At 65.0% G+C, this 56,666-nt stretch carries 51 protein-coding genes and 1 tRNA gene (2 of these 52 cut by a window edge); 40 read left to right on the top strand and 12 right to left on the bottom strand.

Translation table 11 applies throughout. From position 1 onward, the window contains the following. Nucleotides 1–1,257 carry the 3' portion of a hybrid sensor histidine kinase/response regulator gene (locus FHS02_RS28020; protein ID WP_137313965.1) on the top strand. Its footprint begins 960 nt before the window's first position, so the window shows 1,257 of its 2,217 coding nt (coding positions 961–2,217); the start codon falls outside the window, past its left edge; it ends in the stop codon at nt 1,255–1,257. Nucleotides 1,258–1,306: 49 nt separating this feature from the next. On the opposite strand, the gene FHS02_RS28015 is transcribed toward FHS02_RS28020, so the two are convergent. Next, on the bottom strand, nt 1,307–2,953 hold the full coding sequence (locus tag FHS02_RS28015) for an alkaline phosphatase family protein (RefSeq protein WP_137313964.1): 1,647 nt from the start codon (nt 2,951–2,953) through the stop codon (nt 1,307–1,309). 149 nt (nt 2,954–3,102) lie between these two features. Here FHS02_RS28015 and FHS02_RS28010 point away from each other — a divergent pair, with 149 nt between their 5' ends. The 3 genes from FHS02_RS28010 to FHS02_RS28000 all read left to right on the top strand — a co-directional run bounded on the left by FHS02_RS28010 (nt 3,103) and on the right by FHS02_RS28000 (nt 6,515). Further along, nucleotides 3,103–3,870, top strand: coding sequence for an SIMPL domain-containing protein (locus FHS02_RS28010; protein ID WP_137313963.1), 768 nt, complete (start codon nt 3,103–3,105; stop codon nt 3,868–3,870). A 189-nt stretch (nt 3,871–4,059) separates the two neighbouring features. Continuing rightward, nucleotides 4,060–4,929, top strand: coding sequence for a CDP-diacylglycerol--serine O-phosphatidyltransferase (gene pssA / locus FHS02_RS28005; RefSeq protein ID WP_137313962.1), 870 nt, complete (start codon nt 4,060–4,062; stop codon nt 4,927–4,929). 50 nt (nt 4,930–4,979) lie between these two features. After that, the gene (locus tag FHS02_RS28000) at nt 4,980–6,515 is read left to right on the top strand and encodes a 2-isopropylmalate synthase (RefSeq protein ID WP_137313961.1); all 1,536 of its coding nucleotides are present in this window, start codon (nt 4,980–4,982) and stop codon (nt 6,513–6,515) included. A 200-nt stretch (nt 6,516–6,715) separates the two neighbouring features. Here the strand turns inward: FHS02_RS28000 and FHS02_RS27995 are convergent, their stop codons facing one another. Beyond that, the gene (locus FHS02_RS27995) at nt 6,716–7,237 is read right to left on the bottom strand and encodes a hypothetical protein (RefSeq protein WP_229422655.1); all 522 of its coding nucleotides are present in this window, start codon (nt 7,235–7,237) and stop codon (nt 6,716–6,718) included. Between the two features lie 163 nt (nt 7,238–7,400). On the opposite strand from FHS02_RS27995, the gene rpsO reads away from it, so the two are divergent. From rpsO to FHS02_RS27980, 3 genes are all read left to right on the top strand, one after another. Continuing rightward, the gene (rpsO, locus tag FHS02_RS27990) at nt 7,401–7,670 is read left to right on the top strand and encodes a 30S ribosomal protein S15 (protein ID WP_131144685.1); all 270 of its coding nucleotides are present in this window, start codon (nt 7,401–7,403) and stop codon (nt 7,668–7,670) included. 201 nt (nt 7,671–7,871) lie between these two features. After that, nucleotides 7,872–9,989: a polyribonucleotide nucleotidyltransferase gene (gene pnp, locus FHS02_RS27985; RefSeq protein WP_137313960.1), complete on the top strand. Its 2,118-nt coding sequence runs from the start codon at nt 7,872–7,874 to the stop codon at nt 9,987–9,989. Between the two features lie 130 nt (nt 9,990–10,119). Then, nucleotides 10,120–11,166: a zinc ribbon domain-containing protein gene (locus FHS02_RS27980; RefSeq protein WP_137313959.1), complete on the top strand. Its 1,047-nt coding sequence runs from the start codon at nt 10,120–10,122 to the stop codon at nt 11,164–11,166. 103 nt (nt 11,167–11,269) lie between these two features. Here FHS02_RS27980 and FHS02_RS27975 read toward each other — a convergent pair whose 3' ends face one another. The 5 genes from FHS02_RS27975 to FHS02_RS27955 all read right to left on the bottom strand — a co-directional run bounded on the left by FHS02_RS27975 (nt 11,270) and on the right by FHS02_RS27955 (nt 18,142). Continuing rightward, complete coding sequence (locus FHS02_RS27975) at nt 11,270–12,901, bottom strand: methyl-accepting chemotaxis protein (RefSeq protein WP_137313958.1); 1,632 nt, start codon at nt 12,899–12,901, stop codon at nt 11,270–11,272. Between the two features lie 286 nt (nt 12,902–13,187). Next, nucleotides 13,188–14,603, bottom strand: a complete 1,416-nt coding sequence (locus tag FHS02_RS27970) for a c-type cytochrome (RefSeq protein WP_175424809.1) — start codon at nt 14,601–14,603, stop codon at nt 13,188–13,190. A gap of 40 nt (nt 14,604–14,643) precedes the next feature. Further along, nucleotides 14,644–15,564, bottom strand: coding sequence for a carbohydrate kinase family protein (locus tag FHS02_RS27965; RefSeq protein ID WP_137313957.1), 921 nt, complete (start codon nt 15,562–15,564; stop codon nt 14,644–14,646). Then, nucleotides 15,561–16,763 carry an AGE family epimerase/isomerase gene (locus FHS02_RS27960; protein ID WP_137313956.1) on the bottom strand — a complete coding sequence of 401 codons (1,203 nt, stop codon included), beginning with the start codon at nt 16,761–16,763 and terminating at the stop codon, nt 15,561–15,563. Before FHS02_RS27960 ends, FHS02_RS27965 begins: the two co-directional genes overlap by 4 nt. Before the next feature lie 374 nt (nt 16,764–17,137). Then, on the bottom strand, nt 17,138–18,142 hold the full coding sequence (locus tag FHS02_RS27955; RefSeq protein ID WP_137313955.1) for a LacI family DNA-binding transcriptional regulator: 1,005 nt from the start codon (nt 18,140–18,142) through the stop codon (nt 17,138–17,140). A gap of 358 nt (nt 18,143–18,500) precedes the next feature. On the opposite strand from FHS02_RS27955, the gene FHS02_RS27950 reads away from it, so the two are divergent. The 5 genes from FHS02_RS27950 to axe2C all read left to right on the top strand — a co-directional run bounded on the left by FHS02_RS27950 (nt 18,501) and on the right by axe2C (nt 25,309). Then, entirely contained in the window at nt 18,501–19,781 is a 1,281-nt protein-coding gene (locus tag FHS02_RS27950; RefSeq protein ID WP_217496971.1) for a sugar MFS transporter, read from the top strand. 17 nt (nt 19,782–19,798) lie between these two features. Then, nucleotides 19,799–22,039 (top strand): beta-glucosidase, encoded by a 2,241-nt coding sequence (locus tag FHS02_RS27945; protein WP_137313953.1) that lies wholly within the window; start codon nt 19,799–19,801, stop codon nt 22,037–22,039. A gap of 2 nt (nt 22,040–22,041) precedes the next feature. Further along, nucleotides 22,042–23,346 (top strand): glycoside hydrolase 5 family protein, encoded by a 1,305-nt coding sequence (locus tag FHS02_RS27940; protein WP_137313952.1) that lies wholly within the window; start codon nt 22,042–22,044, stop codon nt 23,344–23,346. A 146-nt stretch (nt 23,347–23,492) separates the two neighbouring features. Next, a complete protein-coding gene (locus FHS02_RS27935) occupies nt 23,493–24,245 on the top strand; it encodes a GDSL-type esterase/lipase family protein (RefSeq protein WP_175424808.1) in 753 nt (250 codons plus the stop codon). Then, nucleotides 24,245–25,309 carry a bifunctional acetylxylan esterase/glucomannan deacetylase AxeC2 gene (gene axe2C, locus FHS02_RS27930; RefSeq protein ID WP_137313950.1) on the top strand — a complete coding sequence of 355 codons (1,065 nt, stop codon included), beginning with the start codon at nt 24,245–24,247 and terminating at the stop codon, nt 25,307–25,309. The genes FHS02_RS27935 and axe2C overlap by 1 nt, the downstream gene beginning before the upstream one ends. 117 nt (nt 25,310–25,426) lie before the next feature. On the opposite strand, the gene FHS02_RS27925 is transcribed toward axe2C, so the two are convergent. Further along, nucleotides 25,427–26,038 (bottom strand): REP-associated tyrosine transposase, encoded by a 612-nt coding sequence (locus tag FHS02_RS27925; protein ID WP_137313949.1) that lies wholly within the window; start codon nt 26,036–26,038, stop codon nt 25,427–25,429. 222 nt (nt 26,039–26,260) lie between these two features. Then, complete coding sequence (locus tag FHS02_RS27920; RefSeq protein ID WP_137313948.1) at nt 26,261–28,966, bottom strand: TonB-dependent receptor; 2,706 nt, start codon at nt 28,964–28,966, stop codon at nt 26,261–26,263. 421 nt (nt 28,967–29,387) lie between these two features. Between FHS02_RS27920 and FHS02_RS27915 the strand changes: the two genes are divergently transcribed. The 26 genes from FHS02_RS27915 (at nt 29,388) to FHS02_RS27790 (ending at nt 51,749) form a co-directional block, all read left to right on the top strand. Further along, nucleotides 29,388–30,146, top strand: a complete 759-nt coding sequence (locus tag FHS02_RS27915; RefSeq protein ID WP_137313947.1) for a GIN domain-containing protein — start codon at nt 29,388–29,390, stop codon at nt 30,144–30,146. A gap of 107 nt (nt 30,147–30,253) precedes the next feature. After that, nucleotides 30,254–30,862: a tetratricopeptide repeat protein gene (locus tag FHS02_RS27910; protein ID WP_137313946.1), complete on the top strand. Its 609-nt coding sequence runs from the start codon at nt 30,254–30,256 to the stop codon at nt 30,860–30,862. Nucleotides 30,863–31,058: 196 nt separating this feature from the next. After that, complete coding sequence (locus tag FHS02_RS27905; RefSeq protein ID WP_137313945.1) at nt 31,059–32,039, top strand: NAD(P)H-quinone oxidoreductase; 981 nt, start codon at nt 31,059–31,061, stop codon at nt 32,037–32,039. Between the two features lie 180 nt (nt 32,040–32,219). Then, entirely contained in the window at nt 32,220–32,969 is a 750-nt protein-coding gene (gene tpiA / locus FHS02_RS27900) for a triose-phosphate isomerase (protein ID WP_137313944.1), read from the top strand. 186 nt (nt 32,970–33,155) lie between these two features. Beyond that, nucleotides 33,156–33,620: a preprotein translocase subunit SecG gene (secG, locus tag FHS02_RS27895; protein WP_137313943.1), complete on the top strand. Its 465-nt coding sequence runs from the start codon at nt 33,156–33,158 to the stop codon at nt 33,618–33,620. Between the two features lie 96 nt (nt 33,621–33,716). Then, nucleotides 33,717–33,801, top strand: a tRNA-Leu gene (locus FHS02_RS27890). A 182-nt stretch (nt 33,802–33,983) separates the two neighbouring features. Further along, nucleotides 33,984–34,343, top strand: coding sequence for an NADH-quinone oxidoreductase subunit A (locus FHS02_RS27885; protein ID WP_130188313.1), 360 nt, complete (start codon nt 33,984–33,986; stop codon nt 34,341–34,343). A 3-nt stretch (nt 34,344–34,346) separates the two neighbouring features. Further along, nucleotides 34,347–34,823 (top strand): NuoB/complex I 20 kDa subunit family protein, encoded by a 477-nt coding sequence (locus FHS02_RS27880; RefSeq protein ID WP_130188314.1) that lies wholly within the window; start codon nt 34,347–34,349, stop codon nt 34,821–34,823. Nucleotides 34,824–34,841: 18 nt separating this feature from the next. Beyond that, nucleotides 34,842–35,435 carry an NADH-quinone oxidoreductase subunit C gene (locus FHS02_RS27875; RefSeq protein WP_137313942.1) on the top strand — a complete coding sequence of 198 codons (594 nt, stop codon included), beginning with the start codon at nt 34,842–34,844 and terminating at the stop codon, nt 35,433–35,435. Then, complete coding sequence (locus tag FHS02_RS27870; RefSeq protein ID WP_137313941.1) at nt 35,435–36,688, top strand: NADH-quinone oxidoreductase subunit D; 1,254 nt, start codon at nt 35,435–35,437, stop codon at nt 36,686–36,688. The genes FHS02_RS27875 and FHS02_RS27870 overlap by 1 nt, the downstream gene beginning before the upstream one ends. Nucleotides 36,689–36,705: 17 nt before the next feature. After that, the gene (gene nuoE, locus FHS02_RS27865) at nt 36,706–37,182 is read left to right on the top strand and encodes an NADH-quinone oxidoreductase subunit NuoE (RefSeq protein WP_137313940.1); all 477 of its coding nucleotides are present in this window, start codon (nt 36,706–36,708) and stop codon (nt 37,180–37,182) included. Beyond that, nucleotides 37,179–38,477 (top strand): NADH-quinone oxidoreductase subunit NuoF, encoded by a 1,299-nt coding sequence (gene nuoF / locus FHS02_RS27860; protein WP_130188318.1) that lies wholly within the window; start codon nt 37,179–37,181, stop codon nt 38,475–38,477. Before nuoE ends, nuoF begins: the two co-directional genes overlap by 4 nt. 10 nt (nt 38,478–38,487) lie before the next feature. Beyond that, nucleotides 38,488–40,827 (top strand): NADH-quinone oxidoreductase subunit NuoG, encoded by a 2,340-nt coding sequence (gene nuoG, locus FHS02_RS27855; RefSeq protein ID WP_137313939.1) that lies wholly within the window; start codon nt 38,488–38,490, stop codon nt 40,825–40,827. Beyond that, the gene (gene nuoH, locus FHS02_RS27850) at nt 40,827–41,906 is read left to right on the top strand and encodes an NADH-quinone oxidoreductase subunit NuoH (protein WP_137313938.1); all 1,080 of its coding nucleotides are present in this window, start codon (nt 40,827–40,829) and stop codon (nt 41,904–41,906) included. The genes nuoG and nuoH overlap by 1 nt, the downstream gene beginning before the upstream one ends. 13 nt (nt 41,907–41,919) lie before the next feature. Beyond that, nucleotides 41,920–42,408, top strand: a complete 489-nt coding sequence (gene nuoI, locus FHS02_RS27845) for an NADH-quinone oxidoreductase subunit NuoI (protein WP_130188321.1) — start codon at nt 41,920–41,922, stop codon at nt 42,406–42,408. 18 nt (nt 42,409–42,426) lie between these two features. Further along, nucleotides 42,427–43,056 carry an NADH-quinone oxidoreductase subunit J gene (locus FHS02_RS27840; protein ID WP_137313937.1) on the top strand — a complete coding sequence of 210 codons (630 nt, stop codon included), beginning with the start codon at nt 42,427–42,429 and terminating at the stop codon, nt 43,054–43,056. Then, entirely contained in the window at nt 43,053–43,361 is a 309-nt protein-coding gene (gene nuoK, locus FHS02_RS27835) for an NADH-quinone oxidoreductase subunit NuoK (protein ID WP_131144713.1), read from the top strand. Before FHS02_RS27840 ends, nuoK begins: the two co-directional genes overlap by 4 nt. A 36-nt stretch (nt 43,362–43,397) precedes the next feature. Beyond that, a complete protein-coding gene (gene nuoL / locus FHS02_RS27830; RefSeq protein WP_137313936.1) occupies nt 43,398–45,518 on the top strand; it encodes an NADH-quinone oxidoreductase subunit L in 2,121 nt (706 codons plus the stop codon). Nucleotides 45,519–45,542: 24 nt separating this feature from the next. Beyond that, entirely contained in the window at nt 45,543–47,042 is a 1,500-nt protein-coding gene (locus FHS02_RS27825) for an NADH-quinone oxidoreductase subunit M (protein ID WP_137313935.1), read from the top strand. A 22-nt stretch (nt 47,043–47,064) separates the two neighbouring features. Further along, the gene (nuoN, locus tag FHS02_RS27820; RefSeq protein WP_137313934.1) at nt 47,065–48,555 is read left to right on the top strand and encodes an NADH-quinone oxidoreductase subunit NuoN; all 1,491 of its coding nucleotides are present in this window, start codon (nt 47,065–47,067) and stop codon (nt 48,553–48,555) included. A 3-nt stretch (nt 48,556–48,558) separates the two neighbouring features. Beyond that, entirely contained in the window at nt 48,559–48,888 is a 330-nt protein-coding gene (locus tag FHS02_RS27815; protein WP_137313933.1) for a DUF2818 family protein, read from the top strand. A 58-nt stretch (nt 48,889–48,946) separates the two neighbouring features. Continuing rightward, nucleotides 48,947–49,510: an NUDIX domain-containing protein gene (locus tag FHS02_RS27810; protein ID WP_137313932.1), complete on the top strand. Its 564-nt coding sequence runs from the start codon at nt 48,947–48,949 to the stop codon at nt 49,508–49,510. A gap of 2 nt (nt 49,511–49,512) precedes the next feature. Next, nucleotides 49,513–50,244: a hypothetical protein gene (locus FHS02_RS27805; protein ID WP_137313931.1), complete on the top strand. Its 732-nt coding sequence runs from the start codon at nt 49,513–49,515 to the stop codon at nt 50,242–50,244. A 13-nt stretch (nt 50,245–50,257) separates the two neighbouring features. Further along, nucleotides 50,258–50,947: a 2-C-methyl-D-erythritol 4-phosphate cytidylyltransferase gene (gene ispD, locus FHS02_RS27800; RefSeq protein ID WP_137313930.1), complete on the top strand. Its 690-nt coding sequence runs from the start codon at nt 50,258–50,260 to the stop codon at nt 50,945–50,947. Then, nucleotides 50,944–51,438, top strand: coding sequence for a 2-C-methyl-D-erythritol 2,4-cyclodiphosphate synthase (ispF, locus tag FHS02_RS27795; RefSeq protein WP_137313929.1), 495 nt, complete (start codon nt 50,944–50,946; stop codon nt 51,436–51,438). Before ispD ends, ispF begins: the two co-directional genes overlap by 4 nt. A 14-nt stretch (nt 51,439–51,452) precedes the next feature. Then, entirely contained in the window at nt 51,453–51,749 is a 297-nt protein-coding gene (locus tag FHS02_RS27790; protein ID WP_175424807.1) for a hypothetical protein, read from the top strand. A gap of 151 nt (nt 51,750–51,900) precedes the next feature. Here the strand turns inward: FHS02_RS27790 and FHS02_RS27785 are convergent, their stop codons facing one another. Further along, complete coding sequence (locus FHS02_RS27785) at nt 51,901–53,136, bottom strand: MFS transporter (RefSeq protein ID WP_229422653.1); 1,236 nt, start codon at nt 53,134–53,136, stop codon at nt 51,901–51,903. Nucleotides 53,137–53,216: 80 nt separating this feature from the next. On the opposite strand from FHS02_RS27785, the gene FHS02_RS27780 reads away from it, so the two are divergent. Then, entirely contained in the window at nt 53,217–53,870 is a 654-nt protein-coding gene (locus tag FHS02_RS27780) for a TetR/AcrR family transcriptional regulator (RefSeq protein ID WP_229430145.1), read from the top strand. Beyond that, the gene (locus FHS02_RS27775; protein WP_137313928.1) at nt 53,867–54,292 is read left to right on the top strand and encodes a VOC family protein; all 426 of its coding nucleotides are present in this window, start codon (nt 53,867–53,869) and stop codon (nt 54,290–54,292) included. The genes FHS02_RS27780 and FHS02_RS27775 overlap by 4 nt, the downstream gene beginning before the upstream one ends. Nucleotides 54,293–54,355: 63 nt before the next feature. On the opposite strand, the gene FHS02_RS27770 is transcribed toward FHS02_RS27775, so the two are convergent. Continuing rightward, nucleotides 54,356–56,533: an ATP-binding protein gene (locus FHS02_RS27770; RefSeq protein ID WP_137313927.1), complete on the bottom strand. Its 2,178-nt coding sequence runs from the start codon at nt 56,531–56,533 to the stop codon at nt 54,356–54,358. Beyond that, nucleotides 56,530–56,666: the 3' end of a biliverdin-producing heme oxygenase gene (locus FHS02_RS27765; RefSeq protein ID WP_137313926.1), read on the bottom strand. Its footprint extends 484 nt past the window's final position; only the last 137 of its 621 coding nucleotides appear in the window; its start codon lies off the right edge, out of view; its stop codon occupies nt 56,530–56,532. Before FHS02_RS27765 ends, FHS02_RS27770 begins: the two co-directional genes overlap by 4 nt.

The raw sequence follows: 56,666 nt of genomic DNA, 5'->3' as shown, positions 1-56,666 counted from the left end.
CTCGTCTCGGGCATGGCCGAGGCCGATGCGGTCAGCCGGGCGCTGGCCGATGCCGGTGCCCGGATCCGCGGCAACGAAGCCGAGCTGGAACGCAAGGTGGCCGAGGCGGTGGCCGCGGCCGAACGTGCCCAGCGCGCGCTGCTGCAGGGCCAGAAACTGGAGGCGCTGGGCCGGCTCACGGCGGGCATCGCCCATGATTTCAATAATGTGCTGCAGACCCTGTCCGGCGCCTTGCAGCTGATTCCGCTGACGCAGGACCGCGCGCGGGTGCAGGCGCTGGCCGAGACCTGCCAGCGCGCCATTGTGCGCGCCACCACGCTGACCGGCCAGATGCGCTCGTTCGGCACCGTGCAGGATGCGCGGCTGGCCACCGTCGATCCGGCAACGGCCGTGCACAACGTGCTGCCGATGCTGAAGAATGCACTGCCGGACAACGTGGACCTGGTGCTCGACCTGCAGCAGGTGCCGGAAGCGCCGTGGCCCGTCACCATCGATCCGCTGCAGATGGAGCTGGCCTTGCTGAACCTCGTCATCAATGCGCGCGACGCGATGCCTGCCGGCGGCAGGGTGAGCGTGGCGCTGCGCAACGAGGCATTGCCGGTCGCAGGGCAGGGGCAGACGGCGGACCTGGCGCCGGGAGACTACCTGCGCCTGTCGGTGACCGATACCGGCACCGGCATGAGCCAGGATACGCTGGCGCATGCGCTGGAACCGTTCTACACGACGAAGGGCGTGGACAAGGGTACCGGTCTCGGCCTGCCGCAGGCGTATGGCTTCGCGGTCCAGTCGAACGGCAAGCTGGTACTGGACAGCACGCCGGGTGCCGGCACGACGGTGACGGTCTGGCTGCCGCGCGCCGCCGGCGCGGCCGCTGCCGCCGACGATGCCGGCCGGGCGGCGCCGCCCGAGCTGCAGCCCGCTGAAGGAATGGTGCTGTTCGTCGAAGACGACCCGCTGGTACGCGAAACCATGCTGGCCGCGCTGGCGACGGCCGGCTTCGAGGTGCGCGCGGCAGCCAGCGGCGACGAGGCGCTGGCCGTGCTGGAGTCCGGCGCGCCGGTGCGCCAGGTTTTTTCCGATATCGTGATGCCGGGCGCGATCGGCGGCGTCGAACTGGCGCGCATCGTGCTGACGCGCTATCCGCACGTGCGCATCGTGCTGGCCACCGGCTATACGGACAGCCGGGTCAACCTGCCCGGCGTGCGGCTGCTGGCCAAGCCCTACGATATCGCGGAGCTGTACCAGGCCTTGCGGTGACAAGGCCGGGCACCGGTGCCCGGCACCGGATCGCCCGGCATTGCCGGCATCACCGGCGCCGCAGGATTTCCGTCAGTACGCGGCCTTCGGCGCCGGCCGGGGCCCGCACCTGCAGCAGCGCGGCCAGCGTCGGCGCGATGTCGACCACTTCGGCGTACTGCGTGTAATTGCCCGGCGCGATCCAGCGCTTGCCCATCATCAGCAGCGGCACGCTGGTGTCGTAGCGGTACGGCGTGCCGTGCGTGGCACCGCTGGTGCCCGAGCCGAATGCCCAGTAGGCGCGCGGCACCACGACCAGGTCGCCGGATTCGTGGCGATGCCAGCCGCGGCGCATCAGCAAGTCCTGCCGGGTGCCGCTGGCGCCGCTTTCCTCGAAGCGCGTACGGGTGTAGACGTCGGCGACGCCGTCCCGCGCCAGCAGCCATTTGCTGGCCGCCGCCTCGACGTCGGCGCGCTTCAGCCCGGCCTTGTCGATCGCGGCGCCGTCGAAATAGATGTTCGGCGGTACCGCATTGGCGATCGGTTTCGCTCCGTTGAACGTGGTGGCCAGGTGCTGTTCGAGCCCGGCCAGCAGCTTCTTGCCGTCGATGCGGCCGGCATCGATGCGCTGCCGCTGCGAGAACTCGGCGCTGTTGGCAAAGCCGTGATCGGCCGTCAGCACGATCATCCATTCATCGGCCCCCACGCGTTTGTCGAGGTAGGCGAAGAAGCCGGCCAGCATGCGGTCCAGGCGCTGCAGGTGATCGTGCGACATTCTGCTTTCCGGGCCATGGCGGTGGTTTACGTAGTCATGGCCGGAAAGGCTCACGCCCAGCAGGTCGGGCACGCCGGCCGGGTTGGCGCCCAGCGCTTCGCCATCGATGGCGGCACGGGCAAAGTCCAGCGTCAGCTCGTCGACGGCAGGGCCTTCCTTCAGGCGCTTGTAGTAGCCGGCATCCGGCTTGCCGCTCTCGCTGTAGTACGGGAAGTCGAACAGCGGACCGTCGGCATCGCCGGCATAGGCGCTGTCGGCCAGCAGCGGGCGCCATTTCTGCCCGTAGTAGCGGTCCTGCGGCTTGCCTGCCAGGTAGCGCTGCACCCATTGCGGATGCTGCTGCATGTACCAGGTGCTGCTGGCGAAATTGCCGCTGCGTTCCATGTACATGTATGCGGTGCCGCCCCTGCCGGCCAGCAGGATGGCGCCGCGGTCCTTGCCGGAAACGGCCACCACCTTGGCCCGGTTGCCGGTCGCATAGCGCAACTGGTCGCCCAGCGTATCGACGCGCAGCCGCGCCGGCGAGGTGCCGTCGTCCGGCTCGGTGTGCTCGCCGATGTACTGGTGGTTGTGGTCCTCGGTGCAGTAGACCTGCTTTCCGGTGGCGCGGTCGACCCAGTTGTTGGCGACGATGCCGTGCTGGTTCGGGTAGGCACCCGTCAGGATGGCGGCGTGGCCGACCGCCGTGACGGTGGTGCCGTGCGCCTGGTGCGCATCGGTGAACCAGGCACCGCCGTCGAGCAGGCGCCGGAAGCCGCCGCTGCCGAACTGGTCGCGGTAGCGCACCAGCTGTTCCTGCGGCAGGCCGTCGACGGCCATCACGACGACGAGTTTCGGGGCGGTATTCGGAGCGGTATTCGGCTTGGCAGGCGCGGCCACCGCAAGGCTGGGCAGAAAGAGGAATAACGGCAGGGACAGCGACAGGAAGATCGGTGTTTTCATTTTCAGGGAATAAAACGGTCAGTCTTCCATGATGACAGATTCGCGTGTCGCCGCGATGACACTGCTGTTACAAACGTTCACCAAGTGTTCCCGGCCGTGGGTGGCGGATCGGTTAAAGTGCGCTCACCATTTCAACCGAGGAGAAGCGCATGACCCTGATGAAAACCGTGGCTCCCGCCGCACTCGTACTGACGCTTTTGCTTGGCTCCGCACACGCAGGCGCCCAGGCCCAGGCGCCGGCCTCCGGCACCACCGTCATCATTCCCGCCTACGGCGAGGTGAAGGCGGCGAACGACCAGGCCACCGCCGTGCTGGCGGTCGAGGAACAGGACAAGGACAAGGCCGCCGCGGCCTCGCGCGTCAACCAGAAGATGAAGCAGGGCCTCGAGATCCTCAAGCGCGAAGACCCGCGGGCCAGCCTGAAGACGATGAACTACTACACTTACCCGGTGTATCCGGAAGACCGTCCGGTGCAGCCGATGGCGGCGAACAAGCCGCGCGTGCCGACCGCCTGGCGCGTGGGCCATTACGTGGAAGTGAAGACGACCAACCTGGCCGGCCTGCCGAAAACCGTGGCCGCGGCACAAAAGATCCTGACCCTGAACGCGATCAATTTCGGCCTTACGCCGGAAGCGACCAAGAAGCTGGACGACCAGCGCATCGCCGCCACCTACAGGAACCTGAACGAGCGCATCACCTCGGTGGCCGCGGCGATGGGCCGGCCGGTGGCCGATGCGGTGCTCGATACCGTGGATTTCGAAGGTTCCGGCAACTACGCCGACCGCGAAGGCGCCCCCGCACCGGTGATGATGGCGATGCGCAAGAGCATGGATTCGGCCGAAGTGGCCGAGCCGTCGTTCGAGCCGGGCGAGACCACGTTGCAGATGCGCCTGGTGGGCAAGGTGCGCTTCCGCTGAGCAGGAACCGGCGTCGCGCGCAGTCCGCACGTGCGGACTGCGCGGCACGCGCCGCACGCCAGCCACCCGACCTGAGTGCTCCCCAATCTGCGTGCTCCTCTATAATAGGGTTCACCCGGCCGGGCTTCCCCCGGCCGGAACAGAACAATAGCGCAGCGCTCACGCAGCAATAACGCACCAGGTAACTCAATGGCTAAATTCCCCCGCCGCCGGCCCAAGTCCGGCGCCGTCCCCAATGGCAAGGCGCCGCGCCGCAGCGCATTCAGCAGGTTTGCCCGCAAATACAACGAGCGGGGCGAACTTCGGCCGCGCCGCGGCATCTACCTGCTGCCGAACGCGTTCACGACCGGGGCGCTGTTCTGCGGTTTCTACGCGATCGTGATGGCGATGAACCAGCGCTTCGAGCACGCCGCCTGGGCCATCTTCGTGGCGATGCTGCTCGACGGGCTCGATGGCCGCGTCGCCCGCCTCACCAACACCCAGAGCGAATTCGGCGCGCAATACGACAGCCTGTCCGACATGGTGTCCTTCGGCGCCGCGCCCGCGCTCGTGATCTATGAATGGTCGCTGCGCGGCCTGGGCAAGCTGGGCTGGATCGCCGCATTCGTCTACTGTGCCGGGGCCGCGCTGCGGCTGGCCCGCTTCAACACCAACATCACCGTCGTCGACAAGCGCTACTTCCAGGGCATGCCGAGCCCGTCGGCGGCGGCGCTGATCGCCGGCTTCGTGCTGGTGATGGTCGACATGGGCGAGCATGGCGTGTACTACCCGTGGGCATCGTGGGCGCTGGCGCTGTTCGCCGGCCTGACGATGGTCACCAACGTGCCGTACTACAGCTTCAAGGACGTCAATTTCAAGAAATCGGTACCGTTCATCACCGTGTTCCTGATCGCGCTGGCGTTCACGCTGGTGTCGCTGGATCCGCCGAAGGTGATGTTCCTGCTGTTCGTGCTGTACGGACTGTCCGGCTACGTGGTGTTTGCCGTGCGGCTGGCCAAGGGCAAGCCCGTGTCGATCGTGCAGGTCGACGAGGAACCCGAGGAAACCGACCGCCGTTGAGCGGGAGTCTGCGGGCAGACTCCTATAGGCGGTTAATCGAGGAGCAATTCATGAGCAACCGCCTGATCATTTTCGATACCACGCTGCGCGACGGCGAGCAATCGCCCGGCGCGTCGATGACCAAGGAAGAAAAGATCCGCATCGCGCGCCAGCTGGAAAAGCTGCGCGTGGACGTGATCGAAGCCGGCTTCGCCGCCGCCTCTCCCGGCGACTTCGAAGCCATCCGCGCCATTGCCGCCGCCGTCAAGGATTCCACGGTCTGCTCGCTGTCGCGTGCCAACGACCGCGATATTTCCCGCGCCGCCGAGGCGCTCGAACCGGCCGCCAGGAAGCGCATCCATACTTTCATCGCCACGTCGCCGCTGCACATGAAGATGAAGCTGCGCATGGAACCCGAGCAGGTGCTGGAGCAGGCCACCCAGGCGATCCGCTTCGCGCGCCGCTTCACCGACGACATCGAGTTCTCGCCCGAAGACGGCAGCCGGTCCGAGGAGGATTTCCTGTGCCGCGTGCTGGAAACGGTGATCGCCGAAGGCGCCACGACGATCAACTTCCCCGATACCGTCGGCTATGCCGTCCCCGAACTGTTCGGCGAATCGATCCGCCGGCTGCGCGAGCGCATCCCCAACTCCGACAAGGCCGTCTGGTCGGTACACTGCCACAACGACCTTGGCCTGGCCGTGGCCAATTCGCTGGCCGGCGTGATGATCGGCGGCGCGCGCCAGATCGAATGCACGATCAATGGCCTGGGCGAACGGGCCGGCAATACCGCGCTGGAAGAAGTGGTGATGGCGCTGCGCACGCGCGGCGGCTACTACAACCTCGAATGCGGCATCGACGCCACGCAGATCGTGGCGGCGTCGAAGATGGTGTCGCAGATTACCGGCTTCGCCGTGCAGCCGAACAAGGCGGTGGTCGGTGCCAACGCGTTCGCGCACGCCTCGGGCATCCACCAGGACGGCATCCTGAAGGCGCGCGAAACCTACGAGATCATGCGCGCCGAGGACGTGGGCTGGACCGCCAACAGGATCGTGCTCGGCAAGCTATCCGGGCGCAACGCCTTCAAGCAGCGGCTGCAGGAGCTGGGCATCGAGCTCGATTCGGAAGGCGACGTCAACGCCGCGTTTGCCCGCTTCAAGGATCTGGCCGACCGGAAGGCCGAGATCTTCGACGAGGACATCATGGCGCTGGTCTCCACCGAAGAGCGGGAGGAGGGCGAGTACTACCGGCTGGTATCGCTGGCGCAACGCAGCGAAACGGGCGAGTTGCCGCACGCGCGCGTGGTGTTCGCGATGGGCGAGCGGGAAGTGCTGTGCGAAGGCAGCGGCGACGGCCCGGTGGATGCGATCGTCAACGCGATCGAGACCGAAGCAAGGAGCGGCGCCGAGCTGGTACTGTTCTCGATCGCCGCGATCAGCCCCAGTTCGCAGTCGCAGGGCGAGGTCACGATGCGGCTGTCGCAGGCCGGGCGCATCGTCAACGGCGTGGGCGCCGATCCGGACATCGTGGTCGCCTCCGCCAAGGCCTACCTCGCCGCGCTGAACAAGCTGCATGCGAAGGCGCGGGTCAATCCGCAGACCGAGTAAGCAAGAAGAGGGAACACACAGCAAGGGGACAGGCACCTATTAATTTGCAACACGCGTGTTGCAAATTAATAGGTGCCTGGAAGGAGAGATAGCCTGCATGCTATCTCCGCTGCACAGGCGAGGAGCGGTGCTCCTCGAAATCCCTGTTTCGCCCCCGGTTTTCCGCGGTTTCGGGTTTCGCCGGTTCGGCTGCCGCGACCTCAGAAGAACCCTTCCCGGTGGTCGCGCATCGGATCCGGCCCGGCCATCATCTCGCGCACCTTGCCATCCCGGCTGAAGTGGATGTGCATCATCGAATCCCACACGCCCGACTGCTTGTAGCGGTAGCTCCACACTTCCAGGTCGCGGCGCGACAGGTACATCGTCTCGGCCGGATGGCCGAACGTGTGCAGGATCGTGGTCTTGTCGTCCATGCCCAGTTTCACGCCGGCGAATTTTTCATCGGTCAGCACCTGCTCGTACGAGCGCAGCCGACCGTCGGCGCCGTAGCGCGCCATGTAAGTGAACTGGCCGAACGCGCCGGCACCGTACTCATGGATCGTTTCGCCGCCGCTGGCAAAGCGGGCGCTGGGCGTTCCCAGCCTTGATTCGACCGCGGCCATCGGCTCGCCCGGCTGAGGCGGCGGGCCGAAGGCGCAGCCGCATAGCAGTGTGGCAAGTAGCACGCACGGCAGCACGCCCGGCAGCATCCGGGGTATTGCATGAATGATCATCTTTTTCATGTTGCGCTCCTGGCTTGTTGAATGATTGTAGTCAGAAGTTGGTACAGCCCGCGCGAATTCCGTTATACTTGCGGGCCTGTCCGTATGGGCAGGGTTTTTCATTTATCGTAACTCACGATGTGCAGGGTTGCTTACTCCGCGCATCGCATGTGAAAGGTTTATCATGTCCGTAGAAAACATCAACAAATCGGCGATCATCGCCGACAACGCACGTGGCCAGAACGACACGGGCTCCCCTGAAGTGCAGGTTGCGCTGCTGACCGCACGCATCAACGAACTGAACGGCCACTTCAAGGCCCACAGCAAGGATCACCACTCCCGCCGCGGCCTGATCATGATGGTCAACCGTCGCAAGAGCCTGCTGTCCTACCTGAAGAACAAGGACGCAACCCGCTACCGCGACCTGATCGCCAAGCTCGGCCTGCGTAAGTAATACTTGCATCACCGGTTTCATTCAATGCCTGCGCCAGTTCGCTGACGCGGGCATTTGTCTTTTTAGAGCGTTAAATTATTGCCAACCAGAATTCACGATTGGCATGCGCAGGGCAATAAGGCGCCAGGCATCAGCAGGGCGCCCGTGGTGAGGTGAACGACAGCGCCTGAAAATCTGTCGGCAAATAGAAAGGGATTACCCATGTTTAACAAAGTTACGAAAACCTTCCAGTACGGCCAGCATACCGTGACCCTGGAAACCGGCGAGATCGCTCGCCAGGCCTCCGGTGCTGTCCTGGTGTCGATGGATGACACCGTCGTGCTGGCGACCGTGGTGGCGCGCAAGGATGCCAAGCCCGGCCAGGATTTCTTCCCGCTGACGGTCGACTATATCGAGAAGACCTATGCAGCCGGCAAGATCCCCGGTGGCTTCTTCAAGCGCGAAGGCCGTCCGTCGGAGAAGGAGACGCTGACGTCCCGCCTGATCGACCGCCCGATCCGCCCGCTGTTCCCGGAAGGTTACATGAACGAGGTGCAGGTCATCATCCACGTTCTGTCGGTTAATCCCGAAATCGACCCCGACATCGCCTCGATGATCGGTGCCTCGGCCGCCCTGTGCGTGGCCGGCGTGCCGTTCAACGGCCCGATCGGCGCAGCCCGCGTGGGTTACGCCAATGGCCAGTACATCCTGAACCCGACCACCAGCCAGCTGAAGACGTCCGAGATGGACCTGGTGGTGGCCGGCACCGAAACCGCCGTGCTGATGGTGGAATCGGAAGCCAAGCAGCTGACCGAAGAAGTGATGCTGGGCGGCGTGGTCTACGGCCACGAGCAGATGAAGGCCGTGATCGATGCGATCCACGCGCTGGTGGAAGAAGGCGGCAAGCCGGAAATCGAGTGGACTCCGCCGGCCAAGAACGAAGCGCTGATCGCCAAGGTCGCCCAGTTCGCCGAAACGAAGATCAACGAAGCGTACCAGACCAAGAACAAGCAGGCCCGCCAGCAGGCCCTGCGCTCGATGCAGACCGAAGTGATCGCCGACCTGGCCGCACAAGCCGCTGCCGAAGGCACCGACGCACCGGATTCCGTCGAAGTGGGCAACATCCTGTTCGACATGGAAGCCAAGGTCGTGCGTTCGCAGATCCTGAACGGCGAACCGCGCATCGACGGCCGCGATACCCGCACCGTGCGCCCGATCGCGATCCGCACGTCGGTACTGCCGCGTACCCACGGTTCGGCGCTGTTCACCCGCGGCGAAACCCAGGCGCTGGTCGTGGCCACGCTGGGCACCGCCCGCGATTCGCAGAAGATCGACGCGCTGATGGGCGAATACACCGACGACTTCATGCTGCACTACAACATGCCACCGTTCGCCACCGGCGAAACGGGCCGCGTGGGCACGCCAAAGCGCCGCGAAGTGGGCCACGGCCGCCTGGCCAAGCGTGCACTGGTTGCCGCGCTGCCGACGCCGGAAGAGTTCAGCTACTCCGTGCGCCTGGTGTCCGAGATCACCGAGTCGAACGGTTCCTCGTCGATGGCTTCCGTCTGCGGCGGCTGCCTGGCGCTGATGGATGCCGGCGTGCCGATGAAGGCCCACGTGGCCGGCATCGCCATGGGCCTGATCAAGGAAGGCGGCAAGTTCGCCGTGCTGTCCGACATCCTGGGTGACGAAGACCACCTGGGCGACATGGACTTCAAGGTGGCCGGCACCGCCAAGGGCATCACGGCGCTGCAGATGGACATCAAGATCCAGGGCATCACCAAGGAAATCATGCAGGTCGCACTGGCGCAAGCCAAGGAAGGCCGCGAGCACATCCTGGGCGAGATGCAGAAGGCCGTGCCGCACGTGAAGACGGAACTGTCCGACTTCGCACCGCGCCTGATCACCATCAAGATCAATCCGGAAAAGATCCGCGACGTGATCGGCAAGGGCGGCGCCGTGATCCGCGCGCTGACCGAAGAGACGGGCACGCAGATCGACATCAGCGACGAAGGCGTGGTGACGATCGCTTCCGTGGATGCCGCCGCCGGCCAGGAAGCCAAGCGCCGCATCGAAGAGCTGACCGCATCGGTCGAAGTGGGCAAGACCTACGACGGCACCGTGCTCAAGCTGCTGGACTTCGGCGCCATCGTGCAGGTCATGCCGGGCAAGGATGGCCTGCTGCACATCTCGCAGATCGCCAACGAGCGCGTCAACGCCGTGGCCGACTACCTGAAAGAAGGCCAGCAGGTGCGCGTGAAAGTCCTGGAAACGGACGATCGCGGCCGCCTGAAGCTGTCGATGAAGGCCGCCGCCGAAGAAGGCGCCGCTGCCAAGTAATCGTCCTTCATGGATGACCGAAAACCGCCGGTGCGCAAGCCCGGCGGTTTTTTTTTAGAGTCCTGCCACAGCTTCGTGGCGGCGAAAGCCGCTATGCTCCGTTCCGGTCCAACTTAGCGGGAGCATCACGATGAGCAAAGCACTTCGCCTGTCCGAAAAATGGTTCCAGCGCGGTTTATGGCTGGTGGCCTTCCTGTTTGCCGGCTTCCTGATCGGCCTGGGCGGCAAGATCGTCGACAACCTGAATCTTGTCGAGGAGCCGATCCAGCTGGAGCAGTTCATCGATCCCGCCAGGCTGGCGGCGGTACGCGACACGATCGCGGTCGCCGAACGTAATGAACGGGCCGCCGACAACGCGCTAGAGCAGGCCGAGCAGCAGCACCGGGTGGCCAAGGCCAACACGGCATCAGCCCGCGAAACGTTCGACAACTGGCTGTCGACCCGCCACGCCACGGCCCGGCCCGACCAGGATCCGGAGCTGATCGCCCGCACGCGCCAGCTTGATGGCCTGGCCGCGGCGGAGCGGAAGGCATTGACCGGCGTGCAGGAACAGGAGCAGATCCAGCTCGATGCCCGGCAGGCGCGGGCGGCGGCCCACACGCAGCTGCAATCCCTCCAGGAGGCGGCGCATCCTGCTTTTGAACGGGCATTGCACCTGCGCGAACTGCGCGTGTTCGCCTATCGCCTCGCGCTGACGTTGCCGCTGCTGCTCGTCGCGGGCTGGCTGTGGAAGACCAGGCGCAAGAGCACGTGGTGGCCGTTCGTCTGGGGCTTCATCTTCTTCGCGCTGTTCGCATTCTTCGTCGAGCTGGTTCCTTACCTGCCCAGCTACGGAGGCTACGTGCGTTACGTGGTCGGTATCCTGCTGACGGTGGTGGTCGGCCGGCAGGCCATCCTCGGCCTGCAGCGCTACCTGGAGCGGCAGCGTGCCGCCGAAGCGCTGCCGGACACGCAGCGCCGTGAAAACCTCGGCTACGACATCGCGCTGGCGCGCATGGGGAAGGGCGTCTGCCCCGGCTGCGAACGGGGCGTGGACCTGAAAGACCCGAAGATGGACTTCTGCCCGCACTGTGGCATCGGGCTGTTCAACCGCTGCACCGCCTGCACAGCGCGCAAGAACGCGTTCACGCGCTTCTGCTACGCCTGCGGCACCCAGGCCGCCGCGAACAAGGCGTAAATTCTGTCAAGAATAAACAAGTTGCCAAAAACCGGGGTCAGACCCCGGTTTTTGGCAATATTTCCTGGAACCGGGGTCTGACCCAAGTTCGATTTTGAACAGCTTACTGCCAGGCCAGCTGGCCGACTGGCCGGGCAGTCGGGCGGGCAGTCGAGCGAGAAACCGCAGCGGCGGCGCGTGCCGGCGCCTGCTCGTCCAGCTGGAACACGGCAACGGTCTGCTCCAGCGTGGCGGCCTGTTCCTGCAGCGATCCGGCGGCAGCGGCGGCTTCTTCGACCAGCGCGGCGTTCTGCTGGGTTACCTGGTCCATCTGCGTGACGGCTTCGTTGATCAGGTCGATGCCGGTACTTTGTTCCGACGTGGCGGACATGATCTCGGCCATGATGTCGGCCACGCGGGCGATGCCCGTCACGATCTCGTCCATCGTGGTGCCGGCCTGGCCCACCAGGGTCGAGCCGGCTTCCACGCTGGCTACCGAGTCGTCGATCAGTTCCTTGATTTCCTTGGCGGCGGCGGCCGAACGCTGGGCCAGCGTACGCACTTCGCTGGCCACCACGGCAAAGCCGCGGCCCTGTTCGCCGGCGCGGGCCGCTTCCACGGCGGCGTTCAGCGCCAGGATATTGGTCTGGAAGGCGATGCTGTCGATGACGGAAATGATGTCTTCGATCTTCTTCGACGACGTGGTGATGGCACCCATCGTGTCGATCACCTGGGCCACGATCTGCCCACCCTGCTGTGCCACCTGCGAGGCGGAGACGGCCATGCCGTTGGCCTGGCGGGCATTGTCGGCATTCTGGCGCACGGTCGCCGTCAGCTCTTCCAGCGACGATGCCGTCTCTTCCAGGCTGGCGGCCTGCTGCTCGGTGCGGCGCGACAGGTCCAGGTTGCCGTCGGCGATCTCGTTGCTGGCCACGGCGATCGAGCCGCTGCCTTCGCGCACGATGCGCACGGTGTCGGCAAGTTTTTGCTGCATGCTGGACAGGCCTTTCAGAAGCGTGCCCATCTCGTCTTGCCGGGTGGTGTCGACACGGCGCGACAGGTCGCCGGCCGCCATCGCGTCGAAGTGCGCCAGCGCTTCGCCCAACGGGCCCATGATGGCGCGCAGCAGTGCCATGCAAGCGACCAGGATGAGGAGTACGCCGGCAACGATGGCGCCGATCGACAGTGTCATCACGGTGCCGTACAGGCGCTGGCTGGCTTCAAACCCTTCCTTTGCCGTCGTCATCTGGTAGTCGTCGAGCTTGTCGGATGCATCGCTGTAGGCGGAGAACAGCTTCTGCATGTCCTTCATCGCGATCTGGTTGATGCGGGCAGCGTCACCATCGCGCAGCGCCTGCGCCAGCGCGCCCAGTCCCTTGTCGACCATGTCCTTGCGCGCTGCCGCCACCTTGTCGGACAGTGCCTTTTCGTCCGCATCCTGGTCCAGCGCCAGGTAGCGCTGCCACGCCACATCCGACTTGGCCATGAAGTCGTCGGCGCGCTTGAGCAGCGCGGGGATCTCCGGCGAGTCGGGATGGAACACGGCGCGGTCCTGTACCAGCCGGGCGCGCATCAACAGGGTTTTCGCGTCGGCCATCGCCAGCGCCGATGCCAGCTGGTTGCTGTAGGTTTCTTCGAGTGCGGCGTTGACGGAGCGGACGCCGTAAATGCCCACCGCGCCGGTAATGGCGATCAGCAGGCCGAGAACGGCCATCGTGGCAATCAGACGGGTGCGGATGGTAAGTCGCTTGAACATGGAGTGTTCCGTGAAAAAGCAGGGCGGACGCGCCCTGGACAAATCGGGTCGCCAAAGGTTGGCGGACGAATGCGCAGGGACGTGGCGCGGGTGCTGCCGGAATTCCGTTCAAAGCGGGGCAGGGAGACAGGCAGGGGATTGGGCCGTCTCGTTCCAGGAGCGAAGACCCGCACCTTAACATGGTTATTGACGCAACGCAACATTTTAAGTCGTACGATGTCGTACCAATGTTGCGTAAGCGCCGCAAGGCCAGCCCGAGCAGCATGCACGGGCCGGGACGTACCGATTATTTTCCCGTATAGGTCACGCGGTAGATCCTGCCCGCATGGTCGTCCGAAATCAGCATCGCCCCATCGGCGGCAATGGCGATGTCCACGGGCCGGCCACTCACGTCGTCGCCCTGCAGGAAACCGTCGATGAAGGTCGTTGTCGTCACTTCCTGGTTGCCCAGCAACGTGACGAGGCTGACCTTGTAGCCGATCTTCTGGGTGCGGTTCCACGAGCCGTGTTCGGCCACGAATACCTGGTTGCGGTACTGCGACGGGAATTGCGTGCCCGTGTAGAACGCCAGGCCGAGCGGCGCCACGTGCGGGCCCAGCTTCGCCACCGGCGCCGTGAACTGCGCGCAGCTGCGGCCGGCGCCGAATTTCGGATCCGGGACCACGCCGCCATGGCAGTACGGGAAGCCGAAGTGCATGCCCGTCTTCGGCGCCACGTTCAATTCGCAGGATGGATTGTTGTCGCCCATTTCATCCGGGCCGTTATCGGTGAACCACAGGTCCTTCGTCACCGGGTGCCACGCGAAGCCGACGGTGTTGCGGATGCCGTTGGCGACCATTTCCCAGCCCGTGCCGTCCGGGTTCATGCGCCAGATCTTCGAGTACACCTCGTCGTCCCGGTCGCAGGTATTGCAGGGCGAACCGACCGGGATGTACAGCTTGCCATCCGGGCCGGCCTTGATGATCTTCTCGCCGTGCCACTTGTCGTCCGGCAGGTCGTCCTTGACCACCTTGTAGGCCGGCTTGCTGGCGTAGGTCCTGTCGATCGCATCGAAGCGGATCACACGCCCGATCTCGGCCACGTACAGTGCGCCGTTCAGCAGCGTCACGCCGATCGGGTTGTCCAGCCCGGAAGCGATCGTGACGACCTTGTCGGCCTTCTTGTCGCCGTTTTCGTCGACCACCGCATACACCTTGCCGGCCTTGCGCGAACCCACGTAGACGATGCCGCCGGGCGACACGGCCATCGAGCGGGCCGTCTCCACGTTCTCGGCATAGACGGAAATCGAGAAGCTCTTCGGCAGTGTCAGCCGCGCCAGCCCGTCGTCGGCCTCCGGCTGCGCGGACGGTGCCGTGGCCTTGGCCGCGGCGGCGTTCTTGCGCCCGCCCGGCGCCACGTAATCGGCCAGCGCCGCGATCTGCGTCTTGTCCAGCGTGCCTTCCCAGCCCGGCATGCCCTTGTCCGGCAAGCCCTTGGCGATGATCTTCGACAGGTTGGCGCGGGTGGGCGTTCCGTGCACCCACTGGCTGTCGGCCAGGCTGGGCGCCGTCGCGCCTTCCAGCTTGACGCCGTGGCAGGAGGCGCAGTTGTTCTGGTACAGGCGCGCGGCATCCGGCAACTGCGCCGCTGCGGGTGCGGCATGGACGGCGGCGGCCGCGGTCATTCCAACGCCCAGCAGGGCGAAGGGGAGGGCAAACTTCATCGATTACTCCGGTCGGGTTGGCAATCCCGCCATCATAAGCTCAACCGTTGCCCATCTCCAGCACCAGCCGTTCGATATCGGCCAGGGCCGGCGGCGAGGCGCCGGCGCCGATACAGGCCGCGGCGCCGCCGGCAACGGCAAAGCGCAGGTGCCCGGCCGGCGACCGTTCCGGCACGGCCAGCTGGCTGTAGGCGAAAGCGGCGATGCTGGCGTCGCCGGCACCCACCGTATCGGCCACCGTCACGGCCACTGCCGGCGCATTCCACGAGCCGGCACCCACGTGCAGCGAGGCACCCAGTTCGCCGCGCGTGTACAGGTACTGGGCCGCCGGGTTGAAGCCGCGCAGCGTGGCGAACGCGCGTTCCAGGTCGCTGGTGCGGAACAGGCCCGCCAGGTCCTCGTCGGACACTTTCACCACATCGGCCAGTTCCGTCATCGCGCGCAGCGTGGCGTCGTAGCGTTCGTCCATCAACAGCCGCCAGTTCGGGTCGTAGCTGATGCGGATGCCGGCGCGCTTCGCTTCCCGCGCCAGTTCCACCAGGCGATCGGCCAGCGGCCGGCGTGCCAGGCTGATGCCGCCGAAGTGCATCCAGCGGCAATGCGTACGCCACTGTTCCGGCAGCGCGCGCGGATCGAAGTGCAGGTCGGCGCTGTCGTCGCCCACGAAGAAATAGCTGGGCGGAGAGAGCCGGTGCACGATCGCCAGCAGCGGCGACTTGTCCAGCCGCTGCACGAAGCGGGCATCGAGCTGCGACGCCATCGAGGCTTCCCACAGCGCGTCGCCGAACACGTCGCGGCTGATGGCGCCGGCAAACGCGCTGGGCACGCCCAGCTTCGCCATCGCCCGCGCCACGTTCCATGTCGAGCCGCCGGTGCGCGCGGTCCATTGCGTATGCGCCGTGTCGGCCACGATCAGGTCGGTCAGCGCCTCGCCCGCCGCAATGAAGACGGGCTCGTTCATTTCAGCACCGCCAGTACTTCATAGCAGGCGCCCATCGTGTGGTAGTCGGTCTTGCCGGCCGGGCTTTTCTCGTCGGTCAGCTTCGCATTGTCCGGGCCGAGGATGCGATACCAGGCACCGTGCGCATGGTCGACGAAATGCTCCCAGCTGTATTGCCAGATGCGCTCGTACCAGTCCCAGTAGCGCTGTTCCCCGGTGCGCGCGCCCAGCAGCGCGGCGGCGGCGAAGCTCTCGGCCTGCACCCAGAAATATTTATGGGCATCGCAGATCGAGCCGTCCGGCGCGAAACCGTAGTGGATGCCGCCATGCTCGCCGTCCCAGGCCCTGGCCAGCGCTGTGTCGAAGAAGTGGATGGCGCGCGGCAGCAGCCAGTCTCCCGGCTCCGCGAGGCGGTCGGCGTGGCGTTCGAGAATCAGCAGAAGCTTGGCCCACTCGGTGAGGTGGCCCGGCTGGTAACCCCAGGGGCGGAAGATATTGGTGCTGTCGTGGCGGTTGTAGTCGGCGTCGACCGACCAGTCCTGCCGGTAGTGCTCCCAGACCAGGTCGTCCGCGCGCTGCGCCTGCCGCACGGCGATGTTGCGCGCCAGCGTCTCGGCGCGATGCAGGTAGCGCACCTCGCCCGTCGCATCGAACGCGGCCAGCATCGCTTCGCACGAATGCATGTTGGCGTTCTGGCCGCGGTATGGCGATACCTGCCAGCCGGCCGATGCCTCGTCCGCATACAGGCCGTGCTCCGGCTCCCAGAAGCGCGTTTCCATCAGGTCGTAAGTTTCCGCCAGCCAGCCGCGCGCCTCTTCCACGCCCGCCTGCAGCGCGTGCGCGTAGGCCAGCACCACGAATGCGAGGCCATAGCAGTGATTCGTGGCATCGCGGACGGTCTTCCCGCCGCCGCGCCAGTCCAGCTCCCACGCGTAGCCGCCGGTGGCCGGATCGCGGTGCACGTCGCGCAGGAAGGCCAGGCCGTGGCGCACGCGCTGCAGGTCCGCCTCGTCGTGGAAGTGCCGGTACGCCATCGCATAGTTGAACACGAAGCGCGTGCTGCTGACCAGGTGGCGCGTGTGCGCATCGTAGACCGTGCCGTCATCCTTGTAGAAGTGGAAGAAGCCGCCACTGGGGTCGACCGAGCGGGGATCGTAGAAATTACGGGTGTCGCGGATATGCCGCAGCAGCGTTTCGCGGGAGTGAAAATCTGGTAACATCGATCGTCCGTTTCAAGAAGTTTTCGCCGTGCCGGCGTCCATCGCGAAGCCCATCTCCGGGTGGCGGCCAGGTCAGCGAAAATCGTTTGTCCATATCGTTTGCAGCGCTTGCATTGTTTACGTTCGCAGCGTTTGCATCTTTCGCATCTTTCGCATCGGTTGCAGCGGTTGCATCGTTCGCATCGTTCGCATCGTTCGCATCGTTCGCATCGTTCGTGCAGGTTCCCCCGCCGCCATTCGCGCGGCAAGCAAAGCAGCTTCATTCACCGTTGCGTTTTTTTGGGCGAACAGCCGCCCCACGCGGCCGGCGTGGCCGCGGCGGTACCGCGTGCAGGGGACAGGTTCAGGTGGTGAATTCCTCCTGGCAGCTCAGCTCAGCACACGGTACTGGCGCGCACCACCAGCTCGACCGGCGCGACCTTTTCCACCACGTCGTCGGCGCGGCCGTTCAGCAGCAGCTCCACGCCCAGCGACCCCAGTTCCTTCTTGTTGATGCGCAGCGTCGTCAGCGGGCGGTGGCCCAGCACGGCGGTCGAGATATCGTCGAAGCCAACGATCGCCACGTCGTGCGGCACTTTCAGTCCTCTGGCAAGGCAGCACCGCATCGCCACCAGGGCGGCGCTGTCGTTGTAGCAGAACACCGCATCCGGCGGTTTCGGCAGCGCGAGCAGCGCTTCCATTGCTTCCCATGCTCCCTGTTCCAGGTCGACGCCGTCGGGCAGCGGTGCTTCGAGCCGCGGATCGGCCAGGATGCCCGCATCGAACAGCGCCTGCCGGTAGCCGCGCGCCCGCTCGCGGATGCTGTAGTGCGACAGCGAGCCGCAGATGAACCCCACGCGCTCGCGGCCCCGCTCGATCAGGTGCCGCGTGGCCAGGTAGCCGCCCATCATGTTGTCGGGGTTGACCGAGCTGTAGCCGCGCAGCTTCATGTCGATCAGCACGATCGGCTTGCCGGTGCCGCGCAGGGCGGTCAGCAGCTCGGGTTCGAAGAATCCCGCGCAGACGATCGCATCGGGCGCGTGCATCCGCAACTGGTCCACCAGGCCATCGGCCGGGCCGACCGCCATGAACGACAGCACGATACCCTGCTTGCGGCACGCTTCCTCGGCGCCATGCAGGACAGGCGAATAGAACGGGCTGCTGGACGCCGTGTTGTGCTGGCGGTGCAGCAGGAACGTCAAGCGCCGCAGCCGCTTCGGCCGCAGCTTGCAGAAGTCATAGCCCAGGTCGCGGGCCGTTTCCAGCACCATCTGGCGCGTGACTTCGGTCAGTCCCGGCTCGTTCTTCAGGGCTCGCGAGATGGTGCCCGCCGAAACCCCGGCGGCGCGCGCGATGTCGCGGATCGTGACGCCGCCCTGCGCTGTACTGGCGGCGCTCATGGACGGCCGCCCGCTGGATATATGCTCATGGATCGCCTCCGTTGTGGTTGAGCGGCTGCCTGGCCTGGTGACCCATTGGCCGCTCTTTATGGGCACAGTCTTGCACAGCCGCGCGCGCATGGTCAAACAGCCGATGGCGGGGGCGCGGCAGTTTAGTCGCATTTACTAAACAAGGTGGCGCGCGGCGCAACGATGCTGCAGCGCGCCATGGTCAGGGTGCGGCATGGCTGTTTAGTGAACGCCGCTAAACTGGCCCCGTTTCGTCGATCGGATTTGACCCGCCGCGGGAGCTTGGGGAGAATCGTTGCCATAACTACACCCGGCACCGCCGGATACCAGGAGACGATCGATGGCACAGATGTCACCCGCGGCCTTGGCGCCGCAGGGCAGCGCACCCGCGCAGCCGCAGCAAACCTTCCCCCTCGTCGTGATCACGGTGCTGTTCTTCATGTGGGGGCTGCTCACGTCGCTGAACGACGTGCTGATTCCGCACCTGAAGTCGGTCTACACCTTGAACTACGTACAGGCGATGCTGGTGCAGTTCTGCTTCTTCGGCGCGTATTTCATCGTGTCGCTGCCGGCCGGCGCGCTGATCCGCCGTATCGGCTACAAGCGCGGCGCCGTGGCCGGGCTGATGGTCGCGGCGCTGGGCTGCGCACTGTTCTATCCGGCGGCCACCAGCGGCTATGCACTGTTTCTGTTCGCCTTCTTCGTGCTGGCGGCCGGCATCACCGTGCTGCAGGTGGCGGCCAACCCGTTCGTCACGGTACTGGGGCCGCCGGCCACGGCATCGAGCCGCCTGACCTTGACGCAGGCGTTCAATTCGCTGGGCACGACGATCGCCCCGGCGCTCGGCGGCATGCTGATCCTGGGCGGCGTGGCCGCCGGGGTCGACGTCGGCCAGCTGTCCGGCGAGGCGCTGGCCCGCTACCGGCTGGCGGAAGCGGCGGCAGTCCAGGGCCCGTATCTCGCGCTGGCCGGTGCCCTGCTGGTACTCGCCGTGCTGTTCGCCCTGGTCAGGCTGCCGGCCATCACCCACGCCGGCGATACGCCGCAGGCGGCGAGCGGTTCCGTACTCGCGCACCGCCACCTGGTGCTGGGTGCGATCGGCATCTTCCTGTACGTGGGCGGCGAGGTGGCGATCGGCAGCTTCCTGATCAACTTCATCGGCGAGCCGCAGATCGCCGGCCTGGATCATGGCGCGGCGGCGCACTATGTCAGCTATTACTGGGGCGGCGCGATGATCGGCCGCTTCATCGGCTTTGCCGTGATGCAGCGCGTCAGCCCGGGCAAGGCGCTGGCGTTCAATGCCGCGGCCAGCATCGCGCTGCTGCTGGTGGCAATCTTCGGCACCGGTGCCGTGGCGATGTGGGCCGTGATCGGCGTCGGCCTGTTCAACTCGATCATGTTCCCGACCATCTTCAGCATGGCGCTGCACCGGCTGGGCGCGCAGACCGGGCAGGGCTCCGGCATCCTGTGCATGGCCATCGTCGGCGGCGCCATCGTGCCGTTCGTGCAGGGTGCGCTGGCCGATGCGATCGGCCTGCAATGGTCGTTCTTCGTGCCGGCCGCCTGCTACGTCTTCATCCTGTACTTCGGCATCCGCTATGCCCGCATGTACGTGGAACCACAACAATAAAACGCGTGAGGAGACCCATGAAACGCAACGCAGCAATCCTGCTGGCGCTGGCCGCATTGCCGTGCCTGGCCGTGGCCGCGGCCGCCGATGCCGCCCGGCCGTGGCTGGACCCCAGCCTGGACCCCGACCGGCGCGCCGCGCTGGTCCTGAAGGAAATGACGCAGAAGGAAAAGCTGAAGTGGGTATCGAGCCACTTCGGCGCGGACCATGCCGGCAACAAGACGAAAAAGGTGCCCGAGGCGATCCCGTTCTCGGCCGGCTACGTGCCGCCGCTGGACCGCCTGGGCCTGCCGGCACTGTTCCTGACCGATGCCGGGATCGGCGTGGCCACGCAGAACACGACCACGCCGCGCGAGCGCACCGCGCTCCCTTCCGGCATCGCCACGGCAGCCACGTGGAACCGCAAGCTGGCCTATGAAGGGGGCCGCATGATCGGCGCCGAGGCGCGTGCTTCCGGCTTCAACGTGATGCTGGCCGGCGGCATGAACCTGCTGCGCGAGCCGCGCAACGGCCGCAACTTCGAGTATGGCGGCGAAGATCCGCTGCTGGCCGGCGTGATGGTGGCCGAGCAGGTGCGCGGCATCGAGTCGAACCACGTGATTTCCACGATCAAGCACTATGCGCTGAACGCCCAGGAAACCGGCCGCTTCGAACTGGACGCCCGCATCGACCCGGCGGCGCTGCGCATGTCCGACCTGTTCGCGTTCCAGGTCGCACTTGAAATGACGGATGCCGGATCGTTCATGTGCGCCTATAACCGGCTCAACGGTCCGTATGGCTGCGAGCATCCGTGGCTGCTGAACGGCGTGCTGAAGGGCGACTGGGGCTACAAGGGTTTCGTGATGTCCGACTGGGGCGCCACGCACAGCACGGTGGAGGCAGCCAATGCGGGCCTGGACCAGCAGTCCGGCTTCGAGTTCGATCGCTCGCATTACTTCGGCGGTGCGCTGGAAGAAGCCGTGGAAAGCGGCTTCGTGCCGCAGAAGCGGCTCGACGACATGGTGCTGCGCGTATTGCGCACGATGTTCGCGAAGGGGGTGGTCGACCATCCGGTGAAACAGGACGGCGCGATCGACTACGAAGCGCATGGCCGCATTAGCCAGGCCGATGCCGAGGAGGGCATCGTGCTGCTGAAAAATTCGGGCAACTTGCTGCCGCTGGCGAAGGATGTGAGGAAGATCGTCGTCATCGGCGGCCATGCGGACAAGGGCGTGCTGGCCGGCGGCGGCTCGTCGCTGGTGTACCCGCGCGGCGGCAATGCCGTGCCGGGCCTGCTGCCGGCCACCTGGCCCGGCCCCATCATGTATTACCCGTCGTCGCCGTTGAAAGCAATCCAGGCCCGCGTCCCTGGCGCGCAGGTGGTGTTCGATAGCGGTACCGATCCGGCAAAAGCCGCGGCCGCCGCGGCGGGAGCCGACGTCGTGCTGGTGTTCGCCACCCAATGGGTCGGCGAAGCGCTGGACGCGACGTCGCTGGCGCTGCCCGATAACCAGGACGCGCTGATCGCCGCGGTCGCCGCGGCCAACCCGAAGACGGCCGTGGTGCTGGAAAACAGCGGCCCTGTGCTGATGCCGTGGGTGGACCGGGTCGCCGGCATCGTCGAGGCGTGGTATCCGGGCACCAATGGCGGCGAAGCCATCGCCCGGGTGCTGTTCGGCGAGGTCAATCCGTCCGGGCGCCTGCCGGCCACGTTCCCCGCTTCCGAGCAGCAGTTGCCGCGGCCGAAGCTGGACGGCGACCCGGCCAAGCCCGACGAGCGCTTCACGGTGGACTACCACGAAGGCGCCGCCGTCGGCTACAAGTGGTTCGACCTGAAGGGCCACAAGCCGCTGTTCCCGTTCGGCCACGGCCTGTCGTACACGCAGTTCGGCTACAAGGACCTGAAGGCGCAGCTGGTCGACGGCAAGGTGCAGGTGCGCTTCACCGTCACCAACACCGGCAGCGTGGCGGGCAAGGACGTGCCGCAGGTGTACGTGTCGCCGCTGTCCGCCAGGTGGGAGGCACCCAAGCGCCTGGCCGGCTGGGACAAGGTCGAGCTGGCGCCAGGCGCGAGCACGAACGTGACGCTGGCCATCGATCCGCGCCTGTTCGGCATGGTGAAGGGCAGCGCGAACACGTGGCACGTGGCCGGCGGCCGCTACCAGGTAAAGCTGGCGCGCCATGCGCTCGATGACGCCGCACAAACCGTAACGATTCAACTGCCTGCGCAGGTGCTGGACGTGGCAGGCCGTCCCATGACGAAGAAAACGAAAGGATGACGATGAAAAAGATGATCGCACTGGCAGCCTCGCTGCTGATGATGGGCGTGGTACCCGCGGCATCGGCCGCTGCGCCGGAATTCGTGGCGGTGAAGAAGACGCAGTTCACCCGGAACGGCCACCCGTACTACATCGCCGGCGCCAACTTCTGGTATGGCGCCTACCTGGGCGCCAACGACCGTCCACGGCTGCTGAAGGAACTCGACACGCTGAAAGGCATGGGCATCAACAACCTGCGCGTGCTGGCCGTTTCCGAAAAGACCGACATGAAGAGTGCCGTGCGCCCGGCAACCACCAGCGCGCCGGGCAAGTACGACGAACGCCTGCTCGCCGGCATGGACTTCCTGCTGGCCGAGATGGCCAAGCGCGACATGACGGCGGTGATCTACCTGAACAATTTCTGGCAATGGTCGGGCGGCATGACGCAGTACCTGAACTGGTTTGCCGGCACGCCGGCGCTCGACCCGAACGTGACGAAGGACTACGAGACCTACATGCGCGAGACGGCACGCTTCTATGCAAACGACAAGGCGCAGGCCGAGTACCGCAACGTGATCCGCACTTTCATCGGGCGCAAGAACACGGTGACGGGCAAGCCGTATGCCGGCGATCCGGTGATCATGTCGTGGCAGCTGGCCAACGAGCCGCGCCCTGGCAACGCGTCGTCCACGCCGGAAGAAAAGGCGATCTACGTGAAATGGATCGCCGACACGGCCGCGTACATCCGCAGCCTCGACAGGAACCACCTGGTCAGCACCGGCAGCGAAGGCCTGGCCGGTTCGGCGCAGGATGCCGAACTGTTCGAGAAGGCGCATGCGTCGAAGGATGTCGACTACCTGACCTACCACCTGTGGCCGAAGAACTGGGGCTGGATCGATTCGAAGCGGGTCGACGCCACGTGGAGCGGTGCGCTGGAGAAAAGCAGCCATTACCTGAACGTGCACATCGACTACGCGAAGAAGATCGGCAAGCCGATCGTGCTGGAGGAATTCGGCATGGACCGCGACGGTGCCTCGTTCGACATCAAGTCGCCGACCACGGTGCGCGACCGCTTCTACAAGGTGGTGTTCGACGTTGTCGTCGACCGTGCCGAGAAGGGCGATCCGATCGCCGGCTTCAACTTCTGGGCCTGGGGCGGCGCCGGCCGCGCCGCCAATGCCGACTACTGGTGGAAGGAAGGCAACGACCTGATGGGCGATCCGCCGCAGGAAGAGCAGGGCCTGTACTCGGTGTTCGACACCGACAAGTCGACCATCGCGCTGATCCGCGGCTACGCCGACCGGCTGCACGCGCTCGAGCGCAAATGAGGAAGCTCGTCGTTGCGGCGCGGCCGATGGGAAGTGGATGACGGCTGGCGCTGGACGACGGGCGGGCGCCGCGCAGCGCGATGGTGCTGCGCCTGGATGCCCCTGAGCGGGTATCATTCCGGCACTCGATCAAGAACGGAGATGGCATGAACAAGAAGGCGAATGTACTGGCAATGCTGGCGGCACTGGCCGCGCTGGGGTTTGCGGGGGCGGCGTCGGCCGAAGGACGCTCGTGCGCGCTGAACGTCGAACCGCGCACCGTGGAATACCCGTGGATGTCGATCGCGCGCTGGCACGAGATGAACGACGGCCTGAAGGCGCGTGCCGCGCAGGGCGATGTCGACGTGCTGTTCCTCGGCGATTCGATCACCGAGATGTGGGACAAGAATACGTGGGACAGCCGTTTCGGCAAGTACCGCGCGGCGAACTTCGGCATCGGCGGCGACCATACCGGCAACGTGCTGTGGCGCCTGAAGAACGACGGCATGGACAAGCTGCGGCCGAAGGTCGTGGTGCTGCTGATCGGCGTAAACAACTTCGGGCTGTGCAACGAACAGCCCGAGCAGGTGATTGGCGGCGTGAAGGCCGTCGTCGCCCAACTGCGCACGCTGTACCCGGATGCCAGGATCCTCCTCAACGGCATCCTGCCGAACGGGCAGCAGGCGCAGGACGAGCGGCGCGCCAAGGCCAAGGCCGTGAACACCGCGATCGCCACGCTGGACGATGGCCGGCACGTGTTCTTCCGCGATTACGGTGCGCGCTTCCTGGAAGCGAACGGCGATATCGCGGCGGAGACCATGCCGGATTTCCTGCACCTGACGCCAAAGGCCTACGTGACCTGGGCTGACGCGATGGCTCCGGACATCGAGAAGCTGATGCGCGAAAAACCGGCCCGCTGATGTCCTGCCCGCGATGGCTTGCCGCCGGCGCCAGCCTGGCCGCCTTGTGCTTCCAGGCTGGCGGTACCCATGCCGCCGAGGCGGTGCTGGCCGGTGGTGACAGCGTGGCGCGCATGGGGCGGATGGCCGACGGGCCGGATGGCGCCGTACGCTTTGCCTATCCGGGCGTGTCGTCGTTTCTTCGCTTCGAAGGGCGCGAGCTGGTGCTCGACGCGTCGACGACGGGCGACAGGAGCTACCTGGACGTGATCGTCGATGGCGCCTACGCGCGGACCGTTCACCTGTCTCCGAAGCGCTCGACCTACCGTTTGGCCGAAACGCTTGCGGCCGGGCCGCACACCGTGCAGGTGCTGCACCGGTCCGAAACTTGGCACGGCATCGTCACGCTGCACGGCTACGCGACCGATGGCCGCGTGCTCGCGCCCCCTGCGCTGCCGTCGCGCCGCGTGCTGTTCCTGGGCGATTCCGTTACCTGTGGCGAAGCGCTCGAACGCACACCGCCGGGGACGAAGCAGCCCGTATGGTGGAACCCGCGGCTGTCGTACGGCATGCTCGCTGGCGCCGCACTGGACGCGCAGGTGCAGCTGGTCTGCCACGGCGGCCGCGGCCTGGTGCGCAGCTGGAACGGCCGCACCGATGAATTCAACCTGGACCGTTTCTACGGGCTGGCCATCGCCTCGCCCGACGCGCCCGAGCCCTGGAACCAGCGGCTGTACGCGCCGGACCTGATCGTCAGCGCGATCGGTACCAACGACTTCAACCAGGGCATCCCCGACCGCGCGCAGTACGTCGAAGCCTACGCCGCCTTCGTCGGCACGCTGCTGCGCGACCATCCCCAGGCCCGGATCGTGCTGACCGAAGGCGCCATCCTGAACGGCGACAAGAAGGCCGCGCTGACCGCGTACATCGCCGACACCATCGCCCGCACCGGCAGCCCGCGCGTGCACCACATCCCCTCCCGCCACTACCCCGGCGACGCCCAGGACGCCCACCCCACTCGCGACCAGCACCGCCAGATGGCCGACGACCTGGCTCCGGCACTGCGGCAACTGATGAGCTGGTAGCAAAACAACACCGGGGACAGTCCCTTTTTTTTGGAAATATTTCCAAAAATCGGGGACAGTCCCCGATTTCCGGAAATATTTTCCGCCGAATTAATTCTCGCGGTTGAGCCGGATTCGTCAGGCGGGATCGATGCGGCGATTGCCGGCAGCTGCGCTTCGGATGGCTTGAAGATGCACGGGATTAAGTGGTTCCGAGAACAGGTTCCGGTAGCTCGCGAAGCGCGGTGCCGGATCGCTGCCCAGGCCAAGATAAGTGGTATGCGGCGTTAGCAGGTTATCGGCCGCCAGGCCGGCATTGCCGGCATAGCTCGACCATCGGTATCGGGCTGGCGAGTCGACGATCGTTGCGCGAACGGGATTCAGTTCGACGTAGCGTAGACAGGTCAACAAGTACGCGTCGTCGATGATGGGAGACGAGTGAAAACGGTCTTCCCACAAGCTACCGGTGCGCTTGAGACGCCGGTTGATGTATTGCGCGTAGTTCTGGGCGACTCCCTTCATCAGTGGTGCAAGCATTGTGACGTCATCCATAGTGACGAGCAGATGAACGTGATTTGTCATCAGCACATAGGCGTGAATCGCACCACCGTAGAGCGATGAATGCTCGCGCAGGAAATCGAGATAAACGATGTAATCCGAACGCTGAAAGAAGCAGGGCTGCCGGTTGTGGCAGCGTTGGGTGAGGTGATGAGGATGGCCTGGCAGCAAGACTCGGGCACGGCGTGGCATGAGTGTCTCCTTGAATGCAAGAAGCTTCACTTTGGCATTCGTCGTCGCTCCCCCTGCTGGGGTGACTCAAATCGTCGCACGGAACCAACATAAAATCGTTTCCAGAATTCGGGGACAGTCCCCAATTTCAAGAAATATTTCCAAAAAAAGGGGACTGTCCCCAGTTTTTGGAAACAAAAAAAGCCGCGCGGAGCGCGGCTGTGAGGGCACATCAGAGAGCGGTCAGTACTCGGCGCCCAGCCGCACGCCGAACATGCGAGGCTCGACGAAGTTGGCTTTCATGAAGCCGCCGTTGACGGAGTCGCGGTTTTTCGCGGCGTGGCTGTCGGAGACGTTGCGCACGTACAGCTCCGCGTACCACTTGTCGTTCGGCGAGTCGAGGCGGGCGGAAACGTCGCCCATCGCGTAGGCCTTCTGGTAGCGGCCGATGTGGGCGAACTCGGAGTTGCGCATGTCGAAGTAGGCCTTGTCGCGCCAGTTCACCTTGACGTACGGCGTGAGGCGGTAGCCGCCGGCGAGCGCGAATTCCTGCGAGAAGTTCAGGTTGACCTGGTACTTCGGCGTGTTCGGCAGGTGGTTGCCGTCGACGTTGTACAGCCGCCGGCCGATCAGTGCCTTGTCCGGGCCGGCGTACGCGGTCGGGCAAGGCTCGATGCCCAGTTCGACACGCACGTCGCACTGGTAGTCGTCGGAGAACTCGCGGAAATCGTGCACGTCGGTGTTGATGAAGGCGAAGCCGCCGCCGAAGCGCGCGCCGCGCCATGGCCGGTAATCCCATTCGATCTCCAGGCCGGGGATGTCCACCTTGCCGACGTTGATCGTGCGCCAGCCTTCATACACGTCGCACTTCGGCTGGTCGGACGGGCAGGGCAGGCCGGCGGCCGGGATGATCTGGTTGATGAAGTAGGTGCCGGTCAGCTGCATGTCCTTGTACTTCATGAAGAACGCTGTGGCCGACAGCGACAGCCGGTTGTCCAGGAACTTGCCCTTGTAGCCCAGCTCGAAGTTCGTCACCGTTTCGGGGCCATACGGCAGGAACGTCACGACGCCCGGCTGGCCGTCCGCGCACAGCTGGTAGTTGCAGCTGTCGGTCTTGTCGGCGAAACCGCCGGCCTTGTAGCCGGTCGATACCGACGCGTACCCCATCTGGTTCGGATTGAACTGCTTCTGCAGGCCCACGCGCCAGGTGACCTTCTTCCAGGTTTCCTTGTGATCGTTCGAGGTCGGCGCGCCGTACAGGTGATACGCGCCCACGCTGCCGCCCATGGCCGGCGTCAGGTCGGTACCGTCGTGGACGCGGAAGCCCGGCGTGCCCGGCGTGCCCTGGCTGTACAGGCCATTGTAGTAATTGCTGCTGCCGATCCAGTTGGCGCCATACACCTCGCCGCCCTTGTCTTCCTTGCTGTCGCTGCTGTAGCGGGCACCCAGCGTGCCGGTCCAGCCGGGCGCGAACTTCCAGTCGGCCTGCGCGAAGGCCGCCTTGGCGTCCACCTGCCGGTTCGGCTGGTGATACAGCACCGATCCGACGTCGCCGAACGGCTTCTGGATCGTCTCCGTCATTTCATAGTCGATGCTGTTCCGCTCGTGCATCCAGAACAGGCCGGCCACGTACTGCAACGGCCCGAACGTCTGCTTCAGCTGCGCCTCGTGCACGGTGGAGAAATAGCGCGAATCGAGCGTGCGGTGGAACACGTCCTTGATCGGCCAGGTGCCCCAGTTGCCGGTCGTCGTGTTCGGATACATGCCGTTGACCTGGAACGGCGCGGCGTGCTGCATGCCGCGGTCGTCGTCGGTGATTTCCGAGCGCTTCTGGTCGGCCACCTGGAACGTGTAGTCGAACGTGGTGTCGGGGCTGATCGTCCACGACAGGCCGGTGCGCAGCGTGCGGATCTGCATGTCGACGGCACCGGGCACGTTGATCAGCAGGTCCCACTTGCCGGTACCCGGTGCGCACGCATAGCGGGTGCCCGCGGTCGCGGCGCAGTCGCGGAAGTCGGCGCCGCCGGCGCCGTTGTCCTGGAAGTGCTCGTAGGCCGCCTTCAGCGTCACGTCCTGGTTCACCTTGTACAGCGCCGACAGGCGCGCTGCCCACTGGTCCTGGTTGGTGTAGAACTTGTCCTTGCCGATCACGGCGTTGAAGCGCTGGTCGACGTCCGGCTTGCCGTTCGGGACCCAGCCATACTCGGGTGCGTTGGCCTCGGACATGTCGCGCATCTGGTTCGCGTAGCCGTCGCGCTGGACGATCATGAACGTGCCGCGCAGCGCCAGCTTGTCGCTGACGGCGATGTTCTGCACCGCCGATACCTGCTTCTTGCGGTAGTTGCCGATGTCGACGTTGGCCTTGCCGTAGTTGCCCGAGAAATCCGGCTTGGCCGAAATGACGTTGATGCTGCCGCCGGTCGAATTGCGGCCGAACAGCGTGCCCTGCGGGCCGCGCAGCACCTCGACCTGGTCGATGTCGAACATCAGCGCCTGCGCGCCCTGCGGCCGCGGCGAGTACATGCCGTCCACGTGGAAGCCCACGGCGGGGTCGCCGGTCTCGGTGAAATTGGTCGACGTGATGCCCCGGATCGTTACCTGCACGGCCGAATCCAGGCTGCCGCTCTCGATCACCACGTTGGGGATTTCGTTGGCCAGGTCGCGCAGGCTGGTAGCGCCCTTGCGCGTCAGCTGCTCCTGGCTGAAGGCCGACACGGCCAGCGGGGTGCGCAGCAGCGATGTCGAATAGCGCGTTGCCGTCACCTTCACTTCTGGAATCTGGTCGCCGCCATTGGTCGGGCCCAGCGTAGGGGCCTCGGCCGCGGGGATGTTGTTCGGATCGGCGGCGGCAGCGCCGGCCTGGGCGTACGCGGATAGCGGTGTCACTGCCGCGGCCAGGCTGCAGGCGCTGGCCACGGCCAGGCTCATCAGGGTTCTCGTGGATCGCATTTCGTCTCCTTGGAATAGTGGCCGGGGGGCGGCCTTTTTGTCGAGACGAGTATTCATTTTTAAAAAAGCAAGATCAAGGACTTCGCAAAATGCCGTTGCTGTTTAATCCGCTTTACTAAACAGCGGTGGCTTGGCGTGCCGTGCGCCTGCCAGCCCCGATGGATGGCGCCCCGGTTGTTGCGTGAAGCATGGCGGCCTGCACGGCCTGGCGCACGATTTTGTCGTCTGGACCGCGGATTCTGCATTTCGTCGCACCCGGCAAGTCATCGTGCCCCGCGCGGGTTAACATGCCACCATCGACCCCACCTACCCGGAAGGAGCACAACGATGATTACCGCACCGATGATGTGTCATGCCTTCCGGGTCCGGCCGGCGTACTTCGCCCGCTGAGCAATCAACCCGAGAACACCTAGGAAGCCCCATGCACAAACCACTCAGCTTTGCCCTCCTGATGACGACCCTGTGGCTGATGCTCGGCGCGGCCGCCGCTGAAGAAGCCACCGCGACCAGGACCATCGACGCCAGGGTGGTGCGCGTCAAGCTCGACGGGGTAGTGAACCTGAAACTGATGCAGGGTGCCGAGCCGTCGCTGCAGATCATCGGCGACCGGCGTTTCATCGACAAGGTGATCGCCGTGCAGACGGGCGACACGCTGCAGATCGACAGCGACACCAACGGCGGGAAGATCAGCCGCGCGGCGCTACGGGCCGAACTGGTGCTGCCGCAGCTGCGCGAACTGGTGTCGGAAGGACTGGGCTCGACCGAAGTCGCCGGTTTTTCCGGCGACGATCTCGACATCACGCTCGATGGCGCGGGCAGCATGAAGATCGTCAGCGCCTTCAAGCGCCTGAACGCGACCTTGTGCGGCATGGGCAGCATGCACCTGTGGGTTGCCGACAGCGAAAACGTCGAACTCGACCTGCGTGGCGCCGGCTACGTGACGCTCGGCGGCAGCAGCCGGCAACTGCGCGCTTCGCTCGGTGGACTGGGCGGCCTGAATGCGCAGCAGTTCCAGGCCGACTCGGTGGACATCGACCTGTCCGGCCTCGGCAACGCCACGGTGAATGCACGGACGAATGCGAACCTGCACCTGTCCGGGCTCGGATCGGTCACCGTGTACGGCAAGCCGCTGAACCGCAACGTCAGCGTCGATGGCCTGGGCAAGGTCAGCTGGAAGTAGCGGCAGGGAACAAGGCGACCGGGCACCATGCGCCACCAAGCCCGGACGAGACGGAAACAAGTAAAAGAACGAATCCCATTCTCGCAATGAAAAAACCAGGACGTTTCATGAAGGCGTTCGCCGCCTCCACCGTGATCGCGCTGGCCCTGCAGGGCAGCGCGATCGCCGGCTTTGCCGAAGGCGCGACCGCGTACAACAACCGTAACTACGGGCTCGCGTACAAGGAGATCCTGCCGCTGGCACGGGCCGGCAACGCCGATGCGGAGCACCTGCTGGGCCTGATGTACTACATGGGCCGCGGCGTGCAGCAGGATTACCGGCAGGCGCTGATGTGGCACCGGCGCGCCGCCACGCAGGGCAAGGCCGACGCGCAATACGTCGTCGGCGCCATGTACTACACGGGCAATGCCGTGATCCAGGACCACCGGCAGGCCGTCACCTGGTTCCGCAAGGCAGCCGAGCAGGGCCACGCGGATGCGCAGCAGGTGCTGGGACTGATGTACCGGTACCACATCGGCGGCATGCCGCAGGATAACGTGATCGCCTACATGCTGTGGAACCTCGCCGCGGCCGGCGGAAATCCCAACGCCGCCGAGCAGCGCGCCGCCGTCGCGAAGAAGATGACGCCGGAACAGGTCGAGGAAGGCCAGGCCCTGTCCGCCGCCTGGCGGCCCGGCAAACCACTGCCGCGCACGTCGCGGACAGGTGGTGGGTGAGACAGGGGTTTCGCGAAGCACTGCTTCGCGCCTGCCGAACGACGCAGCCTTGCAAGGCTGCGGCTGGGCCTGGAAAATGGGGACGGACCCCATTTTCCGGGAAACATTGCTCGAAAAATGGGGTACGTCCCCATTTTTAGGGAAACATTGCTTTTCGCCGCTGCGCTAAAATCGCCCTTTCCCTGAAAGGACGACCATGCGCGCAATCGAGATCACCAAGGCCGGCCCGCCTGACGTACTGCGGCTCTGCTATCGCGACAAGCCACAGCCCGGCCCGGGCGAAGTACTGATCCGCGTGCACGCGGCCGGCATCAACCGGCCGGACGTGTTCCAGCGCCTCGGCAGCTATGCACCGCCGCCGGGCGCGTCCGACCTGCCGGGGCTGGAGGTGGCCGGCGAAGTGGTCGAAGGCGATCTCGCCAACAGCGAGTTCAAGCCCGGCGACCTGGTCTGCGCGCTGGTGCAGGGCGGCGGCTATGCCGAATACGCGGTCGCGCCCGTCGAGCAGTGCCTGCCGGTGCCGCACGGCCTGTCGCTGATCGAGGCGGCATCGCTGCCGGAAACCTATTTCACCGTCTGGAGCAATGTGTTCGACCGCGCCCGGCTCGGTCCCGGCGAATCGCTGCTGGTGCAGGGCGGCACGTCGGGCATCGGCGTCACGGCGATCCAGCTGGCCAGCGCGCTGGGGCACCGCGTGTTCGCCACCGCGGGCAGCGAAGAGAAGGCGCGCGCCTGCGAACAGCTGGGCGCCGAGCGCGGCATCAATTACCGGCACGAGGATTTCGCCGCCTGCGTCAAGCAGCTGACCGGCGACAACGGCGTCGATGTCATCCTCGACATGGTCGGCGGCGACTACCTGCCGCGTGAAATCAACTGCCTGGCGGACGACGGCCGCATCGCCATCATTGCGCTGCTGGGCGGCGCCAAGGGGACGCTGGACATGGGCCAGGTGCTGCGCCGCCGGCTTACCGTGACCGGCTCGACGCTGCGCCCGCGTTCGGTGGCCTTCAAGGCCGCGATCGCGCGCCAGCTGCGCGACAAGGTCTGGCCCTTGCTGGAATCGAAGAAGATCCGCCCGGTGATCTACGAGAGTTTCCCGCTCGAGCAGGCGGTGGAGGCGCACAAGCTGATGGAGAGCAGCACGCATGTCGGCAAGATCATGCTGCAGGTGACGTAACGGCACCATGGCGGCGGCGCCGCGGCGACGTCACCGGGCCGTCACGGCCGGGCGCTATGGTCGGGCGCTGAATTCACACGCCACGCTTGCTCAGCAGATTGACGATTGCGGGTTTGACCCTGTATTGCCGAGCACGTTACAATCCCGGGTTACCTTACAACTCAAACAACTCGGACAGCCATGCGTCGCAAACTCGTCATCGGAAACTGGAAGATGAACGGCAGCCTTGCCGGCAATTCTGTATTATTACGCGGGATCGTTGACGGCCATGCCGCCGGCAAAGCCGATCTGGCAGTGTGCGTTCCCGCGCCATACCTGGCGCAGTGCCAGGCGGAGCTGTCCGGAACCCCGGTCGCGTGGGGCGCCCAGGATGTGTCGGCCTATGCGGCTGGCGCCTACACGGGCGAGATGGCGGCGTCGATGCTGCAGGAATTCGGATGCCGCTACGTGATCGTGGGTCATTCGGAGCGCCGCGCGTACCACCACGAAAGCAATGAACTGGTGGCGCAAAAGGCGCACGCCGCGCTCAACGCCGGGCTGACGCCGGTGGTCTGTGTCGGCGAAACGCTGGAAGAGCGCGAGGCCGGACGCACCAACGTCGTGGTATGCGCGCAACTGCAGGCGGTGCTCGACGTGCTGGAAAATCCGGCGCTGGAAAAGATCGTTCTGGCTTACGAGCCGGTGTGGGCGATCGGTACCGGCAAGACGGCGACTCCGGCGCTGGCGCAGGAAGTGCACGCGGCACTGCGCAAGCAGGTGGCAGTGCGCAGCGCGGATGCGGCGGCGAAAGTGCAGATCCTGTATGGCGGCAGCATGAAGCCGGACAATGCAAAGGACCTGATGGCGCAGCTGGACATCGATGGCGGCCTGATCGGTGGAGCATCGTTGAAGGCGCAGGATTTCCTGGGTATTGCAAAGGCGGCGGACTGATATTGTCCGGCAGCGGCAATACCGATTATCTTCCCGGTAATTGCCGGGTTGGCGAACCGGCAATCATCGCGCCGGCATGGATTAATAACCGGTCGGCCAATATGGCCGTCGGGGCAGGAACATCCCGGCAACGGGTGGGGTAGGCGGGCGGCAAGCCCGCGCATTTAAAATCGAGAATGGAATAGCATGAACACCTTGTTCAATCTGGTCGTGGTAGTACAGGTTTTATCGGCGCTGGCGATCATCGCCCTGGTGCTGATGCAGCACGGTAAGGGCGCCGACATGGGCGCCGCGTTTGGTTCCGGTTCGTCCGGCAGCCTGTTTGGGGCCAGCGGCTCGTCGAACTTCCTGTCGAAGTCGACGGCACTGGCGGCCGCGATCTTCTTCGGTGCGACGCTCGCCCTGGCGGTGATGTCCAATGGGCGTACCGCGAACAGCGACGGTGGCCTGCTGCAGAACGTGACCGTGCCGGTCAAGGGTTCGGCGGCGATTCCCGCAGCTGCCCCGGCAGCGCCGGCCGCCGATGCCGGCGTGCCGCCTGCCTCGAACGAAGGCGTGCCGCCTGCGGCCGGCACTGCGCCAGTTGCACCGGCTGCGCCGGCTACGGCGCCTGCGCCGGCTACGGCGCCTGCGCCGGCAGCACCGAAGTAAAACCAGTAATTTTGAAGTTTTTGCCGTTTTTCTCCTTGATATCGCGCAATTGACATTAACAAACGGCGCAAAGAAGAGTAGAATAGCGGCCTTAATGCCGACGTGGTGAAATTGGTAGACACGCTATCTTGAGGGGGTAGTGGCGCAAGCTGTACGAGTTCGAGTCTCGTCGTCGGCACCAGAAATTTGAGAAGCCAGCAAAAGGCCCAAGGAGTTTGTCCTCACAGCCTCTAGCTGGTTTTTTTACGAGGATGTGTCGTTCGGTCCCCGTCTCAGCGTTTGATCGGGATCGAGCGTTCAAGCCGCATCGCAATGGTGTGGCGCCTCGCCAACCGGTCGTTCAACAACAGCTGTGACCCTATCGTGAACCTCGAAACTTATTTCCCCGTTCTTTTATTCATCCTGGTGGGCATCGGTGTTGGTGTCGCTCCCCAGATCCTGGGTCGCCTGCTCGGCCCATATCGCCCGGATGCGGCGAAACTCTCCCCCTACGAGTGCGGCTTCGAAGCCTTCGAAGACGCGCGCATGAAATTCGACGTGCGTTACTACCTCGTCGCAATCCTCTTCATCCTGTTCGACCTGGAAACGGCGTTCTTCTTCCCGTGGGGCGTCTCCATGCGCGAACTGGGCTGGCAAGGCTACGTGACGATGATGGTGTTCATCGCTGAATTCGTCGTCGGTTTTTGGTATATCTGGAAGAAAGGTGCCCTTGATTGGGAATAAGCCATGGCTATTGAAGGCGTATTAAACGAAGGTTTCATCACCACCTCGGCCGACAAGCTGATCAACTGGGCACGCACCGGGTCGATGTTCCCGATGACGTTCGGCCTGGCGTGCTGCGCGGTTGAAATGATGCACGTGGGCGCTGCCCGTTACGACATGGACCGCTTCGGCGTCGTGTTCCGCCCGTCGCCGCGCCACTCCGACGTGATGATCGTGGCCGGCACGCTGTGCAACAAGATGGCACCGGCACTGCGCAAGGTGTACGACCAGATGCCGGAGCCGCGCTGGGTCATCTCGATGGGTTCCTGCGCCAATGGCGGCGGTTACTATCACTACTCCTACTCCGTCGTGCGCGGCTGCGATCGCATCGTGCCGGTCGACGTCTACGTGCCGGGCTGCCCGCCGACCGCGGAAGCACTGTTGTACGGCATCATGCAGCTGCAAAACAAGATCAAGCGCACCAATACGATCGCACGTTAAACGGGGCGCGCAAGAACTATGACAACAAAACTGGAAGCTTTGCAAGGCGCCCTGGCCAGCGCCCTGGGCGAGCGCGTCACGACATCCGTGGCCCTCGGTGAAATCACCCTGGTCGTCAAGGCCGACGACTACCACGCAGTAATGCAGACGCTGCGCGACAATGCCGCACTTGGTTTCGATACCTTCATCGACCTGTGCGGCATCGACTATTCCGCTTACGGCGAAGGCACGTGGGAAGGCCCGCGCTTCGCGGCCGTGACGCACCTGCTGTCCGTGAAGCACAACTGGCGCGTACGCGTGCGCGTGTTCTGCCCGGACGACGAGATGCCCCTGGTGCAGTCGATCACCGACATCTGGCGTGCCGCCAACTGGTACGAGCGCGAAGCGTTCGACCTGTACGGCATCCTGTTCGAAGGCCACAACGACCTGCGCCGCATCCTGACCGACTACGGTTTCATCGGCCACCCGTTCCGCAAGGACTTCCCGGTCGCCGGCTATGTGGAAATGCGCTACGACGCCGATCAGGGCCGCGTGATCTACCAGCCTGTGACGATCGAGCCGCGCGAAAACGTGCCGCGCGTGATCCGCGAAGAAAAATACGGGATGAAATAATGGCTGAGATTAAGAATTACACCCTGAACTTTGGTCCGCAGCACCCGGCAGCGCACGGCGTGCTGCGTTTGGTGCTTGAGCTGGACGGCGAAGTCATCCAGCGTGCCGACCCGCACATCGGCCTGCTGCACCGCGCCACCGAGAAGCTGGCCGAGCAGAAGACCTACCTGCAGTCGGTGCCGTACATGGACCGCCTCGACTACGTGTCGATGATGTGCAACGAGCACGGCTACGTGCTGGCCATCGAGAAGCTGCTGGGCATCGAGGTACCGCTGCGCGCGCAGTACATCCGCGTGATGTTCGACGAGATCACCCGCATCCTGAACCACCTGATGTGGCTGGGCGCGCACGCGCTGGACGTCGGCGCGATGGGCCCGTTCCTGTACTGCTTCCGCGACCGCGAAGACCTGTTCGACTGCTACGAAGCGGTCTCCGGCGCGCGCATGCACGCGGCCTACTACCGCCCGGGCGGCGTGTACCGCGACCTGCCGGACGCGATGCCGAAGCACCGTCCGTCGTCGATCCGCAGCCAGAAGGAAATCGACCGCCTGAACGAACACCGCCAGGGTTCGCTGCTGGACTTCCTGGAAGCATTCACGACCCGCTTCCCCGGCTATGTCGACGAATACGAGACCCTGCTGACCGATAACCGTATCTGGAAGCAGCGCACCGTGGGCATCGGCGTGGTCTCGCCGGAAGATGCGCTGGCGATGGGCTTTACCGGCGCCATGCTGCGCGGCTCGGGCGTCCAGTGGGACCTGCGCAAGAAGCAGCCGTACGAAGTGTACGACCTGATGGATTTCGACATCCCGATCGGCACCAACGGCGACTGCTACGACCGCTACCTGGTGCGCGTGGAAGAACTGCGCCAGTCGAACCGCATCATCAAGCAGTGCATCGAATGGCTGCGCAACAACCCGGGCCCGGTCATGACGGACAACCGCAAGGTCGCTCCGCCGTCGCGCGTGGACATGAAGTCCAACATGGAATCGCTGATCCACCACTTCAAGCTGTTCCAGGAAGGCTTCCACGTACCGCCGGGCGAGGTCTACACGGCCATCGAACACCCGAAGGGCGAATTCGGCATCTACATCGTTTCCGACGGTGCCAACAAGCCGTACCGCCTGAAGATCCGTACGCCGGACTACACCCACCTGCAGAGCCTGGACGAAATGGCGCGCGGTCACATGATCGCCGACGCCGTCACCATCATCGGCACGCAGGACATCGTGTTCGGCAGTATCGACCGCTAACGAGGCAGGAAAAGATTATGTTATCCGAGCAGTGCTATAAAAAAATCGACCGCGAGTTGGCCAAATACCCGGCCGACCAGCGCCAGTCGGCCGTGATGGCCTCGCTGGCTCATGCCCAGGTCGAACTGGGCTGGCTGTCGCCTGAAACGATGAAGGAAATCGCCGACTACATCGGCATGCCGGCCATCGCCGTGCAGGAAGTGGCGACCTTCTACAACATGTACAACCTGAAGCCGATCGGCAAGCACAAGATCACCGTGTGCACCAACCTGCCGTGCGCATTGAGCGGCGGCGTGAAGGCCGGCGAGCACCTGAAGCAGAAGCTGGGCATCGACTACCGCGACACCACCGACGACGGCGAGTTCACCTTGCTGGAAGGCGAGTGCATGGGTGCCTGCGGCGACGCGCCGGTGCTGCTGGTGAATAACCACCGCATGTGCAGCTTCATGAACAACGACAAACTCGACGCGCTGGTGGAGGAACTGAAGAAATGACTTCGCTGCACGACCGTCACATCAATCCGCTGATCCTGAAGGATTTGAACGGCGATAACTGGCACCTGGCCGACTACGTGAAACGTGGCGGCTATTCGGCGCTGCGCCGCATCCTCGAGGAAAAGATCCCGCCCGAGCAGATCATCGCCGAGCTGAAGACGTCCGGCCTGCGCGGCCGCGGCGGCGCGGGTTTCCCGACCGGCCTGAAGTGGAGCTTCATGCCGCGCCAGTTCCCGGGCCAGAAGTACCTCGTCTGCAATACGGACGAGGGCGAACCGGGTACCTTCAAGGACCGCGACATCATCCGCTACAACCCGCACTCGCTGATCGAGGGCATGGCCATCGGCGCGTACGCGATGGGCATCACCGTGGGCTACAACTACATCCACGGCGAGATCTTCCAGGACTACCTGCGCTTCGAGGAAGCGCTGGAAGAAGCCCGCGCGGAAGGCTTCCTGGGCGACCGGATCATGGGCAGCGAGTTCAGCTTCCAGCTGCACGCGCACCACGGCTACGGCGCCTACATCTGCGGCGAGGAAACCGCGCTGCTGGAATCGCTGGAAGGCAAGAAGGGCCAGCCGCGCTTCAAGCCGCCGTTCCCCGCATCGTTCGGCCTGTACGGCAAGCCGACCACGATCAACAACACGGAAACGTTCGCGGCCGTGCCGTTCATCCTGAACATCGGCGCCGAGAACTACCTGGGCCTGGGCAAGCCGAACAACGGCGGCACGAAGATCTTCTCGATCTCCGGCGACGTCGAGCGTCCGGGCAACTACGAGGTTCCACTGGGCACGCCGTTCGCGAAGCTGATGGAACTGGCCGGTGGCATGCGCGGCGGTAAAAAGATCAAGGCCGTGATTCCCGGCGGTTCGTCCGCACCGGTGGTGCGCGGCGAGATCATGATGCAGACCGACCTGGACTACGACTCGATCGCGAAGGCGGGCTCGATGCTCGGTTCCGGCGCCGTGATCGTGATGGACGAGACGCGCTGCATGGTCAAGGCGCTGGAACGCCTGTCGTACTTCTACTACGAGGAATCGTGCGGCCAGTGCACGCCATGCCGCGAAGGCACCGGCTGGATGTACCGGATGATCCACCGCATCGAGCACGGCCAGGGCCGCCAGACCGACCTGGACATGCTGAACTCGATCGCCGACAACATCCAGGGCCGCACCATCTGCGCCCTGGGCGATGCCGCGGCGATGCCGGTGCGCGCGTTCATCAAGCAATTCCGCGAAGAATTCGAATATCACGTCGAGCACAAGCACTGCCTGGTGCCTGTGTCGGCCTTCTAAAGCGTTGATCATGGTTGAAATCGAAATTGACGGCAAAAAGGTAGAAGTCCCACCGGGTTCAATGGTGATGGACGCTGCCAACAAACTGGGAACCTACATCCCGCACTTCTGCTATCACAAGAAACTGTCGATCGCAGCGAACTGCCGCATGTGCCTCGTCGAGGTGGAAAAGGCGCCGAAGCCGCTGCCGGCTTGCGCCACCCCCGTCTCGGCGGGCATGATCGTGCGCTCGCACAGCGAGAAGGCCGTGCAGGCGCAGAAGTCGGTGATGGAATTCCTGCTGATTAACCACCCGCTGGACTGCCCGATCTGCGACCAGGGCGGCGAGTGCCAGCTGCAGGATCTGGCCGTGGGCTACGGCAAGAACAACTCCCGCTACGAGGAAGAAAAGCGCGTCGTCGTGCCGAAAGAGGCCGGCCCGCTGGTCTCGATGAAGGAGATGAGCCGCTGCATCCACTGCACCCGTTGCGTGCGTTTCGGCCAGGAAGTGGCCGGCGTGATGGAACTGGGCATGCTGGGCCGCGGCGAACACGCCGAGATCACCACCTTCGTCGGCGAAGCCGTCAGCTCCGAGCTGTCCGGCAACATGATCGACCTGTGCCCGGTCGGCGCGCTGACGTCGAAGCCGTTCCGCTACAGCGCCCGTACCTGGGAACTGTCGCGCCGCAAGTCCGTATCGCCACACGACGGCCTGGGTGCCAACCTGATCGTCCAGGTCAAGCAGGGCTTCGTCAAGCGCGTGCTGCCGCTGGAAAACGAAGCGATCAACGAGTGCTGGATTTCCGACAAGGACCGCTTCTCGTACGAAGCGCTGACCAGCGCCGACCGCCTGACGCGGCCGATGCTGAAGCAGGGCGGCGAGTGGAAGGAAGTCGACTGGCAGACCGCGCTGGAATATATCGCGCACGGCTTGAAAAACATCCGTCACGAACATGGCGCCGATGCGATCGCCGCTTACGCGACCGCCCATTCCACGCTGGAAGAGCTGGCACTGCTGAAGAAGCTGGCCTCCGGCATCGGTTCGGACAACATCGATTTCCGCCTGCGCCAGACCGACTTCGCGCTGGACGGCCAGGTCACGCCGTGGCTGGGCATGCCGATCGCTGAAGTCTCTAATCTCCAGAGAGCACTGGTCATCGGCTCGTTCCTGCGCAAGGATCACCCGCTGCTGGCATCGCGCCTGCGCGCCGCCGTGAAGAACGGCGGCCAGCTGACGCTGGTCCACGCCACCCGCGACGACAGCCTGATCACGGTGGCCAACAACATCGTGGCCGCGCCGTCCGACTGGCTGGCCGTGCTGTCGGGCATCGTCTCCGCCGTGGCATCGGCCAAGGGCGAAGCGGCACCGGCCGGCTTCTCCAGCGACTTCAGTGACGCCGCCAAGGCCGCTGCCGCCAGCCTGCTGTCCGGCGAACAGAAAGCCGTCTTCCTGGGCAACGCCGCCGTGCATCACCCGCAAGCGTCCGCGATCGCGGCCGCCGCGCAGTGGATCGCCAACGCGACGGGCGCGAAGTTCGGCTACCTGACCGAAGCGGCGAACACCGTCGGCGGCTACATTGCCGGCGCGTTCTCGCAGAAGGCCGAAGCCGCATTCGCGACGCCGAAGAAAGCGTACGTGCTGCTGAACGCCGAACCGGAACTCGACGCCGCCAACCCGGCGCAAGCCGTGGCCGCTCTGACCAGTGCCGAGATGGTCGTGGTCATGTCCGCCTTCAAGCACGGCACGGAATATGCCGACGTGCTGCTGCCGGTCGCGCCGTTCGCCGAAACGTCCGGTACCTTCGTGAACTGCGAAGGCCGTGCGCAAAGCTTCAACGGCACCGTGAAACCGCTGGGCGACGCACGTCCGGCCTGGAAGGTGCTGCGCGTACTGGGCAACATCCTGGGCTTGCCGGGCTTCGACTACGAAACCTCGGAAGCGATCCGCGACGAAGTGCTGGGTGCTGGCGTTGCCGACGTTTCGTCGAAGCTGTCGAACGTCTCGAACGCGGCGCCGCAAGCCGCTTCCTTCGGTGCCGGCGACAAACTCGAACGCATCGCCGACGTGCCGATCTACTTCGCCGACGCGCTGGTGCGCCGTTCGGGGCCGCTGCAGGCCACCGTCGACGCGCAGGCGCCGAAGGCTGTCATCTCGGCCGCGCTGGCCGAACAGATCGCCGTGAAATCGGGCGACCTGGTGCAGGTACTGCAAGGTAACGGTTCGGCGATCCTGGAAGCGCGTGTCGATGCCGGCCTGCCGGCCAACGTGGTACGCGTCTCCGCGGCCCACGCTTCGACCGCGACGCTGGGCGGCATGTTCGGTCCGATCTCGGTCGCTAAAGCTGGAACTGCCGCAGGGGAGGGCAAATAATGGCGCTGGAATTCGTCAATACCATCAATACCGCCGGCGCCGACGCGCTGGGCGCGGCCTGGCCGTTCGTCTGGACGATGATCAAGCTGCTATGCGTGCTGATGCCGCTGCTCGGCATGGTGGCCTACGCCACGCTGTGGGAGCGCAAGCTGATCGGCTTCATCCAGATCCGTATCGGCCCGAACCGCGTGGGCCCGATGGGCCTGCTGCAACCGATGGCCGACGGCATCAAGATGCTGCTGAAGGAAATCGTCATCCCGACCAAGGCCGCCAAGGGCCTGTTCGTGATCGGCCCGGTGATGACCATCATGCCGGCGCTGGCTGCCTGGGCGGTGGTGCCGTTCGGCCCGGAAGCCGTGCTGGCCAACGTCAACGCCGGCCTGCTGGTGCTGCTGGCGATCACGTCGATGGAGGTGTACGGCATCATCATCGCCGGCTGGTCGTCGAACTCGAAGTACTCGTTCATGGGCGCGATGCGTGCATCGGCGCAGATGATCTCGTACGAGATCCCGATGGGCTTCGCGCTGGTCGTGATCCTGATGGTGTCCGGCTCGCTGAACTTCATCGATATCGTCACCAGCCAGCAGGTGGGCCGCTTCGCCGACATGGGCGTGAACTTCATGTCGTGGAACTGGCTGCCGCTGCTGCCGCTGTTCGTCGTGTACCTGACCTCCGGCCTGGCCGAGGCGAACCGCGCACCGTTCGACGTCGTCGAGGGTGAATCGGAAATCGTCGCCGGCCACATGGTGGAGTACTCCGGCATGTCCTACGCGATGTTCATGCTGGCCGAATACGCCAACATCATCCTCGTCGGCGCACTGGCATCGATCATGTTCCTGGGCGGCTGGTCCGCACCGTTCGCGTTCCTCGAATTCGGCGGCGGTTTCGGCGGCTTCTTCTGGCTGTTCCTGAAGACGTTCCTGATCGTGTCGCTGTTCATCTGGGTGCGTGGTACCTTCCCGCGTTACCGCTACGACCAGATCATGCGTCTGGGCTGGAAGGTCTTCATTCCCCTCACGCTGTTCTGGCTCGTGCTCGTCGCGACCTGGATGCAGACGCCGTGGAACATCTGGAAGTAAGGAAGCGCACAAAATGACTCGAGTAAAAGATTTTATCGGCAGCATGATGCTGACCGAACTGATCAAAGGGCTTGCGCTGACGGGCAAGTACATGTTCTCGCGCAAGATCACGGTGCAGTACCCGGAAGAGAAGACGCCGATGTCGCCGCGCTTCCGCGGCCTGCACGCGCTGCGCCGCTATCCGAACGGCGAAGAACGCTGCATCGCCTGCAAGCTGTGCGAAGCAGTGTGCCCGGCCATGGCGATCACGATCGAATCCGACGAACGCGATGACGGCACGCGCCGCACCACGCGCTACGACATCGACCTGACCAAGTGCATCTTCTGCGGTTTCTGCGAAGAGTCGTGCCCGGTCGATTCGATCGTCGAGACGCACGTGCTGGAATACCACGGTGAAAAGCGGGGCGACCTGTACTACACCAAGGAGATGCTGCTGGCTGTCGGCGACCGCTACGAGGCGGACATCGCCGCCAACCGCGCCGCGGATGCCGCGTATCGCTGATCTGAATCGGACTTACACATGACTTTTACAACCGTTTTGTTCTACGTGTTCGCGGCCATCATGGTGGTTTCCGCGGCACGCGTGATCACGGCGCGCAACCCCGTGACGGCGGCACTGTTCCTGGTGCTGGCCTTCTTCCAGGCAGCCGGCATCTGGATGCTGCTGAAAGCCGAGTTCCTCGCCGTCGTGCTGGTGCTCGTCTACGTGGGCGCCGTGATGGTGCTGTTCCTGTTCGTCGTGATGATGGTCGACATCGACCAGACCGAGTTGCGCAAGAACTTCTGGAGCTACCTGCCTGTAGCGTCGATCGTCGGCGGCATCATCGTGCTGGAGATGGCTTCCGTGCTGTGGCGCAGCTTCGGCGTGGAAACGCCGGTGCCTGAAGCGGCCAACACCATCGGTACCACGAAGGCGCTGGGCATGCTGATCTACACGCAGTACATCTACGCGTTCGAAGTGGCCGCCGTGATCCTGCTGCTGGCGATCGTCGCCGCCGTCGCGCTGACGCTGCGCCGCCGCAAGGACATCAAGTACTTCGATCCGGGCGAGGCCGTGCGCGTCAAGCGCAACGACCGCCTGAAGATCGTCAAGATGGACGCCGTCAAGAAAGAAGTGGCGTCGACCGTAGCAACCAAGGAGGCACCATGACCCTGTCACTGGCACATTACCTGGTCCTGGGCGCGATCCTGTTCGCGATCGCGATCGTCGGTATTTTCCTGAACCGCAAGAACGTCATCGTGCTGCTGATGGCAATCGAACTGATGCTGCTGGCGGTGAACACCAACTTCATCGCGTTCTCCCACTTCCTGGGCGACGCGGCGGGGCAGATCTTCGTGTTCTTCATCCTCACGGTGGCGGCGGCGGAAGCGGCAATCGGCCTGGCGATCCTCGTGCTGATGTTCCGTAACCTGGACACCATCAACGTCGAAGACCTGGACAGCCTCAAAGGCTAGTTTTTAACCCTCGAATAATAAACAGATAGGTTCATCATGACGGGGCTTAACCCTAACCTTCTCCTCGCTGTACCCCTCGCGCCACTGGCGGGGTCCGCGATCGCGGGCCTGCTGGGCACGAAGTTCTTCGGCAACGTGGTCAATCGCAAGGTGGCCACGGCCGCCACGATCCTGGGCGTGCTGGTCGCGTTCCTGATTTCCTTCCAGGTCTTCCTGCAAGTGCTGGACGGCGCCACCTACAACGATACGGTGTATCGCTGGATGACGGTGGCCGGCATCAATTTCGAAGTCGGCTTCCAGGTCGACTCGCTGACCGCAATGATGATGTGCGTCGTGACCTTCGTGTCGCTGATGGTGCACATCTACACCATTGGATATATGGCTGAGGACGAGGGATACAACCGCTTCTTCTCGTATATCTCGCTGTTCACCTTCTCGATGCTGATGCTGGTGATGGCCAACAACTTCCTGCAGCTGTTCTTCGGCTGGGAAGCCGTGGGCCTGGTGTCCTACCTGCTGATCGGCTTCTGGTACAAGCGCCCGACCGCGATCTTCGCCAACATGAAGGCGTTCCTCGTGAACCGCGTGGGCGACTTCGGCTTCATCCTCGGCATCGGCCTGATCCTGGCCTACACCGGCACGATGGATTACCAGGAAGCCTTCGCCAAGAAGGACCTGCTGGTCAACGCAACGCTGCCGGGTACCGACTGGATGGTCATCACCGTGGCCTGCATCTGCCTGTTCATCGGCGCCATGGGCAAATCGGCCCAGTTCCCGCTGCACGTGTGGCTGCCCGACTCGATGGAAGGCCCGACCCCGATCTCGGCACTGATCCACGCCGCGACGATGGTTACCGCCGGCATCTTCATGGTGTCGCGCATGTCGCCGCTGTTCGAACTGTCGGACGTGGCGCTGTCGTTCATCCTGATCATCGGCTCGATCACGGCGCTGTTCATGGGCTTCCTGGGCATCATCCAGAACGACATCAAGCGCGTGGTTGCCTACTCGACGCTGTCGCAGCTGGGCTACATGACGGTCGCGCTGGGCGCGTCGGCCTACTCGGTCGCCGTGTTCCACCTGATGACGCACGCGTTCTTCAAGGCGCTGCTGTTCCTCGGCGCGGGTTCCGTGATCATCGGCATGCACCACGACCAGGACATCCGCAACATGGGCGGCCTGCGCAAGTACATGCCGATCACGTGGATCACGTCGCTGCTGGGTTCCCTGGCACTGATCGGCACGCCGTTCTTCTCGGGCTTCTACTCGAAGGATTCGATCATCGAGGCGGTGCACGCCACCAACCTGCCGGGCGCGGGCTTCGCGAACTTCGCGGTGCTGGCCGGCGTGTTCATCACGGCGTTCTACTCGTTCCGCATGTATTTCCGCGTGTTCCACGGTCCGGAAAACTTCGGTAAAGCCCATGCGCACGGCCATGACGACCACCATGCCAAGCATGACGATCATGCGACGGCCAAGGCGGCCCATGGCGACCCGCATGCGCTGCACGATTCGGATGCGCACCACGAGGAAGAGGAAGACGACCATGGCCACCATGGCCTCGAGCCGGGCCAGAAGCCGCACGAGTCGCCGTTCGTCGTCTGGTTCCCGCTGGCCGCGCTGGCGATCCCTTCGGTGATCATCGGCTTCCTGGCCGCCGGCCCGATGCTGCATGGCGACTTCTTCAACAACGTGATCTTCGTCGACGCGGCCAAGCACCCTGCGATGGCCGAGCTGAACGAAATGTGGCACGGTCCCGTCGCGATGGCCCTGCACGGCCTGCAGACGGCACCGTTCTGGCTGGCCCTGGCCGGCGTGGCGGCGTCGTACTACTGCTACATGATCAATCCGCGTGTTCCGGCGTGGTTCTACGAGAAGTTCAAGTTCCTGCACACGCTGCTCGACAACAAGTACTACATGGACGCGTTCAACCAGGCCGTGTTCGCCAAGGGCGCACGCGTGCTGGGCAACGGCCTGTGGCAGGTTGGCGACCGTGCCATCATCGACGGCTTCGTCGTCAACGGCTCGGCAAAACTGGTGGGCTGGTTCTCGTCGCTGACGCGCCTGGCGCAGACGGGTTACATCTACCACTACGCGTTCGTGATGATCATCGGCATCCTGGGCTTCCTGGTGTACTTCCTGCCGTTCTGGCACGCCTAACGCCACACGCAAAAGAGATAAAAGATGCAGTCAACGATTAATAATCTTCCTCCTTACCTCAGCCTGTCGATCTGGCTGCCGATCCTGTTCGGCGTCATCATCCTGGCGATCGGCCGCGATTCGCGCGCCGGACTGGTACGCGTGCTGGCACTGATCGGCTCGATCGTCTCGCTGCTGCCGACGATCCCGCTGTTCACGCAGTTCGACAATGCCGCGCACGGCGTGCAGTTCCTGGAAAGCTCGCCCTGGATCGAGCGTTTCAACATCTTCTACACGCTGGGCATCGACGGCCTGTCGCTGTGGTTCGTGCCGCTGACCGCGTTCATCACGATCATCGTCGTGATCTCCGCCTGGGAAGTGATCCAGGAGCGCGTGGCCCATTACATGGGTGCGTTCCTGATCCTGTCGGGTTTGATGATCGGCGTGTTCACCGCGCTGGACGGCCTGCTGTTCTACTTCTTCTTCGAAGCCACGCTGATCCCGATGTACATCATCATCGGCGTGTGGGGCGGTGCCAACCGCGTGTATGCGGCGTTCAAGTTCTTCCTGTACACGTTCCTCGGCTCGCTGCTGACGCTGGTCGCGATCATCTACCTGTACAACAAGTCCGGTTCGTGGAACATCCTCGAATGGCACCAGCTGCCGCTCACGATGACCGAGCAGGTCGCGATCTTCGTTGCCTTCTTCATGGCGTTCGCCGTGAAGGTGCCGATGTTCCCGGTGCACACCTGGCTGCCGGACGTGCACGTGGAAGCGCCGACCGGCGGTTCCGCCGTGCTGGCCGCGATCATGCTGAAGCTGGGCGCCTACGGTTTCCTGCGCTTTTCGCTGCCGATCACGCCGGACGCCTCGCGCGACCTGGCACCCGTCGTCATCGTGCTGTCGCTGATCGCCGTGATCTACGTGGGCCTGGTGGCCCTGGTCCAGAAGGACATGAAAAAGCTGGTCGCCTACTCGTCGATCGCGCACATGGGCTTCGTCACGCTGGGCTTCTTCATGTTCAACGACATGGGTACCCAGGGCGCCATCATGCAGATGATCTCGCACGGCTTCGTGTCCGGCGCGATGTTCCTGTGCATCGGCGTGCTGTATGACCAGGCGCACTCGCGCCAGATCGCCGACTACGGCGGCGTCGTCAACAAGATGCCGAAGTTCGCCGCGTTCTTCATCCTGTTCTCGATGGCCAACTGCGGCCTGCCGGCCACGTCGGGCTTCGTCGGCGAGTTCATGGTGATCCTGGGCGCCGTGCAGTTCAACTTCGTGACCGGCATCCTGGCCGCGACCGCGCTGATCCTGGGCGCCGCCTACTCGCTGTGGATGGCCAAGCGCGTCATCTTCGGCAAGGTGGCGAACCACCACGTGGCCGAGCTGAAGGACCTGAACAACCGCGAGTTCCTGATGCTGGGCCTGCTGGCGATCGCGACCCTGTACATGGGCCTGTACCCGGCGCCGTTCACGGATACGATGCAAACCTCGGTGGCCGACCTGCTCCAGCACGTCGCGCAGACCAAGATTGCGCAATGATTGCAGATAGGACCCTAGTTACATGAATCCGAACGATACCAATCTCGCACCGATCTACGCGGAGATCTTCCTGCTGATCGCCACCTCGGCGATCCTGCTGATCGACGTGTACCTGCCTGCCGCGAAACGGAACATCACGTACATGCTGTCGCTGCTGGCCCTGGCCGGCGCGGCGGTGATCACGTACGGCGATTTCGCCACCGGCGCCACGACCTATGCATTCAACAACATGGTCGTGTCCGATCCGATGGGCAACCTGCTGAAGCTGTTCACCTACCTGGCGGTGGGTGTCACGCTGGTGTATGCACGCCAGTACACGACCGACCGCGGCATGCTGGGCGGCGCCCTTGGCGGCGAGTTCTACGGCCTTGCGCTGTTCTCCACGCTGGGCCAGATGGTGATGATCTCGGCCAACAGCTTCCTGTCCATCTACCTGGGCCTGGAACTGATGTCGCTGTCGCTGTACGCGCTGGTCGCCCTGCGCCGTGACAACACCAACGCCACCGAAGCCTCGATGAAGTACTTCGTGCTGGGCGCGCTGGCTTCCGGCTTCCTGCTGTACGGCATGTCGATGCTGTACGGTGCCACCGGCACGCTGGACCTGACCACGATGTCGGCCAAGATCGCCGCCGGCACCATCAACGACACGATCCTCGTGTTCGGCCTGGTGTTCGTCGTCGCCGGCCTGGCGTTCAAGCTGGGCGCCGTGCCGTTCCACATGTGGGTGCCGGACGTGTACCAGGGCTCGCCGACCGCCGTCACGCTGCTGCTGGGCGGCGCGCCGAAGCTGGCCACGTTCGCCATCGTCGTGCGCCTGCTGGTGGAAGGCCTGATCCCGCTGGCGTTCGACTGGCAGCAGATGCTGCTGATCCTGGCCGTGATGTCGCTGGTCATCGGCAACCTGACCGCGATCGCGCAAACCAACCTGAAGCGCATGCTGGCTTACTCGACGATCGCACAGATGGGCTTCGTGCTGCTGGGCATGATGGCCGGTGTCGTCGGCACCGACCAGTCCAACGGTACGGCTGCCTACAGCGCGGCGATGTACTACTCGATCACCTACGTGCTGACCACGCTGGCCACTTTCGGCCTGATCATGGTGCTGGCCCGTGCCGGACACGAGGCCGAAGAGCTGGTCGACTTCAAGGGCCTGGGCAAGCGCTCCGGCTGGTACGCGCTGCTGATGACCGTGCTGCTGTTCTCGCTGGCCGGCGTGCCGCCGATGATGGGCTTCATGGCCAAGCTGACCGTGCTGCAATCCGTGCTGAAGACCGGCCACCTGTGGCTGACCGTGTTCGCCGTGATGGCGTCGCTGGTGGGTGCGTTCTACTACCTGCGCGTCGTGAAGGTGATGTGGTTCGACGAGCCGGCCGACACGGCACCGATCCGGGTTGCCGGCGACAAGAACGTCGTGCTGGCCATCAATGGCCTGATGGTCGTGGTGCTGGGCGTGGTCCCCGGCCCGCTGCTCAACGCGTGCATGCACGCAATGAGCAAGACGCTGGCGTCCTGATCCATGGATATCGGCGCCGCGGCCTGGTTGGTCATCCTGCTGGCACTGGTGCTGGCCAACCTGCCGTTCTTCAATGAGCGCTTCCTCGCCCTGGTTCCATTCGCCTTTTCTTCGGCGGACGGGGCCGGGCGGCCCCCCGCCAAACCCTTCCTCGTGCGGCTGCTCGAACTGACGGTGCTGTACTTCGTCGTCGGCGGCATCGGCCGCGCGCTGGAAGGGCGCATCGGTACCGTTTTCCCGCAGACGTGGGAGTTCTACGCGATTACAGCCTGCATGTTCCTCGTCCTCGCTTTTCCCGGCTTCGTGGTCCGCTACCTGAGGAAGCGCCACTGAGGCATCGCCGGATGCGCGGCGCTGCTACACTGTGGCCTTTACGATCACGGGAGTTTGCATGAGCAACGACGCTCACCTGGAAGAAGTGAAGGTCGACGGCGGCATCGCCTACGACGGCGGTTTCCTCAAGATCCACAAAGACCATGTCCGGCTGCCCAACGGGGCCGTGACGAGCCGCGAATACATCCGCCATCCCGGCGCAGTGGTCGTGCTGCCGGTGCTGGACGATGGCCGCATCCTGCTGGAACGCCAGTTCCGCTATCCGAATTCCCAGGTCTTCATCGAGTTCCCGGCCGGCAAGATCGACGAGGGCGAAGACCCGTTCGACAGCGCGAAGCGCGAGCTGGAAGAAGAGACGGGCTACACCGCCACCGACTGGCAGTTCGTGGCCACCATCCACAACGCCATCGCCTATTCGGACGAGCACCTGGACCTGTACCTGGCGCGCGGCCTGACGAAAGGCGAAGCGAAGCTGGACGAGGGCGAATTCCTCGAATGCTTCACCGCCACGCTGGACGAGCTGCTCGAGTGGGTGCGCACCGGCCGCATCACGGACGTGAAGACGATCATCGGCACGTTCTGGCTCGACAAGCTGCACCGCGGGGACTGGAAGCTGGGCTGACCATGCCGCGCATTTCGCTGGTGCCGTCGCTGCCGTTCTTCCTGTTGCTGGTCCTGTTCTTCCTGCTGTTCGCGGCGCAGGCCGCGCAGGCCGCGCCGGCGCGCACCGCTTTCCAGGTGCGCTGCGAGGACACGATCAAGAAGACCGTCTCCGTGTTCTCGGCAAAGCAGAATGGCTACACGATCAACACGCAGCTGTCGTATAAGATGCTGACCGCCATGAAGGGCGTGGCGCGCCGCAATGAATTCGTGCTGGGCCTGACGCGCACCGAATCGGTGGTGCAGGTTGGCGCCGAGGGCGCGATGCTGCAGGATCCGGCCAGCGGCTACGAATGCATCGCGCCGCAGCTGAAGGTGCAACTGACGTACGCACCGGTGAAGATCTACGTGGGCAGCGAGTTCCCGGCGGGTTCGTGCGGCTACAGGGAAATCCTGGCGCACGAGATGCGCCATATGCAGGCCTACATGGACCACCTGCCCAAAGTGGAGAAGACCGTGGCCGCCGCACTGGCGAAACGTTTCGGCGGCAAGCCGTTCTATGCGCCGCGCGGCACGGCGCGCACGGCGCTGTCGTTCGAGATCGATTCCGGCTGGCTGCCGTACATCAAGGCCGAGATGGCCAAGGTGGAGGCGGTGCAGGCGGCGATCGATGCACCGGCCGAATATGCCCGGCTGTCGAAGGCCTGCGGTGGCGAGATCCAGAAGATCCTCGTCAAGACGCGCGCCGGGCGCTGAACCTGAACAAGACATGAATTATTTTGCATTGATCCCCGCCGCCGGCGTGGGTGCGCGGATGGCGGCAGGCTATCCGAAACAATACCTGCCGCTGCTGGGCAAGCCGATGCTGCGGCATACGGTCGAGGCGTTCCTGCGTTCGCCACTGGTTGCGCACACGTACGTCGTCGTCAGCGCGGACGATGGCTATGCCGACGACGTATTGCCGGCCGACCTGGATGGCGTGACGGTGCTGCGCTGCGGCGGCGCCACGCGGATGGAATCGATCCGCAACGGGCTGCGGCTGCTGGCATCGCGCATCGGCGCGGAAGACCGCGTGCTGGTGCACGACGCGGCGCGGCCCGGTCTGACGCCGGAACTGATCGAAAAGCTGGTCGCCGAAGCGGGCGCGGAGCCGGCCGGCGGCCTGCTCGCGCTGCCGGTCGTCGACACGGTGAAAAGCAAGCGCGGCGGCACCGTCACCACCACGCCGCGCGACGGACTATGGCTGGCCCAGACGCCGCAGATGTTTCCCAGCGCGCTGCTGCGACGTGCGCTCGAGGAAGCGCCCGATCCGGATGCGATCACCGACGACGCCAGCGCCGTCGAACTGCTCGGCCTGTCGCCGCGGCTGGTCGAGGGCCATCCGCGCAACCTGAAGGTGACGCTGCCGGCCGACATCCGTATCGCCGAAATGTATTTATCGATGGAATCCACGCAATGAAAAAACTCCCGTTCCGCATCGGCCAGGGCTATGACAGCCATCGTCTCGTCGAAGGCCGCAAACTGATACTCGGCGGCGTCGACATTCCCCACGTCAAAGGGCTCGACGGCCACTCCGATGCCGATGCGCTGCTGCACGCCGTCACCGACGCAATCCTCGGCGCCGCCGCGCTGGGCGACATCGGCAAGCACTTCCCGGACACCGCCATCGAATTCAAGGGCGCCGATTCGCGCGTGCTGCTGCGCGCCGCCGCGGACAGGGTGAAAGCGACGGGCTACGACATCGGCAACGTCGACGCGACGATCATCGCCCAGCGGCCGAAGATGGCGCCGCACATCGCCACGATGGTTGCCAACATCGCTGCCGACCTGGGCGTCGAGCCGGACCAGGTCAACGTCAAGGCGAAGACCAACGAAAAGATGGGCTACCTGGGCCGCGAGGAGGGCATCAACGCCGAAGCGGTCGCGCTGCTGGTGCTGCGCCCGGAATGACGGGGCCGCGCTGAATGTCACGCGACCTGTCCGCCTACCGCGAGGTGGCCGTGGAAACGTTCGACGACCGGGGCACCGTGCGCGTGCGGCCGATGGTCGGCCAGGCCTACCATCCGCTGCTGCGCGTGCAATGCTCGCGCGCGTTCGTCACCGATTACCCGGTAGGCACGCGCTTCCTGGTCCATGCGAAGCTAACCGACCGGCTCGGCGGCGCGCCATTCCTGTATGTCTACCATGGCGATGCCGTGGTCGTGCTGACCCCGGCGCAGGCCAGAAAATTCCTCGCCGAATTCAGGCGCGGCCGCATCTGACACCCGAAAACCGGTGGCAGGCTCTAAAACCGGTGACAGACACCCGTTTTTTTGCAACGGATGTTCCAGAATAACTAGTGTCTGTCACCGGTTTTTTTGCAACGAATATTCCAGAATAACTGGTGTCTGTCACCGGTTTTGGGGCGGGCCCTCAGTGGACGGCATGCAGCGTGGTACGGTTGCGTTCGCGGCCGAAGTGCCAGCCGACCGCGGCGGTGGCCAGTGCGAATGCGCCGCCGACCAGCATCGCGCTCGGCACGCCCAGGTGGTCGACGGCCAGGCCGCCGACGCCCGCGCCCGAGGCCAGCGCCACCTGCGCGGTAGCGACGAACAGTGCGCCACCCGTTTCCATGCCGTCCGGCGCGGCGCGGAACATCCAGTTCTGCAGGGAGATCGGCATCGCGCCGAAACCCAGTCCCCATACCATGACCAGGACCGTCGCGGCAATCGCATTCTGGCCGAACAGCGGCAAGGCCACCGTTGCCAGGCCGACGACCAGTCCCGTGCCGATCAGTGCGCCGCGGGCACTGCGCTCCGCGGCCCAGCCGCCGACGATGTTGCCGAGGAATCCGGCAGCGCCATAGGCGAGCAGCAGGACGCTGACCGTGCGCACGCTCATCGCCGATACCTGCACGAGGAAGGGCGTGATGTAGGTGTAGGCGGCGAACTGGCCGACGAACATCAGCACCGTGGCCGCCAGGCCGACCCGGGCCTTGGCATTCTTCAGCAGCAGCGGCAGGTCGCGCGCCTTCGTGGCCCTGGTGGGCGGCAGCGGCGGCAGCAGGAAGACCTGGATCGCCAGCACCAGCACGCCGATGCCGGCGGCGATGCCGAACGCGGTGCGCCAGCCGAACAGTTCGCCGATCAGCGCGCCGGCCGGGACACCGGCCACGGTGCCGATCGAGACCCCGCCGAAGATCAGCGCGGTGGCGCGGGTGGTGTAGCGCAGCGGCACCAGCCGCGGTCCGATGGCGACGCCGATCGACCAGAAGCCGCCCACACCGATACCCAGCAGGGAACGGCCCAGCAGGATGGGCCAGAACGACGTGGCGAACGTTACCAGCAGGTTCGAGATCACCATCACGCCCATCAGCCCCCACAGCACATGGCGCCGGTCGGCCCGCCCCACACCGACGGTCACCGCCAGGGCGGAAATGGCGGCGACGATGCCGGGAACGGTCACGAGCAGTCCGGCCAGGCCTTCGGTGACATGCAGATCCGCAGCCATCTGCGGCAGCAGGCCGACCGGCAGGAACTCGGCGGTGACCAGCGCGAAGGCGCCGATGCCCACCGACAGGACGGCCAGCCAGGCAGCGAGGCCGGGCGGCCCGTCGTCCGGTGCGGCGGGAAGGGGATCGGGAGTGGACGTGGCGGGAGCATGCATCATGAATTCCTTGAGTTTTTAACCGTCCGGTTATAATCTATCGGGGCAGCACCACACGTCAAGGAATTTTTTAACCGATCGGTATGAAAGAAATGACGCACAAGACGATGGACCCGCCGGACCGGCCGAGCCGCCCCCGCACGGGGCGCCCGCGCACGTTCGACGAGGACGACGCGCTGGACCGCGCGATGGAAGTGTTCTGGGAAAAAGGCTACGAAGGCAGTTCCTTGCCGGAACTGACCGCGGCGATGGGCATGAACCGGCCCAGCCTGTACGCGGTATTCGGCAACAAGGAGGCGCTGTTCCGCCGCGCGGTCGAGCGTTACCAGAGCACGCGGCTGGACTTCTGCGATGCGGCGCTGGAGGCGGCCACCTCGCGCGAAGTGGTGGAGCGGCTGCTGCGCGGCTCGGCCGATGTGCAAACCTGCCCCGACAGCCCGCATGGGTGCCTCGGCACCAGCGGTGCGCTGGCCTGCGGCGACGAGGCGCGCCCGCTGCGCGACGAGCTGGTGGCACTGCGCAGCGCACGCGAGCAGCGCCTGCGCCAGCGTCTCGAACGCGCGGTTGCCGAGGGCGACCTGCCGGCCCATGCCGACGCGGCGCAGCTGGCCAGCTTCGTCGCCACGATCGTGCAGGGCATGGCGGTGCAGGCCGCCGGCGGCGCGACCAGGGACGAGCTGTACCGCACCATCGATTTCGTCATGGCGGCATGGCCGGGCAAACAGGAGAACCGATGATATGCATCCGTGAACTCGACCACATCGTGTTGCGCGTGATCGACCTGGACAGGATGATCCGCTTCTACGGCGACGTGCTGGGCTGCCCAATCGAGCGGCGGCAGGACGAGCTCGGCCTCGTGCAGCTGCGCGCCGGCAGCGCGCTGGTCGACCTGGTGCCCGTGCACGGCAAGCTCGGCCGGATGGGCGGCGCGCCGCCGGGGAAAGAGGGCCGCAATGTCGACCATTTCTGTTTCCGCGTCGAGCCGTTCGACGAAGCCGCGATCCGCGCGCACCTGGACCGGTTCGGCGTGCCCAGCGAACCGGCCGAACCGCGCTATGGCGCCGAAGGGGAGGGCCCGTCGATCTACATCACGGACCCGGAGGGCAACACGGTGGAGCTGAAGGGCGGTCCCTATCCACCAGCGGAGAAAGCCCAATAAAAATGTTGCTCAAAAAATGGGGCGGTACGGCGCTCCGGCGGACCCCATTTTCAAGCAACATTCTCAGGCGGCGCGCAGCGGGAAGGCAACGCGGAACACCACGTGCGGCGCTTCATAGCGGTAGGTGACGCTGCCCCCATGCCCCTTGACGACGTTCTCGGCGATATACAGCCCGAGGCCCATGCCGGTGCGGTTGGCGCGGTTCTGCAGCGCCATGCGCTTGAACGGGTTGAACAGCTGCGCTTCCAGTTCGGCAGGGATCGGCGCGCCGTCGTTGCGCACTTCCAGCACCGCCTGGCCGTCTTCCTCGCGTAGCGACACGAGGATCGGCAGGCCATTGGCGCCGTGGTGGCGTGCATTGCTGAGCAGGTTGCTGATCACCTGCGCCATCCGGTCCGGGTCGGCGCAGCCGAGCACATCGGGGGCAAGCTCGGCGTGATACACGGTGCCGGGATGCGCCATGCGGATTTCATCGAGCAGGTCTTCCACCATCTTCGACAGGTCGACCTCGGTCTTGCGCATCGCCAGTCCCAGGCCGCTGTCGAGCCGGCTCATGTCCAGTACCTGGCTGATCAGTCGCTGCATCCGGCCGGACGAGCGCTCGATGCGCTGCCCCAGTTGCTGCGGCTGGGCGCCATGCTGCAATACCGAGGCCGCCATCGAGATCGACTGCAGCGGATCGCGCAGGTCGTGGCCCAGCATCGCCAGCAACTGCATGCGCGCCTTTTCCGTCTCGGCATGGCGCGCCATGCTGGCACGGTGCATTTCTCCCAGCAGCTGGTCGGCCACCATCAGGCGCCCCGGTTCCCACGGCACCGCCTTGTCGTGCACCGATTCCACCCATTCGTCGAACGAGCCGCGCGGTGTCAGGCGGTGGCCCAGCGGGCCGGTCCTTTCCAGCTTGTCTGGCTTGCCCGCCCAGCGCACCGTTTCGATCTGCTCCCTGCGCAGCGCCAGCAGCCAGCCGGCCGTCGCCGGGTCGAAATGCAGCGCCAGCATGCCGACCCAGGGGCCGATGCATTCGCGCAACGATTCCGGCCACTGCTCGCGACTGAAGCGGTGCAGCATCTCGTCGCCGTCCGGCGGCAGCGAGGCGACGATGGCCGCGGCCAGTTCCTCGTCCACGCCGTGCGCCGTCAACTTGCCCTGCTGCGCGAAGACCAGCGCATCGGCCGCCAGGTTGGTCGCCAGTTCGTCGGCATGGTGCTCCAGGGCGGCCAGCACGTCGTCCTCGTGCAGCAGCGTTTCGATCAGGCGCGTGCGCGCCACCGCGGCCTGTTCGGCCAGCGCCGCCCGCTCGCGCGAGTCGATGCTTTGCACGGAAGCGGCCAGCACCTGCGCCATCACGTCGCACGCCATCCGCACCGAGTACGGCACGCGCAGCGGCGCCATGTGGTGGCACGCGATCAGGCCCCACAGCCGGCCATTGATCACGATCGACACGCTCATCGACGCGCCCACGCCCATGTTCTGCAGGTACTCCACGTGGATCGGCGATACGCTGCGCAGCACGCTATGGCTCATGTCGAGCGGCGGGTCGCCGGCCACGCCCAGCACCGGCACCGGCGTGTAGCCGACGTCGGCGATCAGGCGCAGCGTGTTGATGGTGTACAGGCGGCGCGCCTGCGCCGGAATGTCGCCGGCCGGGTAGCGCATGCCGAGGAACGGCGCCAGTGCCTCGGCGCGCGCCTCGGCAACCACGTCGCCACTGTCGTCGTGGCGGAAGCGGTAGGCCATCACGCGGTCGAAGCCTGTGATTTCGCGGACCTGCTCGACGGCATGCCGCAACAGCGCCTCGGTCGAGCGCTGGCGGCGCAACCGCTCGATCGCCGCATGGGCCTTCAGCGCAAAGGCAGCCAGCGCGTCGGCGGCCACCTGGCGCAATTCGAATTCGGCGATCGCATGGGTGCCGTTGCCGTGCACGACGCAATCGAAAGTATGGCCGTTGCCGCGCGTTTCGATGCCGCTCGGCGAATCGGCGCCTTCCTCCAGGCAGGCGCGCAACTGCTCCACCACGACCGCCTCCAGCGCCATCTGGCCATACGGCATGCCGATGGCGGGCGTGAAGCCGAGCAGTTCGGCAGCGTTGGCGCTCCATGCGCGCAGCGTGCCGTCGGCCGCGAAAGCCAGCAGTGCGCCATGCGGTTGCACCAGGCCTGGGATGTGGATCGGTTCATCCGCGCAGTTGTCCAGGCCGACCGGAGGGACCGGCACCACCTGGGTGCCCGGCTTTCCGTTCATGCGGCGGCCTGTGACGGCACGGTAGAAGCGGCCTCTGCAGCGCGCCGCAGGGCGATCAGGCTGTCGAACGCGTCGCACGCGCCCCGGCAGGCCTCGGCGATGGCGGCTTCGTCGTGTACCTGCGCGCGCAGCG

The sequence above is a fragment of the Pseudoduganella umbonata genome (assembly GCF_014192225.1).
GTDB lineage: Bacteria > Pseudomonadota > Gammaproteobacteria > Burkholderiales > Burkholderiaceae_D > Rugamonas > Rugamonas umbonata.
This window is presented reverse-complemented; position numbering and strand designations above follow the sequence as displayed.

Bases quoted from the DNA above. Each gene is read 5' to 3' on its own strand.
- FHS02_RS28015 (WP_137313964.1), bottom strand. From the start codon at position 2,953: ATGAAAACACCGATCTTCCTGTCGCTGTCCCTGCCGTTATTCCTCTTT.
- FHS02_RS28010 (WP_137313963.1), top strand. From the start codon at position 3,103: ATGACCCTGATGAAAACCGTGGCTCCCGCCGCACTCGTACTGACGCTT.
- pssA (WP_137313962.1), top strand. From the start codon at position 4,060: ATGGCTAAATTCCCCCGCCGCCGGCCCAAGTCCGGCGCCGTCCCCAAT.
- FHS02_RS28000 (WP_137313961.1), top strand. From the start codon at position 4,980: ATGAGCAACCGCCTGATCATTTTCGATACCACGCTGCGCGACGGCGAG.
- FHS02_RS27995 (WP_229422655.1), bottom strand. From the start codon at position 7,237: ATGAAAAAGATGATCATTCATGCAATACCCCGGATGCTGCCGGGCGTG.
- rpsO (WP_131144685.1), top strand. From the start codon at position 7,401: ATGTCCGTAGAAAACATCAACAAATCGGCGATCATCGCCGACAACGCA.
- pnp (WP_137313960.1), top strand. From the start codon at position 7,872: ATGTTTAACAAAGTTACGAAAACCTTCCAGTACGGCCAGCATACCGTG.
- FHS02_RS27980 (WP_137313959.1), top strand. From the start codon at position 10,120: ATGAGCAAAGCACTTCGCCTGTCCGAAAAATGGTTCCAGCGCGGTTTA.
- FHS02_RS27975 (WP_137313958.1), bottom strand. From the start codon at position 12,901: ATGTTCAAGCGACTTACCATCCGCACCCGTCTGATTGCCACGATGGCC.
- FHS02_RS27970 (WP_175424809.1), bottom strand. From the start codon at position 14,603: ATGAAGTTTGCCCTCCCCTTCGCCCTGCTGGGCGTTGGAATGACCGCG.
- FHS02_RS27965 (WP_137313957.1), bottom strand. From the start codon at position 15,564: ATGAACGAGCCCGTCTTCATTGCGGCGGGCGAGGCGCTGACCGACCTG.
- FHS02_RS27960 (WP_137313956.1), bottom strand. From the start codon at position 16,763: ATGTTACCAGATTTTCACTCCCGCGAAACGCTGCTGCGGCATATCCGC.
- FHS02_RS27955 (WP_137313955.1), bottom strand. From the start codon at position 18,142: ATGAGCGCCGCCAGTACAGCGCAGGGCGGCGTCACGATCCGCGACATC.
- FHS02_RS27950 (WP_217496971.1), top strand. From the start codon at position 18,501: ATGTCACCCGCGGCCTTGGCGCCGCAGGGCAGCGCACCCGCGCAGCCG.
- FHS02_RS27945 (WP_137313953.1), top strand. From the start codon at position 19,799: ATGAAACGCAACGCAGCAATCCTGCTGGCGCTGGCCGCATTGCCGTGC.
- FHS02_RS27940 (WP_137313952.1), top strand. From the start codon at position 22,042: ATGAAAAAGATGATCGCACTGGCAGCCTCGCTGCTGATGATGGGCGTG.
- FHS02_RS27935 (WP_175424808.1), top strand. From the start codon at position 23,493: ATGAACAAGAAGGCGAATGTACTGGCAATGCTGGCGGCACTGGCCGCG.
- axe2C (WP_137313950.1), top strand. From the start codon at position 24,245: ATGTCCTGCCCGCGATGGCTTGCCGCCGGCGCCAGCCTGGCCGCCTTG.
- FHS02_RS27925 (WP_137313949.1), bottom strand. From the start codon at position 26,038: ATGCCACGCCGTGCCCGAGTCTTGCTGCCAGGCCATCCTCATCACCTC.
- FHS02_RS27920 (WP_137313948.1), bottom strand. From the start codon at position 28,966: ATGCGATCCACGAGAACCCTGATGAGCCTGGCCGTGGCCAGCGCCTGC.
- FHS02_RS27915 (WP_137313947.1), top strand. From the start codon at position 29,388: ATGCACAAACCACTCAGCTTTGCCCTCCTGATGACGACCCTGTGGCTG.
- FHS02_RS27910 (WP_137313946.1), top strand. From the start codon at position 30,254: ATGAAGGCGTTCGCCGCCTCCACCGTGATCGCGCTGGCCCTGCAGGGC.
- FHS02_RS27905 (WP_137313945.1), top strand. From the start codon at position 31,059: ATGCGCGCAATCGAGATCACCAAGGCCGGCCCGCCTGACGTACTGCGG.
- tpiA (WP_137313944.1), top strand. From the start codon at position 32,220: ATGCGTCGCAAACTCGTCATCGGAAACTGGAAGATGAACGGCAGCCTT.
- secG (WP_137313943.1), top strand. From the start codon at position 33,156: ATGAACACCTTGTTCAATCTGGTCGTGGTAGTACAGGTTTTATCGGCG.
- FHS02_RS27880 (WP_130188314.1), top strand. From the start codon at position 34,347: ATGGCTATTGAAGGCGTATTAAACGAAGGTTTCATCACCACCTCGGCC.
- FHS02_RS27875 (WP_137313942.1), top strand. From the start codon at position 34,842: ATGACAACAAAACTGGAAGCTTTGCAAGGCGCCCTGGCCAGCGCCCTG.
- FHS02_RS27870 (WP_137313941.1), top strand. From the start codon at position 35,435: ATGGCTGAGATTAAGAATTACACCCTGAACTTTGGTCCGCAGCACCCG.
- nuoE (WP_137313940.1), top strand. From the start codon at position 36,706: ATGTTATCCGAGCAGTGCTATAAAAAAATCGACCGCGAGTTGGCCAAA.
- nuoF (WP_130188318.1), top strand. From the start codon at position 37,179: ATGACTTCGCTGCACGACCGTCACATCAATCCGCTGATCCTGAAGGAT.
- nuoG (WP_137313939.1), top strand. From the start codon at position 38,488: ATGGTTGAAATCGAAATTGACGGCAAAAAGGTAGAAGTCCCACCGGGT.
- nuoH (WP_137313938.1), top strand. From the start codon at position 40,827: ATGGCGCTGGAATTCGTCAATACCATCAATACCGCCGGCGCCGACGCG.
- nuoI (WP_130188321.1), top strand. From the start codon at position 41,920: ATGACTCGAGTAAAAGATTTTATCGGCAGCATGATGCTGACCGAACTG.
- FHS02_RS27840 (WP_137313937.1), top strand. From the start codon at position 42,427: ATGACTTTTACAACCGTTTTGTTCTACGTGTTCGCGGCCATCATGGTG.
- nuoK (WP_131144713.1), top strand. From the start codon at position 43,053: ATGACCCTGTCACTGGCACATTACCTGGTCCTGGGCGCGATCCTGTTC.
- nuoL (WP_137313936.1), top strand. From the start codon at position 43,398: ATGACGGGGCTTAACCCTAACCTTCTCCTCGCTGTACCCCTCGCGCCA.
- FHS02_RS27825 (WP_137313935.1), top strand. From the start codon at position 45,543: ATGCAGTCAACGATTAATAATCTTCCTCCTTACCTCAGCCTGTCGATC.
- nuoN (WP_137313934.1), top strand. From the start codon at position 47,065: ATGAATCCGAACGATACCAATCTCGCACCGATCTACGCGGAGATCTTC.
- FHS02_RS27815 (WP_137313933.1), top strand. From the start codon at position 48,559: ATGGATATCGGCGCCGCGGCCTGGTTGGTCATCCTGCTGGCACTGGTG.
- FHS02_RS27810 (WP_137313932.1), top strand. From the start codon at position 48,947: ATGAGCAACGACGCTCACCTGGAAGAAGTGAAGGTCGACGGCGGCATC.
- FHS02_RS27805 (WP_137313931.1), top strand. From the start codon at position 49,513: ATGCCGCGCATTTCGCTGGTGCCGTCGCTGCCGTTCTTCCTGTTGCTG.
- ispD (WP_137313930.1), top strand. From the start codon at position 50,258: ATGAATTATTTTGCATTGATCCCCGCCGCCGGCGTGGGTGCGCGGATG.
- ispF (WP_137313929.1), top strand. From the start codon at position 50,944: ATGAAAAAACTCCCGTTCCGCATCGGCCAGGGCTATGACAGCCATCGT.
- FHS02_RS27790 (WP_175424807.1), top strand. From the start codon at position 51,453: ATGTCACGCGACCTGTCCGCCTACCGCGAGGTGGCCGTGGAAACGTTC.
- FHS02_RS27785 (WP_229422653.1), bottom strand. From the start codon at position 53,136: ATGATGCATGCTCCCGCCACGTCCACTCCCGATCCCCTTCCCGCCGCA.
- FHS02_RS27780 (WP_229430145.1), top strand. From the start codon at position 53,217: ATGAAAGAAATGACGCACAAGACGATGGACCCGCCGGACCGGCCGAGC.
- FHS02_RS27775 (WP_137313928.1), top strand. From the start codon at position 53,867: ATGATATGCATCCGTGAACTCGACCACATCGTGTTGCGCGTGATCGAC.
- FHS02_RS27770 (WP_137313927.1), bottom strand. From the start codon at position 56,533: ATGAACGGAAAGCCGGGCACCCAGGTGGTGCCGGTCCCTCCGGTCGGC.